At 73.3% G+C, this 44,977-nt stretch carries 35 protein-coding genes and 3 pseudogenes (1 of these 38 only partly in view); 18 read left to right on the top strand and 20 right to left on the bottom strand.

Features of this window, described 5'->3' with window-relative positions; translation table 11 throughout:
- Together AC5WRT_RS11350 and mltG are read left to right on the top strand one after the other, a co-directional pair.
- Positions 1–1,236 carry the 3' portion of an ABC transporter ATP-binding protein gene (locus tag AC5WRT_RS11350; protein WP_496100183.1) on the top strand. 573 nt of this gene lie to the left of the window's left edge, so only the last 1,236 of its 1,809 coding nucleotides appear in the window; the start codon falls outside the window, past its left edge; its stop codon occupies positions 1,234–1,236.
- Positions 1,237–1,299: 63 nt separating this feature from the next.
- Positions 1,300–2,166: an endolytic transglycosylase MltG gene (mltG, locus tag AC5WRT_RS11355; RefSeq protein WP_496100184.1), complete on the top strand. Its 867-nt coding sequence runs from the start codon at positions 1,300–1,302 to the stop codon at positions 2,164–2,166.
- Between the two features lie 12 nt (positions 2,167–2,178).
- Here mltG and AC5WRT_RS11360 read toward each other — a convergent pair whose 3' ends face one another.
- Together AC5WRT_RS11360 and AC5WRT_RS11365 are read right to left on the bottom strand one after the other, a co-directional pair.
- On the bottom strand, positions 2,179–3,258 hold the full coding sequence (locus AC5WRT_RS11360; RefSeq protein WP_496092857.1) for an NAD(P)-binding domain-containing protein: 1,080 nt from the start codon (positions 3,256–3,258) through the stop codon (positions 2,179–2,181).
- A gap of 418 nt (positions 3,259–3,676) precedes the next feature.
- Positions 3,677–3,934, bottom strand: a pseudogene (locus AC5WRT_RS11365) (hypothetical protein); the annotation flags it as partial.
- A 74-nt stretch (positions 3,935–4,008) separates the two neighbouring features.
- Here AC5WRT_RS11365 and AC5WRT_RS11370 point away from each other — a divergent pair.
- From AC5WRT_RS11370 to AC5WRT_RS11380, 3 genes are all read left to right on the top strand, one after another.
- Complete coding sequence (locus tag AC5WRT_RS11370) at positions 4,009–4,431, top strand: secondary thiamine-phosphate synthase enzyme YjbQ (protein ID WP_496092858.1); 423 nt, start codon at positions 4,009–4,011, stop codon at positions 4,429–4,431.
- Between the two features lie 876 nt (positions 4,432–5,307).
- Positions 5,308–5,568 carry a DUF6000 family protein gene (locus tag AC5WRT_RS11375; RefSeq protein ID WP_496092895.1) on the top strand — a complete coding sequence of 87 codons (261 nt, stop codon included), beginning with the start codon at positions 5,308–5,310 and terminating at the stop codon, positions 5,566–5,568.
- Between the two features lie 121 nt (positions 5,569–5,689).
- Positions 5,690–6,316 carry a hypothetical protein gene (locus tag AC5WRT_RS11380; protein ID WP_496092859.1) on the top strand — a complete coding sequence of 209 codons (627 nt, stop codon included), beginning with the start codon at positions 5,690–5,692 and terminating at the stop codon, positions 6,314–6,316.
- A gap of 18 nt (positions 6,317–6,334) precedes the next feature.
- Here the strand turns inward: AC5WRT_RS11380 and AC5WRT_RS11385 are convergent, their stop codons facing one another.
- On the bottom strand, positions 6,335–6,745 hold the full coding sequence (locus tag AC5WRT_RS11385; protein ID WP_496092860.1) for a TetR-type transcription factor C-terminal domain-containing protein: 411 nt from the start codon (positions 6,743–6,745) through the stop codon (positions 6,335–6,337).
- Between AC5WRT_RS11385 and AC5WRT_RS11390 the strand changes: the two are divergent.
- A pseudogene (locus AC5WRT_RS11390) lies at positions 6,695–6,937 on the top strand (long-chain fatty acid--CoA ligase); the annotation flags it as partial. The gene AC5WRT_RS11385 and the pseudogene AC5WRT_RS11390 sit on opposite strands and share 51 nt — an antisense overlap.
- A gap of 632 nt (positions 6,938–7,569) precedes the next feature.
- A complete protein-coding gene (locus tag AC5WRT_RS11395) occupies positions 7,570–9,105 on the top strand; it encodes an MFS transporter (protein ID WP_496092861.1) in 1,536 nt (511 codons plus the stop codon).
- Positions 9,106–9,254: 149 nt separating this feature from the next.
- Here AC5WRT_RS11395 and AC5WRT_RS11400 read toward each other — a convergent pair whose 3' ends face one another.
- The 3 genes from AC5WRT_RS11400 to AC5WRT_RS11410 all read right to left on the bottom strand — a co-directional run bounded on the left by AC5WRT_RS11400 (position 9,255) and on the right by AC5WRT_RS11410 (position 12,674).
- Positions 9,255–10,790, bottom strand: coding sequence for a DUF1254 domain-containing protein (locus tag AC5WRT_RS11400; protein WP_496100185.1), 1,536 nt, complete (start codon positions 10,788–10,790; stop codon positions 9,255–9,257).
- Positions 10,791–11,243: 453 nt separating this feature from the next.
- On the bottom strand, positions 11,244–12,035 hold the full coding sequence (locus tag AC5WRT_RS11405; protein ID WP_496092863.1) for a helix-turn-helix transcriptional regulator: 792 nt from the start codon (positions 12,033–12,035) through the stop codon (positions 11,244–11,246).
- A gap of 246 nt (positions 12,036–12,281) precedes the next feature.
- Positions 12,282–12,674: a DUF5997 family protein gene (locus AC5WRT_RS11410; RefSeq protein WP_496092864.1), complete on the bottom strand. Its 393-nt coding sequence runs from the start codon at positions 12,672–12,674 to the stop codon at positions 12,282–12,284.
- Between the two features lie 129 nt (positions 12,675–12,803).
- Here AC5WRT_RS11410 and AC5WRT_RS11415 point away from each other — a divergent pair, with 129 nt between their 5' ends.
- The gene (locus AC5WRT_RS11415) at positions 12,804–13,586 is read left to right on the top strand and encodes a LysR family transcriptional regulator substrate-binding protein (RefSeq protein WP_496092865.1); all 783 of its coding nucleotides are present in this window, start codon (positions 12,804–12,806) and stop codon (positions 13,584–13,586) included.
- 51 nt (positions 13,587–13,637) lie between these two features.
- On the opposite strand, the gene AC5WRT_RS11420 is transcribed toward AC5WRT_RS11415, so the two are convergent.
- Both AC5WRT_RS11420 and AC5WRT_RS11425 read right to left on the bottom strand, forming a co-directional pair.
- Positions 13,638–15,089, bottom strand: a complete 1,452-nt coding sequence (locus tag AC5WRT_RS11420) for an MFS transporter (RefSeq protein WP_496092866.1) — start codon at positions 15,087–15,089, stop codon at positions 13,638–13,640.
- A gap of 615 nt (positions 15,090–15,704) precedes the next feature.
- Positions 15,705–16,181 (bottom strand): Lrp/AsnC family transcriptional regulator, encoded by a 477-nt coding sequence (locus AC5WRT_RS11425; RefSeq protein ID WP_496100186.1) that lies wholly within the window; start codon positions 16,179–16,181, stop codon positions 15,705–15,707.
- Positions 16,182–16,421: 240 nt separating this feature from the next.
- On the opposite strand from AC5WRT_RS11425, the gene AC5WRT_RS11430 reads away from it, so the two are divergent.
- Entirely contained in the window at positions 16,422–17,912 is a 1,491-nt protein-coding gene (locus AC5WRT_RS11430) for an FUSC family protein (protein WP_496100187.1), read from the top strand.
- 170 nt (positions 17,913–18,082) lie between these two features.
- On the top strand, positions 18,083–19,120 hold the full coding sequence (locus AC5WRT_RS11435; RefSeq protein ID WP_496092869.1) for a lactonase family protein: 1,038 nt from the start codon (positions 18,083–18,085) through the stop codon (positions 19,118–19,120).
- A gap of 122 nt (positions 19,121–19,242) precedes the next feature.
- Here the strand turns inward: AC5WRT_RS11435 and AC5WRT_RS11440 are convergent, their stop codons facing one another.
- The 3 genes from AC5WRT_RS11440 to AC5WRT_RS11450 form a co-directional block, all read right to left on the bottom strand.
- The gene (locus AC5WRT_RS11440; RefSeq protein ID WP_496092870.1) at positions 19,243–20,169 is read right to left on the bottom strand and encodes a sirohydrochlorin chelatase; all 927 of its coding nucleotides are present in this window, start codon (positions 20,167–20,169) and stop codon (positions 19,243–19,245) included.
- A gap of 330 nt (positions 20,170–20,499) precedes the next feature.
- Positions 20,500–21,177 (bottom strand): uracil-DNA glycosylase, encoded by a 678-nt coding sequence (locus AC5WRT_RS11445; RefSeq protein ID WP_496100188.1) that lies wholly within the window; start codon positions 21,175–21,177, stop codon positions 20,500–20,502.
- An 87-nt stretch (positions 21,178–21,264) separates the two neighbouring features.
- Positions 21,265–22,353, bottom strand: a complete 1,089-nt coding sequence (locus AC5WRT_RS11450; protein WP_496092872.1) for a WD40/YVTN/BNR-like repeat-containing protein — start codon at positions 22,351–22,353, stop codon at positions 21,265–21,267.
- 286 nt (positions 22,354–22,639) lie between these two features.
- Between AC5WRT_RS11450 and AC5WRT_RS11455 the strand changes: the two genes are divergently transcribed.
- Complete coding sequence (locus AC5WRT_RS11455; RefSeq protein WP_496092873.1) at positions 22,640–23,230, top strand: Rv1733c family protein; 591 nt, start codon at positions 22,640–22,642, stop codon at positions 23,228–23,230.
- A 75-nt stretch (positions 23,231–23,305) separates the two neighbouring features.
- Here the strand turns inward: AC5WRT_RS11455 and AC5WRT_RS11460 are convergent, their stop codons facing one another.
- Entirely contained in the window at positions 23,306–25,282 is a 1,977-nt protein-coding gene (locus tag AC5WRT_RS11460; protein WP_496092874.1) for a HEAT repeat domain-containing protein, read from the bottom strand.
- Positions 25,283–25,449: 167 nt separating this feature from the next.
- Positions 25,450–27,129, bottom strand: coding sequence for a DNA alkylation response protein (locus AC5WRT_RS11465; protein WP_496100189.1), 1,680 nt, complete (start codon positions 27,127–27,129; stop codon positions 25,450–25,452).
- Between the two features lie 71 nt (positions 27,130–27,200).
- On the opposite strand from AC5WRT_RS11465, the gene AC5WRT_RS11470 reads away from it, so the two are divergent.
- The 3 genes from AC5WRT_RS11470 (at position 27,201) to AC5WRT_RS11480 (ending at position 33,252) form a co-directional block, all read left to right on the top strand.
- A complete protein-coding gene (locus tag AC5WRT_RS11470; protein WP_496092876.1) occupies positions 27,201–27,983 on the top strand; it encodes a PaaX family transcriptional regulator C-terminal domain-containing protein in 783 nt (260 codons plus the stop codon).
- A gap of 413 nt (positions 27,984–28,396) precedes the next feature.
- Positions 28,397–28,903, top strand: coding sequence for a hypothetical protein (locus AC5WRT_RS11475; RefSeq protein WP_496092877.1), 507 nt, complete (start codon positions 28,397–28,399; stop codon positions 28,901–28,903).
- A gap of 8 nt (positions 28,904–28,911) precedes the next feature.
- Positions 28,912–33,252, top strand: a complete 4,341-nt coding sequence (locus AC5WRT_RS11480; RefSeq protein ID WP_496092878.1) for a cation-translocating P-type ATPase — start codon at positions 28,912–28,914, stop codon at positions 33,250–33,252.
- 35 nt (positions 33,253–33,287) lie between these two features.
- On the opposite strand, the gene AC5WRT_RS11485 is transcribed toward AC5WRT_RS11480, so the two are convergent.
- On the bottom strand, positions 33,288–34,367 hold the full coding sequence (locus AC5WRT_RS11485; protein ID WP_496092879.1) for an NADH:flavin oxidoreductase/NADH oxidase: 1,080 nt from the start codon (positions 34,365–34,367) through the stop codon (positions 33,288–33,290).
- A 92-nt stretch (positions 34,368–34,459) separates the two neighbouring features.
- On the opposite strand from AC5WRT_RS11485, the gene AC5WRT_RS11490 reads away from it, so the two are divergent.
- On the top strand, positions 34,460–34,855 hold the full coding sequence (locus tag AC5WRT_RS11490; protein WP_496092896.1) for an ArsR/SmtB family transcription factor: 396 nt from the start codon (positions 34,460–34,462) through the stop codon (positions 34,853–34,855).
- On the opposite strand, the gene AC5WRT_RS11495 is transcribed toward AC5WRT_RS11490, so the two are convergent.
- Both AC5WRT_RS11495 and AC5WRT_RS11500 read right to left on the bottom strand, forming a co-directional pair.
- A complete protein-coding gene (locus tag AC5WRT_RS11495) occupies positions 34,772–36,160 on the bottom strand; it encodes a nucleobase:cation symporter-2 family protein (RefSeq protein ID WP_496092880.1) in 1,389 nt (462 codons plus the stop codon). The two genes, AC5WRT_RS11490 and AC5WRT_RS11495, sit on opposite strands and share 84 nt — an antisense overlap.
- Positions 36,161–36,302: 142 nt before the next feature.
- On the bottom strand, positions 36,303–37,637 hold the full coding sequence (locus AC5WRT_RS11500) for an FAD-dependent oxidoreductase (protein WP_496092881.1): 1,335 nt from the start codon (positions 37,635–37,637) through the stop codon (positions 36,303–36,305).
- 201 nt (positions 37,638–37,838) lie between these two features.
- Between AC5WRT_RS11500 and AC5WRT_RS11505 the strand changes: the two genes are divergently transcribed.
- The gene (locus AC5WRT_RS11505; protein WP_496092897.1) at positions 37,839–38,429 is read left to right on the top strand and encodes a DUF6214 family protein; all 591 of its coding nucleotides are present in this window, start codon (positions 37,839–37,841) and stop codon (positions 38,427–38,429) included.
- A 33-nt stretch (positions 38,430–38,462) separates the two neighbouring features.
- Here AC5WRT_RS11505 and AC5WRT_RS11510 read toward each other — a convergent pair whose 3' ends face one another.
- The 4 genes and pseudogenes from AC5WRT_RS11510 to AC5WRT_RS11525 all read right to left on the bottom strand — a co-directional run bounded on the left by AC5WRT_RS11510 (position 38,463) and on the right by AC5WRT_RS11525 (position 42,043).
- Positions 38,463–39,131 carry a TetR/AcrR family transcriptional regulator gene (locus tag AC5WRT_RS11510; protein WP_496092882.1) on the bottom strand — a complete coding sequence of 223 codons (669 nt, stop codon included), beginning with the start codon at positions 39,129–39,131 and terminating at the stop codon, positions 38,463–38,465.
- 212 nt (positions 39,132–39,343) lie between these two features.
- The gene (locus AC5WRT_RS11515) at positions 39,344–40,033 is read right to left on the bottom strand and encodes an HAD family hydrolase (RefSeq protein ID WP_496092883.1); all 690 of its coding nucleotides are present in this window, start codon (positions 40,031–40,033) and stop codon (positions 39,344–39,346) included.
- Between the two features lie 396 nt (positions 40,034–40,429).
- Positions 40,430–41,370 (bottom strand): annotated as a pseudogene (locus AC5WRT_RS11520) (M56 family metallopeptidase).
- Positions 41,371–41,470: 100 nt separating this feature from the next.
- A complete protein-coding gene (locus tag AC5WRT_RS11525) occupies positions 41,471–42,043 on the bottom strand; it encodes a DUF5134 domain-containing protein (protein WP_496092898.1) in 573 nt (190 codons plus the stop codon).
- A 174-nt stretch (positions 42,044–42,217) separates the two neighbouring features.
- On the opposite strand from AC5WRT_RS11525, the gene AC5WRT_RS11530 reads away from it, so the two are divergent.
- Entirely contained in the window at positions 42,218–43,915 is a 1,698-nt protein-coding gene (locus AC5WRT_RS11530; RefSeq protein ID WP_496092885.1) for an FUSC family protein, read from the top strand.
- Positions 43,912–44,544, top strand: coding sequence for a MarR family winged helix-turn-helix transcriptional regulator (locus AC5WRT_RS11535; RefSeq protein ID WP_496092886.1), 633 nt, complete (start codon positions 43,912–43,914; stop codon positions 44,542–44,544). Before AC5WRT_RS11530 ends, AC5WRT_RS11535 begins: the two co-directional genes overlap by 4 nt.
- Positions 44,545–44,977: the final 433 nt, after the last annotated feature.

Here is a 44,977-nt window from a genome sequence, read left to right on the forward strand (position 1 = left end):
CGCCGCGTCGGCAACGAACGCAAGAAGATCACCACGCAGCGGCAGAAGCAGATGGCCGCGATGGCGGCCACCGTCACCGAGTCGCTCTCGGTCAGCGGCATCCTGCTCGGCCGCACCATGGGCCGCTCCGACTCGCTCACCGCGTCCTTCGCCGAGGAGTCCGAGCGCCTGGTCGACCTGGAAGTGAAGTCGAACATGGCCGGGCGCTGGCGCATGGCCGTGATCACGATCGTCATGGCCGCGATGCCTGCCGTCATCTACTGGACAGCGGGCCTGGCCATCCAGTTCGGCGGCCCCGAGGTTTCACTGGGCACCATCGTCGCCTTCGTCTCGCTTCAGCAGGGACTGTTCCGCCCGGCCGTGAGCCTGCTCGCCACCGGCGTCCAGATCCAGACCTCCCTCGCGCTCTTCCAGCGCATCTTCGAATATCTCGATCTGCCCATCGACATCACCGAGCGTGAGCGGCCGGTCCACCTCGACCAGATCAAGGGCGAAGTCCGCTTCGAAGGCGCCGAGTTCCGCTACGACAACGACGACACGGCGCGCCCCGTCCTCGACGGCATCGACGTCGTCGTTCCCGCGGGCGGCAGCCTCGCCGTCGTCGGCCCGACCGGCGCAGGCAAGTCCACACTCGGCTATCTGGTGCCCCGGCTCTACGACGTCACGGGCGGCCGCGTCACCCTGGACGGCGTCGACGTCCGGGACCTCGACTTCGACACCCTCGCCCGAGCGGTCGGCGTCGTCTCGCAGGAGACGTACCTCTTCCACGCCTCGGTCGCCGACAATCTCCGCTTCGCCAAACCGGACGCCACCGACGAGGAACTGCGGGCCGCGGCCAGAGCGGCGCAGATCCACGACCACATCGCCGCGCTGCCCGACGGTTACGAGACGGTCGTCGGTGAACGCGGTCACCGCTTCTCCGGCGGTGAGAAGCAACGACTCGCGATAGCCCGCACGATCCTGCGCGATCCGCCGGTCCTCCTCCTCGACGAGGCGACGAGCGCGCTCGACACCCGCACGGAGGCCGCCGTCCAGGAGGCCATCGACGCCCTGTCGGCCGACCGGACGACGATCACCATCGCCCACCGCCTGTCCACGATCCGCGGCGCCGACCAGATCGTGGTCCTCGAATCCGGACGGGTGGCCGAACGCGGCAGCCACGAGGAACTGCTGGAACAGGACGGGAAGTATGCCGCGCTGGTGCGCCGGGACGCACAGCTGGAACCGGCGAGTTGACGCTGCGACCAGCGAGCTGAATATATGCCGGGTTTATGCGCTTATACATATTATCGTTCCGGCATGCAGACGAAGATTCCGCCAGGGAGCAGGATTCGACCGACACACCGGGGAAGGCTCGCCCTCGTCGTGGCCGGCGTCGTCGTGACGGGCGCCGCCGTGGCGATGGCGCTGCTGACGCTGAACCGCGGAGCCGGGCAGGAGCGGACCGTCACGCTGGTCGTCCCGGAGGGCCGGCGCGCGAGCCAGGTGTACGACGCGATCGACAAGGCCCTCGGGCTGCCTCCCGGCCGCACGCGCCAGTCCGTCGGAAGAGCCGGCCTGAAGCTGCCGAGTGACGCCGCGGGAAACCCGGAGGGCTATCTCTTCCCGGCGACCTATCGCCTTCGGAGGGGAGCAACGCCCGAGTCCGTGCTGCGTTCCATGGTCGACACGGCCAGGGACAAGTTCGACGCGGCGCCGGTCGCGGCCGGGGCACAGCGCAAAACGATGAAGGTCTACCAGGTCGTCACCATCGCCAGCATCGTCCAGGCCGAAGCCGCGACCACGACGGACATGGGCAAGGTCGCCCGGGTCGTCTACAACCGGCTGGAGCGCGGAATGCCCCTGCAGATGGACTCGACGATCAACTACGCGCTGAGCCGCAGTACCGTCCGTACCAGCCAGGAGGACACCCGCATCGACAACCCGTACAACTCCTACCAGCGCAGGGGCCTTCCGCCCACACCGATCGACAACCCCGGCGAGCAGGCGATGCGCGCAGCGCTCGATCCGACGTCCGGCGACTGGCTCTACTTCGTAACTGTCCGGCCGGGAGACACCCGCTTCACCTCCGACTACGCGACGCACCTGCGCAACGTGGCGGAGTTCAACGCCCTCCAACAGCGCGGGCGGCGGAGTCCGGCCGCGCAGCCGTCCTCGGCTGGCTGAGCCGGCGGCACGTCATGCGGCGACGGGCTGGTCCTGTGCCAGCAGCCGCCTTATGTCCCGGACGGCCGCGCGGCCCGCCCGGTTGGCGCCGATGGTGCTGGCCGATGGCCCGTAGCCGACGAGATGGACGCGCGGGTCGGCCACCGCGCGGGTGCCCTCGACCCTGATGCCGCCGCCCGGTTCCCGCAGCCGCAGCGGACGCAGATGGTCCAGTGCGGCCCGGAACCCGGTTGCCCAGAGGATGACGTCGGCGGTGACGTGCCGGCCGTCGGCCCATGTCACGCCGTCCGGAGTGATCCGGTCGAACATCGGCTGCCGGTTCAGGACACCGTCCGCGAGCCCCTGCCGTACCGCGTCGTTGAGGGGCAGCCCGGTGACCGAGACCACACTGCGCGGCGGCAGCCCCTGGCGCACCCGCTCCTCGACCAACGCGACGGCCGCGCGGCCCGCGTCCTCGTCGAACGGTCCCTCGCGGAACACCGGAGGCCGCCGGGTGACCCAGGTGGTCGCGGCCGCGTACGGGGCCAGCTCCAACAGGTGCTGCGTGCCCGAGGCGCCGCCGCCCACGACGACGACCCGCTTGCCGGCGAACTCCTCCGGCCCGGCGTACTGCGCGGTGTGCAACTGCCGCCCGCGGAAGGTTTCCTGACCTGGATGGCGCGGCCAGAAAGGCCGGTCCCAGGTGCCCGTCGCGTTGATCAGCGCCCGCGTCGACCAGGTGTCGTCCGAGGTCTCCACGAGCAGCCGCCCCTCATCTCCTTCGCGTACCGCCCGCACGTCGACGGGACGGTGTACGCGCAGGTCGAAGGTGCGCTCGTACCGGTCGAAGTACTCACCGATCACCTTCGCCGAGGGCCGCGCGGGATCGGCGTCGGTCAGCTCCATCCCGGGCAGCGCGTGCATACCGTGCACCTTGCCGTACGTCAGCGAGGACCACCGGAACTGCCAGGCGCCGCCCGGCGCGGGGGAGTGGTCGAGGACCACGAAGTCGCGGTCCGGCTCGAATCCGGTGCGCCGCAGATGATAGGCACTGGACAGCCCGGCCTGACCGGCGCCGATGACGACGACCTCGATCTCACGCAATTCGTTCACGCTTCTACTAACTGGGAATCGAGGGTGGATCTTCCCAGGATCCGGTGAGCCGCACAGCCCGGGGGCTCCCGAGCCACAGAGTCGGGGCACCGAGGCGACATCGGAGTCCGGGAGCCTGGGAGCGGGGGGATCGAGGCCGGAGCCAGGGCTCGGGAGATCGGCAGCCCGCAGCCCGACGCCGAAGCCGACAGCAGCCTCAGACCGCAGGTCGCAGCTCGTCGACCGGAGTCCCGAGTGAGGAACCGGCGGCCGGAGCCGCAAACCCGCACGCCGGCAATCCGCAGCCGTGGTCCGGTGGCCAGAGGCCAAAGCCGGAACTACCGGTCCGGAGCCGGAGCCGGAGCCGGAGCCGGAGCCGAAGCCGCGGCGCGGGGTGTGGATCGTCCCGAGGCCCGGCACCCCGCCCCGCCCGCCCGGTTCAGCGTCCGCTGGACACCAGCAGCGGCGCGCCGCTCCCGGCCGCCGCTGCCGTCGTACGAGCCGGCAGACCGCGTGCGGACACTTCCGGGATCACGCCCTCACCGAACCAGTACGCCTGGGCGTCGACCCCGCGGATCCCGGCGTACACGTCGAGATGGAGCGGGAAGGTCACACCGAGCGTGAGGATGGCGATCTTCGGGCCTCACCGATGCCCGAACCAGATGATGAACAGAGGGATGAGAGCGACGGACGGCACGGGTGGACCGTTCGTCTCGCCGGGGCAATCGCGCCGCGGGGTGTGAAACCCCGGGCGTGGGTCAGGATGGGGGCATGCCAGAAGCCTTCACCACCCGAATGCTGAACGTCACCACCGGCTCCCGGGAACGCGTGGTGGACCTCACCGCCGACTGCGAGGAGTTCCTGCGCGAGGCGGCGGCCGGCCGCGACGGCCTGCTCAACATCTTCGTCCCGCACGCCACTGCCGGGATCGCCCTCATCGAGACGGGCGCCGGCAGCGACGACGACCTCCTCGCCGCCCTGCACACCCTGCTCCCCGCCGACGACCGCTGGCAGCACCGCCACGGCAGCCCCGGCCACGGCCGCGACCACGTCCTGCCGGCCATCGTCCCGCCCCACGCGACCCTCCCGGTGATCGGCGGCCGCCTTGAACTGGGCACCTGGCAGTCGGTCTGCCTGGTCGACACGAACAGGGACAATGCCAACCGTCAGGTGCGGCTGAGCTTCCTGGGCTGATCCATGTGCCGGAACCGCGGCGTCGACTTCCGGCCGCACCGAATGCCGCCGGGCCCGTGGTGATCGGCTCAGTGTGTCAGGTTTCCCTGCGTGGCCGGATGACGGGATGTGAACCCACGAACTTCGTTCCGAGCGAGGTTCGTTCGTGCACCACAGCGGTTGCTCGGCGGTATGCCCGGTCAGGTCCTTGGGTGCGGTGACCGGGCGATCTGGGTGGGCTTGGGGAGCGGGTTTCTGGCTCCCCCCGAGACCTCCGTCATCGGCCACGCCCGAGGCCTCCAGTGCCGGGCGGGCTTCCGGAACGGCGGCTCCGCCGTCGAGTCGGGCACCTTCGGCCTGACGGCATCCGCAGATGTGTCCGTGCGTGTCGGCATGCCGGAACGCCCCGGGGACGGGCTGACCCGGCAGCGGGAGGCGGCGCTCGACGTCTGGCTGGCTGTGCGATGCCGCCGGTGCGTGTGCTCAACGATTCGCTGTGCGCACGCGCGGTGGCCACCGCCGGCTCGAAAGTGCCCGGGGGGACGCGCCCGACCACGATCGCGATGGTGTCCCGCCAAGTGGTGTAGGAATCCGGACCAACTCGCTCCGGCGACCGCTTCTTCGGCAAGCACCGTCGAGATTCGGCGACACGGAATCAGTAGGCGTGCCGGTCGGGCTTCGTCTCCCAGACTTCGTATGCGCTCGCGCCCAGCTCCGGGTGGATCTGCTCGATATGGATCCGGCGCTGGTCCAGCGGCTTCTGGAAGTCCTCGTACTGGAAGACGTCATCGAAGCCGATCTTCCGCGTGGCGTCCAGGTCGCAGCTGAAGTAGACGTTGTCGATGCGCGACCAGCGTCGCGCTCGCCACCTTCGGCACCTCTGCCGACGCCGACCTCCTGGTCGCTTACCTCGAGCGCTGCCTGCTCTGCCTCCACCTCGACCACGACCAGGCAGTGGCCCTCGGCACGCTGCTGCTGCTCGACGCCCGGCTCGGCGCCGACCGGGCGGCCAGGTTCCTGACTCCGGACGGCCTCTGGCAGCAGTGGATCGACGGACGGCCCAGCAGGGGCCACGACGCCCCCGAGAGCTACCGGGAGTTCATCGGCCGGCTCTGCGTCTTCGCCGGTGAGAGCGCCCGGAGTTGCGCGGCAGCGTGACGACGACCCCGCCGCACAACCGGGCTGGTCACCGCCGAGTGTCCTGTCCCCGTGGCTCCCGGCACGATCTGGGATGCGTCCGGCAGGTGAGGGCTCCTGTGGGCCACGTTAGTCTCCGGTCATGGCCTTGCGACCTGATGAGTTCTACGACCACGCACGTACGGCTGCGGACGGTGAGCTTCGGCTTCCGCTGGCACGGATGACCAGTTGGGACATAAGCCCGTTCGAGCCCGAGGGACTTCGTGTCGCGCCGCTGCGCCCACCCGTTCTGCCCGAGCCGGAGCGGCACGGTGAGGACCCGGCGAACTGCGACGTGTGCCGCGCCCGGGACGAAGGCATCTGGTTCGACGAACGATGGCGACTGGCCCGGGTCACGGGTGTCGGTGTGCCGTTGGTGCTGATGCTGTACTCCCGGGATCACTTCGACATGGCCGATCTGTCCGACGACATGGCCGCCGAACTCGGGGTGCTCACCACTCACATCGTCCGCCACGTGCAGGCACTGCCGCACATCTCCCGAGCCCATGTCTACCGGATCGGGGACGGGGCTGCACACTTGCACATCTGGTTCTTCGCCCGGCCCGAGGGCCAGTCCCAGCTCTACGGGTCGTGGATGCCCGTCTGGGACGACCTTCTGCCGGAGTACCCGGCGGACGTAGCCGACGCGGATGCGGCGGCCGTCGCTGACGCGTTGGTCACCTCGTACGGAGGCCACCGCACGGCGTCCGACGAACAGATGCACGTCTGAGGCTTCCATGCGATCTCATCAGCCGGCCGGCGGTGTCGTGCACGCGTGGTTCGAACCCTGGCCGGCTCGGCGGGCGCAGGCCAGGCGCAGCGCGAATTCCGCGTAGGCGTCGGCGACCTGCTCGCGGGTGTACGGCTGGTCCGGGCCGAACCAGTAGGCCACCCGCAGGCCCATCGCCCCGATGGCACCGGCGGCCATGAGGATGTCCGGCAGGGCGAAGTGCCCGTCTCTGACTCGGCGTTCCAGTACGTCGAGCAGCATCTGGTGGCACTCCGCCCGCAGTTTCAGTGCCGGAGCCGCGAGCTCGGGGGAGAGTCCCTGCAGTTCGTCGTTGGTCACCGCGGCCAGCAGCGGGTCATGCGCGTGACGGGCCCGGACGGCACTGAACTTCCCGACGGCGAGCCGGAGGAGATCGAGGTCCGCGGCCACAACGTGATGAAGGGCTATTGGCGGCGTCCCGAAGCCACCGCCGAGACGATCGCCGACGGCTGGCTGCGCACCGGCGACATCGGGGTGAAGGACCCCGACGGTCACTTCCGGATCGTGGACCGCATCAAGGACATGATCATACGGGGTGGGTACAACGTCTGTCCCCGAGAGATCGAGGAAGTGCTCCACGAGCGCTCTCTCGGTCGATGTGCCCGCCACCGTCGGCACGTCGGGCCCGGTGCCCGCGGCCTCCTGCTGCCCGTACTCCGGCCAGACCCCGCCCAGCGGACTTCGCGCACCACTGTTCGACCTGGGCACCTACGTCCCTGCGGCGCCGGGTACCGGAAACACCGGCTACACCCCCCAGTTCTGGACCCCCGCGCGCGATGCGATCGCCCTCGTCCGCACGCCACCGCCGGTGTTCTCGTTGAGCTCCGGCCAGACGGCAACCGGAGGGTACGAACCGGGGAAGTCCTCGGCGCAGGCGGCAGAGGACTACCAGTCCTTCGCCTCGGTGAGCGGGCGAGCACGGTTGTCGGCCGGTGCGTCGGCATCTCGCGTGCGGGTGCCTGTCCTGGGCCTCGCTCACCCTGCGATGCAGGGCCGCCACGCATTGGCCTGTGCGAGGCGGACCGGGCGGCCGAGGGCTCGCGGACCGTCGCCGCGCTCGTGATCGGACCGGTGACGAGCCTGCATGGCGCGGCAGGCCTCGACTGACCCGAACGCCGGACGTCCGCGCGTGTCGGTCCGGGGGAGTCTGACGGCATGTGCCGGACGGGTTAGCGTCGACCGGCATGCCAGGCAGGAGTGCGGGAGGTGTTGCGGTGCCGACGGCCGGGCCACGCACCAACGTCAGGACCCTGCCGATCATCCTCGGTCTCGCTCTCGCCTTCACGGTCACGGTCGTCGACCCGCTGGTGCTCAGCCTGAATCTTCCCCAGGTGAGCCGGGCCCTTCATGTACCGCCGCAGGTCCTCGGCCTGCTGAGCGGAGCGGCGACCCTGGTGATGGCCGCCGCCGTCCTCGCCGCGGGCAGCCTCGGGGACATCGTCGGCCTCAAGCGACTGCTGATGCTGGGACTTGTCGTCGTCACCGTCGTCGACCTGCTCTCCATGCTCTCCTCCGGCTATCGCTTCCTGCTGGCCATGCGCCTGTTGGACGGTCTGGGGATGACAGCGCTGCTCGGAGTGCCCTTGGCCCTGCTGAAAGTGGCGGTACCGCCGGAGAAGAGGCCGGTGGGCATCGGCATCCTGATGGCCGTCACGATGACCCTCTGCGGGGTGGTCCCCGCGTTCACGGGCTGGATGGTGGCGGCCGTCGGCTGGCGGTCCCTGTTCCTGATCGCCCCACTGCTGTGCCTGGTCTCGCTCTGGCTGACGGCCCGGTGCGTGCCGGAGTCACCCCTCCAGAAGGGCCGTCACCTGGACGCGGCCGGCGTGACGATGATCGGGACCGCCCTGCTGGCCCTCGTCGTCGGCCTCGCGGCGGCGCAGAACGGCGTCTCCCGGGCCGAGACCTGGGTGCCGCTGGTGATCAGCACGGTCGTCGCTGTGCTTTTCGTGCTCCACGAACGTCGCGCTCCTGAGCCCGCCCTGGACGTGGAGTTGTTCCGGAGCAGACCGTTCGGCGTGGCGCTGGCGGCGACCCTCACGCTGAACTTCCTCGCCGCCGGACTCGGCATCGTCCTGGGACAGTTCGGGAGCATCGTGCTGTCACTGTCCCCCGAGGCCATCGGCCTGCTGTATCTGCCCGGTACACTCCTGATCGCCGGTGCCGTCATCCTGGCCGGGCGCCTGGTGGGGAAGCACACCCCGCGGCCGGTGATGGTCACCGGCCTGCTGGTGATGGCGGCCAGTGGGCTGCTGCTGGCGGGCACCATGGGCCCGGCGATGGCGGTGTGGCTGCTCGTGGTGGCCACGTGGCTGTGCAATCTCGGCTCGTTGGTCACCTCCACCTCGGTGTCCGAGACGGTCCTCTCCCAGGCGCCGCCCGGGCGTTCCGGCACGGTGGCCTCCGTTCAGATGGCCTTCGCGATGACCGGCTCCGCGTTCGGGCCCACCGTCTACCTTCTGCTTTTCAACCTCTTTTTCCAGCGGCAGTGGCTGGCGGACGCGAAGTCACGCGATCTGTCGGCGAGGAAGGCCGAACAGGCCGTGGACGCCGTGCGCAGCGGGATGGCCCAGAGCCCGGGTGGCAGCGCGTACGATCCGAACCTGCTCCGGCAGGCCTCAGGACTGGAGCTGGGGCTGGACTTCGCCGACGGACTTCGGCTCACCATGCTCTCGGTCAGCGTGCTGCCGCTCGTCGTGGCGGCGGTGGCCCTTGTACTGATGCCTCGCCACAAGAGGCCCGGACCCTGAGGCTCGCTCAGGCCAGGGGGAGCGTCGGCCTCGGCACAGAGCCACCCGGTGCCGGAGGCGAGTGCGCAGCAAGCGGCCTCTCTCCCGGACGGCGCGCACCTACGGTGGCGCCGGCAGCACTCAAGGCGGCCCGTCGGCGTGCGATGTCGTCAGGCGACGCGGTTGATCGGCGGGCACTCCCATCGTGTGTCGACGACCTCAGGACGGGGCAGGTACATCCGCAGTGCGGCGAACCAGATGCCCTGTGCGGGTGTGGGCAGCCAGTTGGCCTCTTCGGCAGATCCCGGGGAATCAGGCTGCAGGCGGATGGTCAGGCTTCCCTCCGTGTCCGTGACCAGCCCCGGCGTGCGGTCACCGATGGAGTATCGGCCGATGGGGTTGGGCACCAGGTTCCTGTCCTCGCCGTAGACGGTGAGGGACCAGAACGCGTCGACCGGAGGGAGACTTCCCGGCCCGAAACGCAGTTCGTATCGGCCCGTGGACAACTTGGCGCCGTCAGCGTCGTGGAAGGCGGCCAGATAGACCGCTTCCTCGGGATCGTTGGCAGCGACACCGGCCAGGGACTGCTCCGCGGCTCGCCGAAGGAAGTCGTCCCCGAACCGCCCCATCTGTGGCGGCGGGTAGAGCCAGCCGTTGACGACATGGGCCCATTCACCGCTGAGCAGTTGCTGTTCGAGCATGGGTACACCGGCGGCCGCTGCCCGGATCAAGCTCTGCTTGACGGGCTCGGGCTGCGCCTCGACATCGAGTCCGGGACCGATGCCGATCTGCGCGAACTGCTTGAGCAGGACCTCGTCGTGCGGCGGCGGTGGATTCTCGGCCAGCATCGCGTTCAGGGTCTTCCACGGCCCCAGGGGGTCCCTTGCCGCGTCGATCGGTTCCAGCACGTCGCGCCGGGCCGGCAACTGTGCTCCCTCGGCACCGAACAGGTGGAGCGGGACCAACCGGTACTGGTCCTGAAGGGCATGGACGTCGGGGAGGTCCTGCTCGCCTTCGACGAGGGTCCGGCCGACAATGAGGACCCAGGGGCTGGGTGCGGTCGCCGTGCGACGCACCTCTTCGGGGAGGTCTCCCGTCCACCCCGGCCCCACGAGGGCGAAGTCGCCGGCGTCCGGGCCGGTGGCGCGCCCGCCCACGTAGCCGTAGTTGTCGGAGGTGATGCCGACCAGCTCGAAGGTGAAGTACCGATTCCCCATGTCCGGATGGGAGAGCACGACGGGTTCCTCGCTCAGGTTCACCCATGCGAACGAGTACAGCGTGTCGTTGTTCGGGCACAGGCCCTGCCGGTCGGAGGCGTCGAAGAGCTTCCGGGCGTGCCAGAAGTGGTTCACGGGGGCGTACGGCGTCACCTCGGTGGCGGGCTCCTGGGTCACCCACCGGTGGCGGAGTCCGGCGTTGTAGATGTACGGGAACCCGTAGACGAAGGCCTGTTCGCCGAGCGTGTAGGCGTATTCCCGGCGCCAGTCGGTCACGTGGCCGGTCAGCACGGGCTTGACCGACTGCCACATCAGGGGCAGTGCCTGCGATGTCCGGCGAGCGCGCCCGGCCGTTGCTCCCGGATGGCGCACGGCGTCCGCCGTGGCCCTGCCTGTCGCCACCGCGGCCTTGCCGATCGTCGACGCCACTCCCGTGACCTGATGGCGCAGTCGCTGCCCGGCACGGTTGTTCGTGGCTGCAGAGGCCATTACCGCGTTCCTTTCCGGCACGGAGCCCCGCATCTTCGGCGGTGGCACGGCGGACCACCGCCGACAAACGATCTTGGCTCCTCCTTGGTGGTGCCGACGCGATGCAAGGTTCTTCGTGCCTCGTCGGATGTCCGGCGGGTTGTTCCCTACGGCCGGACCCACTGACTCGAGTAGATCACCGCACCCATGGCTCGGCAACCGCGCTCGGCTCTGCGGTCGAAGGAGCCGGTGCCGTGCGGACATCGCCGTTGAGTGGGGTGGGACTTCGGGACGAGGGGCGGGTCCGAGCATGGGGGCAGTGGTCGGACGCCGATGGGGATCGTTCGTGAGGAAAGCCCTCAGCCGGCCTCCGGTACGGTCGCCGCAGCCCGCCCCGAATCGGCCGGCAACCTTCCGGGAAGGCCCACCGGCCGCGGTCGGCCGGTCCACCGTTACGCAGCGGCGAGCCGGGGTTCAGGGGTGTCCGGAAGACGGCACCAGACCGAGCCGCTGGGCCAGCAGCACGGTGCTCAGGCGGTCACGGGTGCCCAGCTTGCGGTAGATGTTCTCGACGTGCTTGTGCACGGTGCGGACGGAGATGCCGAGGCGGCGGCCGATCGCGTCGGCGGTGAGCGCCTCGCTGAGCAGCAGCAGGACGGTCGTCTCGCGGGGCGTCAGCGCGCTGTCCGCCGCCCGCTCGTCCGGTGCCGTGCCCGGTCCGAGCCCGCGCCGCCACTCCTGAAGCAGTTGCCGCTGCCGCTCGACGGCGGCCAGCAGCGGCTGCGCGCGCTCCGCCATCGCGAGATGGTCGTCGGTGAAGTCCGTGCCGGTGCGATGGACCAGGCAGCCGGTGACCGGTGTGGTGCTCTCGGGGAGCGGCACGCCCAGCACATGGTCGACGCCGAGGACCGCGTCGAGCAGCCGCGCCGTCGCGCTGACCGGCCAACCGCGGCCCGCCGTCCGCCGCGCGGTGACCGGCGACCGGTCGGTCCCGCCCGCGTAGTGCTGGGCCAACGGGTAGCCGGCGCGGAGCAGGGCCAGGTCCGCTTCCCCGAGCCGCTCCAGTTCGGCGGCGACGGCATCGGATGCCGCACCGATCGTGCCCGCGTCCTCGCTCCAGTCATCGAGCTTGTGGAGGACCGCCTCGCCGCCGCACAGGTCCGCCAGAGCACCGGCGAGCATCGGCCACAGACGCGCGGGCTCCCGCTCGTGCAGCGCCGCCACCGCGACCGCGGTCATCCGTTCGTAGGCCCTCTCCAGCGTCACCTGTTCCACTCCGGTCGTCTCGCGGTGGCCCTTCCACGCCGTCCGCGTACGTACCTGTACGCATACCCCCGCGACGCCCGGCCGGTGCACACTGCAACCCGGCGGCACCGGCCTGCGCGGGCGTGTCTCCGGCGGGCCGCCGGCACGGGGGAACGGCGGCCCGTCCGGTGCCGTCTTCTTCGCCCCTCGTCCTGACCGGGCTGCGGCGCCGGTGAGGAGCTGCGCCCGGGCAGGGGAGCAGGAGGGTCAGTCGCCGCGAGCGGCGCGCTCCTGCTTCTGCTGCTTGATACGCGCGCCCTCCCTGCGGACCTCGGCCTGGGTGGCGCGCTCCTTCTCCAGCCACTCGGGCCGCTCCTGCTTGAGCGCCTCGATCTGCTCGGTGGTCAGCGGCTCCGTCACGCCGCCCCGCGCGAGGCCGGCGATCGACACGCCGAGCTTCGCAGCGACCACCGGACGCGGGTGGGGGCCGTTGCGCCGCAGCTCGCTCAGCCACTCCGGCGGGCTCGCCTGCAGCTCGTGCAGCTCGGCGCGCGTGACGACACCCTCCTGGAACGACGCGGGGGTGGCGGGGAGATACACACCCAGCTTCTTCGCCGCGGTCGCGGGCTTCATCGTCTGGGTGCTCTGCTGCGAACTCATGAGGTCAGGGTATCGGCCGTGCGCCGGGCCGCCGACCACGGCCGGTGACGGACGGCAGGTCACGGCCGGTGGGGACAGGACGGGTGACGGCGGTGACGGCGGCCGGGCCGAGGCCGGTAACCTGGCCTGGTGACAGGCTCGGAGGAATCACCGTCGTTCCGGCTCGCGTACGTACCCGGAGTGACGCCCGCCAAATGGGTGAGGACCTGGAACGAGCGCCTGCCGGACATCCCGCTCACTCTCGTCCAGGTCGCCGCGGCCGACGCCCCCGACGTGCTGCGCACGGGCGAGGCCGACGCGGGCTTCGTACGGCTCCCCGTGGACCGAGCGTTCTTCAGCGCGATCCCGCTCTACACCGAGACCACGGTGGTCGTCGTCCCCAAGGACCATCTGATCACGGCCGCGGACGAGGTGACCCTGGCCGACCTCGCCGACGAAGTGCTCTTCCACCCTCTGGACGACGTCTTCGATTGGGCCGGCCCGCCCGGCGAGCCGGCCTTCGAACGCCCCGCCACGACCCCGGACGCGATCGAGCTGGTGGCCGCGGACGTCGGCCTCCTGGTCGTCCCGCAGTCCCTGGCTCGCCTGTACCACCGCAAGGACCTCACCTACCGTCCGGTCACCGACGCCCCCCAGTCGAGCATCGCCCTGTCCTGGCCGCAGGAGACGACCACCGACCTGGTGGAGGACTTCATCGGCATCGTCCGCGGCCGCACCGTCAACAGCACCCGGGGCCGTACCCAGCCGCCGGCCGAGGAGAAGCAGAAGCGTTCCGAGCCGAAGGGCACCCGGCAGAAGGCGGCGCCGAAGAGCTCGGGCCGCTCCCCACGCGCCCGCGTGGTGGGGGGCGGTGCGCGCACGGCCGGGGCCAAGCAGGCCCCCAAGCGGGGCAAGCCGCGCCGGAGGTCGTGAGGGCCCCGGTGGCTCTCCGAGGCACCGCCGGTGCGAGGTGTGCCGCGGCGCCTACGCGTGCTCCCGCGCCGGCTCCAGCTGTGGCCGGGCCCGGCGTTCGCGCAGGTCGGCGTAGGCCAGGGACAGAGCCAGCAGGATGATGGCGACGGAGGTGAGCAGGCCGTACTGGACCGCGCTGGCGGGGTCGCTGTGGTTGGCCAGGTGGGCGAAGTACACCGAGCCCACCACGGCGACACCGGCCGCGGACCCGATGCGCTGCGCGGTCTGGAGCACCCCGCCCGCGGCACCGCCGCGCCGCACCGGGACGAGGGACAGGGTGAGCGTGGTGTTGGGGGAGATGGTCAGCCCGGAGCCGATCCCGGCGACGAGCAGCGGCAGCGCGGCTGCCCAGGCCACACCTCGGCCCGGTACCCAGTGCACGGCCGCGACGGCACCGAGCATTCCCGCCGTCACCGTGCCGAGACCGGCGATGACCAGTTTGCGCCCGAAGCGCACCACGAGCCGGCCGCCGGCCGCGGCACCGAACGCCGAGCCCGCCGCGAACGGCATGGACGACAGGCCGGCCGCGAGCGCGCCGTAGCCCAGACCGTTCTGCAGGAACAGCGTGTAGACGAAGAACAGCGTCGTGAAGCCGCCGAAGTACACGAGGCTCAGCAGCGCGCCCAGCGAGAAGGAGCGCAGCGAAAAGAGCCGCAGGTCGACCAGGGGAGCGCGGTCGTGGCGTCCCTGGAGCCGCTCCCACGCCCAGAACGCGGCCAGCAGCACGGCACCCACCGGGAGCAGGGCCCACTTCAGCCGGCCCTGCCACTGCTGCTCCTGCACCAGCGGCAACATAAGGGCGAGCACGCCCGAGCCGAGGAGCAGGACGCCCGGTACGTCGAAGCACTCGCGCCGGCCCGCCGAGCGGGGGGAGTGGGGCAGCAGCCGCAGTCCCGCGCAGAACACGGCGACCCCGAGGGGCAGGTTGACGTAGAACACCCAGCGCCAGGCGTCGGGGCCGCCCGCCGCCTGGATCAGCAGGCCGCCCACGAGCGGGCCCACCGCGGTCGAGATGCCGATCGTGCTGCCCATCATGCCGAACGCGCGGGCGCGCTCCGCGCCCTGGAACATCTGCTGGATCAGGGCCGAGGTCTGCGGCGCGATCAGCCCCGCCGACGCTCCCTGGACCAGCCGGAACAGCACCAGCCAGCCGGCACCGGTGGACAGCCCGCAGGCCGCCGAGGCGAGCGTGAACAGTGCCAGCCCGGTCAGGAAGGTCCGGCGCCGCCCGCGCATGTCGCCCAGCCGTCCCGCCGGGACCAGGGACAGGCCGAGGGTGAGCGCGTATCCGGACATCACCCACGACAGCTCGGCCGTGCTGGCATCCAGCCCGCGCTCCACCGAGGGCAGTGCCACGTTGACGATCGACGTGTCCAGCAAGGTCATGAAGGCCGCGGTCAGACAGACGGCGAGCGCCTGCCACCGCCGGTCGTGCGGGGCCGGCCCGGCTCGGTCTGTGGTCATGGGATCACGCTAGGCAGTCACCGCGCCGGGCGCACGGCAGGAGCGTTTCTGGCATGAACCGCCCCGTGCAGTGAACGGCCTGTACGTCCGGTCGGTGGGGCCGCGCCGCCGCGCGGAGCCAGGTGTACGCCGACTGGGCCGTGAACCCTCGCCGGGTCGCCGCGCAGCAGCCGGGTCGCCGTGGCGAACCCGGGTGCGTCGGCCTGCGGCCAGGTACGGGATCGCGATGCCGCGCATGCCGGCCGCACGGGCGGCGGCCGCGCCCGGCGCCGCGTCCTCCAGGGCCACGCAGTCGCCTGCCGTGCGCCACCTCCCGGCAGACACCACCGTGAGCCGAGACCCATATCCTCGAGGGGCGCGTCGATCGCCTCCGGCGAGGATCCCGGCGCGACCGCCATGGGCACGCCGTCGGCCGCCAGGAACTCCACGAAACGTGCGCATCTCCGGCTGGAGCGGTGTGGGCGCGGGCAGGCTCCGGACTGCCCGGGGTTCAGCCCGGCGAGAGTCCGCCGGCTCGCCTGCCAGTGGTTCGGCTCGCTGCCACCGGCGTTCCGCCGAGACCGAGGACGACCGAGAGGGGGCCGAGGTCGCCCATCCGCTCCAACATGCCGAGGGTCAGGCGCGGGCCGCCCGGCCGATGGACTCCACCAGGGGCAGCAGCCGGTGCGGGACGCGCTCGCGCAGCGCCACCTCGGTGCGGGTGCGTACCACGCCGGGCAGGCTGATCAGCTTCTGGATGACGTCCTCCAAATGGGCGTTGTCCCGGCCCACCACCCGGGCGAGCAGGTCCCCGCCGCCCGTGATCGAGAACGCCTCCACGATCTCCGGTACGGCGGCCAGCGCGTCCCCGACGTCGTCGAGGTGGCCCTGGGTGACCTCGATGTGCACGAATGCCAGCACCGGATGGCCGAGCGCGGCGGGGGAGAGGGAGGGACCGGTGACGGTGATGACGCCGTCCCGTTCCAAGCGGTCCAGCCGGGCCTGGAGCGTGCCGCGGGCGACGCCCAGGAGACGGGCGTACTCACGCACGCTGGTGCGCGGCTGTTCCAGGAGCAGGCGCAGGATGCGGGTGTCGAGCTCGTCCACGGTCATGATGGACGACTGTACCAATGGCTCAGCGCCCCTACCGGCCCGTGTGCCGTCCGACCTGGGCCGTTGGCCCTGCGGTGGGCCTGGCCATGCGTGCGACGGTGGACCAATGGTCCAGTGATTCGCTTCTCGCTTGAGCCAGTGACCCGGTTGATGCTCTCATGGGGACGTCGATGGCGCTGCGGAACCCCGCGGCGCCTTTTGCGTGCAGGCGTTCCAGGTTGTTCCAAGGGGAGGGCACCCGTGCTGAAGAGGTTGTTCGTGGCTCCGGACCCGGGGCGGGCGCGACTGCGCTTCGCCGCGCGGGCCGTCCTCGGCATCGGCCTCGCGGTCGTCGTCTGCCACTTCGCCGGGCATTCTCTCGTCGGCGCGGTGACCGGTGGCCTCGCCGCGCTGCTCGCCCTGTTCACCGTCACCGACACGACCGTGCGCGGGCAGGCCGTCAGCACGGCGCTTCTCCCCGTCGTGGGCATGCCCGTGCTCGCCTGCGCGGCCGAACTGCACGGCGTGCCCGTCGCGCGTGACCTCGTCTTCCTGGCTGTCGTCGGCGCCGGGGTGTACGCGCGCCGCTGGGGTCCGCGCGGGCACAGCCTCGGCGTGTTCGCCTTCATGACCTTCTTCGTGGCCCACTTCGTGCACGCCACGCCGGCGCAGCTGCCCGAGCTGTCCGCCGCCGTCGTGCTGTCCGTGCTCTGCGCCGCCGTCGTGCGCTTCGGCGTGTGGTGCTACGAGCGCCGGCTGCCACCGGCCGTCGTACCGGCCCCGACCGCCGGGCGCCGACTCGCCCGGGTGACGACCCGGCAGGCCGTCCAGGCGACCGCCGGGGCGGGTTTCGCGCTGGTCGTGGGCCAGCTGGTGTCCGGACAGCGCTGGTACTGGGCCGTCGGCGCCACCTGGTGGATCTTCGTCAACACCGCCTCGCGCGGTGAAACCCTGGTGCGCGGCTTCCGCCGGGTCCTCGGCACGGTGATCGGCATCGGGCTGGGCTTCCTCGTCGCCGTCCCCGTGGGCGGCGCGCCGGCCCCGACGGCCGTCCTGGTCGCCGTCGCCGTCTTCGGCATCTTCTACACGGCCGCCGTCTCCTACACCTGGATGATGCTCTGGGTGACGCTGCTCGCCGAACTGCTCTACGGCCTGTTCGGCGTCCTGAGCCCCGGTCTGCTCGGGCTGCGGCTCGCCGAGACCGGCGTGGGGGCGCTCGGCGCCGCGCTCGCGGTGCTGTTCGTGCTGCCGGTCACCACGCATGCCGTCACGGACGCCTGGATCGGGCGTGCCCTGCGCTGCGTCCACGCCTGCACGGCCGAGGCCGCGGCCCGGCTCGCGGGCTCCGCCACGGCCGACCCGGCGCCGCGCGTCGCCGAACTGGAGCAGCTGCTCGGCCGGGTCCGGCTCGCCGTGGCCCCGCTGGTGCACCCGCTGAACCCGATGCCGGCCCGCAAGCGGCGCGCCCGCCGGGTCCTCGCCCTCCTCGACGACTGCGCCCGTGAGGTCCGCGGCCTGGTGGCGGTCGCCGCCGACCCCGAGGCCTCCCACGACGCCCGTCTGGCCGCGGCCTGCTGGCGCGTCGAGGCCGCAGTCGAGGCGCTGACCGGGGGCCGCCTGGACGTCCTCCGTAGCCCCGCCGAACCGCCGGCCGAGCCCGCCCTTGCCCACCTGCACGGACTCGAGCGCGCCCTCGCCGATCTGGCCGAGCCCCTGCGGGAGCCTGCGGGCTCGCCCCTGGTGAGGGCCTGAGCCGGCCGCTTCGCGGCTGTGAGCCGGCACGCATCCCCGCGGTCCCTGCCGGGAAGCCACGAGGAGCTCGCGGAGGAAAGCACCCCGCCCACGCCCTGCCTCTTGGTCTAGACCGGCCGTATCGGCTGCTACCGTCGGCCCCGGACGGGCTCGACAGAGAGGGGACAGCGGTGGCACGGCACGGCAGGCCCGGCGGACGCCGGGCGTTCATCGGCTCGTTCACGGCGGCAGGCGGCCCCGGCCTGGTCACCGCCGAGGTCGCGACGGAGGGCGGTGCACTGGTCCTCGGCACCGCGGTGAACGACCTGCCCGACCCGTCCTATCTGGTCCTGTCGCCGGACGCACGGACCCTCTACGCGGTCAGCGAGACGGCCGACGGCGCCGTCGCCGCCTACCGCGTCGACGGCGACCGGCCGGAACTCGCCGGGCCGCCCGTGCCGGTCGACGGCAGCGGACCCACCCACCTCGGCCTGTACGACGGCCATGTGCTGACCGCCAACTACGGCTGCGGCAGCGTGACCGCCGTACCCGTGCGCCCGGACGGCTCGCTCGCCGCCAAGCCCTCCGGGCGGCTCCAGCACACCGGGTCCGGACCGCACGACCGGCGCCAGCGCGGCCCGCACGCCCACCAGGTGCAATCCGATCCGAGCGGCCGATGGGCGGTCAGCGTCGACCTCGGGACGGACTCGGTGCGGGTGTGCACCCTCGCGGACGGCGCTCCCGCCGTGCACCGCGAGGTCGCCGTGCGCCCCGGCTCCGGTCCCCGCCATCTGGCCTTCCATCCGGGCGGCACGCTGGCCTACGTCGTCAACGAACTCACCCCCACGGTGACCGTGTGCCGCTGGGACGCCGAGGACGGTACCCTGCGGCCGCTGGCCGAGGTTCCCGTGCTGTCCGCGGCACCCGTCGGCGACGCGTATCCGTCCGGGATCGTGGTCTCGCCCGACGGACGCTTCGTGTGGACCGCGACCCGCGGCGAGGACGTCCTGTCGGTCCTGGCCGTCGAGGGCGAGACTCTCCGGCTGATCGGCACGGTGACCTGTGGCGGGCACTGGCCGCGCGCGCTCGTTGAGCACGGCGGCTTCCTCTACGCGGCCAACGAGCGCTCCGGGGACGTGACGTGGTTCGCCGTGGACCCGGCGACGGGGCTGCCCCGCTACGAAGGCTCGGTGCCCGTCCCCGCGGCCTCCTGCGTCGTCTTCGGCTGAGCGCCAAGCGGCCCGTGGCCTTTCCCCCGCGACGGCGGACCGGATGGCCCGTGTCGTCAGGGCAAGCCGAAGGGCCCGCTCCGTGGAGCGGGCCCTGGGGGTGCAGGTGATACCGGCGCGGCTCAGCGGACCGGTGTGCCCTGCGCCTGCTGCGGGGCGATGCCCAGCGTCGTCGTGTACTTGGCGAGAGCGAGCTTGCCGATCGCCGGGTACGCGCCGAGCGGCTCGGCGGTGGAGCAGCCCGCCTCCTCGGCGGCCGCGGACAGCAGCGCCGGGTCGATCTCCGGGCCGATCAGGTACGGCGCCAGCGCCAGTTGCTGCGAGCCCGAGGAACGCAGCTGCTCGGCCACGGAGGAGATCGAGCCCTCCTGGTCCAGGGCCGCCGCCATCACCGGCACGGCCAGGCGCGCGGCGAGGAGCATGCCGGTGATCCCGGCCGCCTGCACGGCCTCCTCGCCGCCCACGGACGCCAGGATGATGCCGTCCGCTGCCGTGGCCACGGTGAACAGGCGCGCGCGGTCGGCACGGGCCAGGCCCGCCTCGGACAGCCGTACGTGCAGCGCCTCGGCGAGCAGCGGGTGCGGGCCGAGCACGTCGGTCAGATCGGCGGCGACCCGGCTGTCCATCACGGACTGGCGGATCTGCCGCAGCAGGGCGTTGTCCGGACCGGCCAGCAGCGGGACCACGACGGCGACCGGGCCGTCGGGCTCCTTGACCCCTTCGACCCCGGCGGCGACGGCCTGCTCGTAACGGGCCGTGCGCTCCTCGGCCGCGCGCACGAGCACGGACCGCAGCGTGGGGTACTCGGCGTCGTCCCCGTCCAGGTAGCCGATCCGGGCGTCCAGACCGGGCAGCTCGGAGCGGGCGATGCTCACGACCTCCTCGGCAAGGGCGCGCGTGGCGTCGCTGGGTGCACCGGGCACCGCGAGGGCGAGTGCGGGCGCACCCTCGGGAGCCACCAGCGGTTCCGGTCGGCGGTGCCGTCCGGGCTGGCGGGGTCGCGGCATTCGTACGGGCAGGCCGGACGCGGGCCCAGTGGGGGTGCTCATGGCGCCGCATGTTACTGGCTTCGCGGGTTACTCCGTTCGGGGAGGGTGCAGGTGAGCGGTATTCGTCCGGTTTTGTCTGTTGGGTTTCTCAGGCACGGACACGTGTTGCCGGCATGTGCCGAGACATGCACCGACAAAGCGGTGACTAGGCAGAGCAATCCGCGTATACAGGGACCTCGCATGGCCGGTGCGAAGACCATGGAGCACGCGGGACGGGTTCACCGGGCACGGTGAGCCGCCCGGCCGCCCGGCCGTCCGCGATCCGTGACCGAGCCGAGCGGGGCCCCTTCGGCTCGACACGCCCCCGGCGCACGCCACTTGAGCGGACGGTCACGGCAGTTGCCAGTCCACCGGCTGCCCGCCCTGCTGGATCAGCAGGTCGTTGGCGCGGCTGAACGGGCGCGAGCCGAAGAAGCCGCGGTCGGCCGACATCGGCGAGGGGTGCGCGGACTCCACCGCCGGCAGCCTGCCCAGCAGCGGACGCAGATTCCGGGCGTCCCGGCCCCACAGGATGGACACCAGCGGCTTGCCGCGCGCCGCCAGGGCCCGGATCGCCTGCTCGGTGACCTCTTCCCAGCCCTTGCCGCGGTGGGCGCCAGGGCTGCGCGGAGCCGTGGTCAGCGCCCTGTTGAGCAGCAGCACCCCCTGCTCGGTCCAGGGGGTGAGGTCGCCGTTGGACGGCTGGGGCAGGCCCAGGTCGGTGGTCAGCTCCCGGTAGATGTTGATCAGGCTGGGCGGCAGCGGGCGTACGTCCGGTGCGACCGAGAACGACAGACCCACCGCGTGCCCCGGCGTCGGATAAGGGTCCTGACCGACGATCAGGACCCTTACCTCGTCGAAGGGTTGCTGGAAGGCCCGCAGGACGTTCGGTCCGGCCGGGAGGTAGGTGCGTCCCGCGGCGATCTCCGCGCGCAGGAAGTCACCCATCCCCGCGATCCGCTCCGATACGGGTTCGAGGGCCTTCGCCCAGCCCGGTTCGACGATTTCATGCAAGGGTCGTGGTGCCACGGGCGTCACCCTACTGCCGTACCCGGCCCGGTGATCAACCAATGGCCGAAGCCCGCCCCGGACGCGCCCCGTGGGCCCACGCGTGCCTCAGCCGATCACTGCCGCCCGCACGCAGAGCACGTCTGGCAGATGCGCGGCCAGCTGCTGCCAGCTGTCACCGTCGTCGGCGGAGGCGAACACCTCTCCGTTGCGGTTGCCGAAGTAGACGCCCGCCGGGTCGGCGTCGTCGGTGCACAGGGCGTCCCGCAGCACCGTGCCGTAGTGATCCTCCTCCGGCAGGCCCTTGGACAGCGGCTCCCAGGTGCGGCCGGCGTCCGCGGTGCGAAAGACCCGGCAGCGGTGGCCGGCGGGCACCCGGTCCGCGTCGGCGTTGATCGGGAAGACGTACGCGGTGCCGCCCCGGCGCGGATGGGCGGCCACCGCGAAGCCGAACGTGGACGGCAGATCCGTGCCGATGTCGGTCCAGTGCCCGCCCGCGTCGTCACTGCGGTACACCCCCCAGTGGTTCTGCAGATAGAGCCGGTCCGGGTCGGCCGCGTCCTTGGCGATCTTGTGGACGCACTGGCCGAACTCCGGATCCGGATCCGGCAGGAACACCGCGGACACACCGGAGTTGGACGGGGCCCAACTCGCGCCGCCGTCGGTGGAGCGGAACACCCCGGCGGTGGAGACCGCCACCGTCACCGCTCTCGGGTCGCGTGCGTCGGTGAGCACCGTGTGCAGTCCCTCACCGCCGCCGCCCGGCACCCACTGGGAGCGCGTCGGATGCTCCCACAGCGACCGGACCAACTGGAAGCTCTCGCCGCGGTCCTCCGAGCGGTACAGCGCCGCCGGTTCCGTGCCCGCGTACACCACGCCGGGCTCGGCGGCGGCCGGGTGCAGCTGCCAGACGCGCTCCAGGGAGGCGCCGGTGTCCTTGGGGAACTTGACGGCCGGCTGCGACGGCTCGGTCCAGGTGCGGCCGAGGTCGTCGGAGTGGAAGACGGACGGGCCCCAGTGCGCGCTGTCACCGCCCGCCAGCAGCCGCGGCCGGTTCTCCCGGGTGTCGATCGCGACCGAGTAGACCGCCTGCGCGTTGAAATACGGGCTGTCGTCGAACTCCCAGGCCGCGCCGCCCCTGCGCCGCCCGATGAACAGGCCCTTGCGGGTGCCCACTGCCAGCAGTACCTCGGTCATGCCGATCACCTCCGGGACGCCTTCGTCCAGGTAGTCGTGAGACAGATGGTCGTCGCTTGTCGGCCAGTGTGCACCCCACCACTGACAGTCCCCCAGGATCGTGTGTCGTCGCAGGTCGCAGCGGTGTCGCCGGTGATCGGCACGGATTGCCGCGGTCCGTTGCGGCATGCGCCTGCGCAAGAGGGGCCTCTCGTGCGACCGTCGGGGAGACGGCTCGTCGTGAGCAACGGAGCGGTCTCCCACGTATGGGAGGGCGGTCCGGCCGGTCGGTGCGCTCGTGAGGAGGATGCCTTTGAAGGCGTTCCGTGGTCCGAAGATGTGGCTGTGGCGCTGGCGGCGCAACCCGCTCAAACGCCGGGCCGACGTGGTGGAGGCCTGGGTGGTGCTCGGCGCCTGGCTGCTGACCGTTCTGACCGGGGTCGCGGCCGGTCTCGCGGCGGACGAGTCGGTGGAGGACGGACTCGCGCGGGAGCGGACGGACTGGCGCCCCGTGGTGGCGCACGTGGTGGAGCGGGCCCCCGGAAACACCCGCGTGCACAGCCACGCCTCCGCCGGTGAACGGGTCTGGGCCAGGGTGCGCTGGACCGTGGCCGGCGGCTCCGCCCACACCGGTCAGGTCCGGGTGGATCCCGGCAGCACGCCCGGCACGCCGGTCACCGTCTGGACCGACGCGCACGGCCGCCTGGCCGGCCGTCCCACCTCCGCCTCCGAGGCCACCTTCCGGGGCGTCCTGATCGGCTGCCTGGTGGGTGTGAGCGCGGCGGCCGTCCCCTTCGCCGGCGGCCTCGCCCTGCGCGGCCGTCTGGAGCGCCGTCGCATGCGCGCCTGGGACACCGAGTGGGCGCGCCTCGGACCGCAGTGGGGGCGGATGGTCTGACCACGGCCGGCGTGCGGGCGCCGGGGAGCGCGCTTCCCGCGCCGCGGCCCGGGCATGTGACCGACCGTGGCACTCCTACACTGCCGCCAGCACCTCCCGGCACGCCCTCAGCAGATCCTCGTCCTCCGGTATGCCCCGCGCGCCCACGCCCGCCCGCGCCGAATGGCGGCGTGGGGCGGCCAGTTCGCCTTCCACCAGGTGCCGTAACGGCGTGCCGGCCGGCCCCATTTCGGTGAGGCAGCGGGCGATGCCGCAGCGGGTTCCGGGCTCCTCCGCCCAGGCGTCGCGGAAGACGGGCAGCACCGGCTCCGGATCGGCGTCGACGTGCCAGAGCGCGCACGCGGCCGCCACCCGCTCCCGTGCGGGCCGTGACCCGGCTGCCGTGCGGCGCAACACGGGCAGGGCGGTGCGCGCCGCGGGACCCAGGCGGGCCAGCCGCGCGGCGGCCAGCTGACGGCTGTCCGGGCCGCCCTCGGTCAACTCCCGCAGCAGCACGGGGAGTACGGCGGTGGCGTCCCGCTGAGCCGACCAGAGAGCACCGGCCGCCGCGGCGGCGTGCCGGGTGTGCAGGAGAGCACGCAGCAGCGGTACCGCCTGCGCGGTGGCGCCCAGAGCCTCCAGCGCCGCGATGCCCTGGCCCGCTATCGCGTCCCGTGGCCCCGGCCCGGCGGCGTCCGACAGCAGCCGCAGCACTTCCGGAACGGCGTCCCGGTCCCCGACGGCGGCGACCGCCGTGAGCAGGGGGCCGGCGAGCCGGGCGGCGGACGCGGAGGCCGGCGGGATCCGGGCGAGCCGCTGCCGCACCGCCGGGGCGAGCGGGGCCGCGGCGGCGCCCAGGTGGGCCAGCTCGCCCCCGAGGTCCACCGGTGCGGCCGGGCCTGCCAGCAGGTGGGCCAGGGCCGGGACCGCGCGTGGATCGCCGGTTCTGGCCAGCGCCTTGAGCGGACCGCCCAGGGTGGGGGAGCCGGGCTCGAAACGGTGCGTCCACAGGTCGGGCCGGGCTCGCACCAGGGCGTGCAGGGCGTCGGCGGCGGGCGCAGCCAGGGCGAACAGCGCCGACAGGACGGTGACCGCCGCGTCCCGCAACCAGTCCTCCTCCGCCTCCAGTTGGGCGCCGAGCAGCCCGACCGTGTCGCTGTGGTCGCCGCGCCAGCCGCGCAGCAGTGCCGCCGCCAGCCACACGCCCTGGCACCGGTCCATCGGGTCCGGGCTGGTCAACTGGCCGCCGAGGAGCGCGGCGCGGTCGGCCACGCGGTCGCCCAGCGCGGTGTGCAGGGTGCGCAGCAGCCGGGAGCCCTCCTCGTCGGACGGGCGCAACCGCCGTATTCGCCCGACCAGGGAGTCGGTGGCCGGCTCGCAGGTGCGGGCGCGGCGCGCGGAGCGCTCCCGCAGCAGCCGGACCGCCGTCGGCACCGGATCGGCGGGCAGCCGGTCGGGCGCCACGAGGGCGAGCTGGCCGAGTGCCGCGAGCCGCAGCCCCGGCGCGTACGGCGGCGCGCTCTGCTCGGCCAGCAGGTCCACCGCGGCGTCGGCGTGCGCGGGGTACCGGCGGACGAACAGCGCGAGCGCCTCGGTGAGGGCGAGCAGGACCCGGTCGTCCCGCTCGGCTCGCAGCCACTGCCGTAACAGGCCCAGGACCCGCGCCGGCCCGGTGGCGAAGTGCACGAGGGCCCCGGCGGTCGCCCGGCGCACCGCCGGGTCCGGGTCCCCGGTGAGCCGGACGAAGACCTCGCCGCCCGAGCACACCGCCTCCCGCGCCCGCGGGTCCCCGTCCGCGCCCTGCGCGCCGATACCCATGAGCAGTTCCACGATGCCGCCCCGGTCCGGCACCTCCTCGCGGGCCACGAGCGAGAGCAGGAACGGGACGCAGGCCAGCGCCGAGTCGTACACACGCCCCTGGTGGTGCAGCGCGCCGTGCATCCCGTCGAGCGCGGTCGCCCGCTCGACGGTGTCCGCGGAGGCCAGTGCCCGTAACCATCCGGGCACGTCCTCCGCGCTGCCGTACGCGTGCCGCAGCGAGGCCCAGTCGACCTCGTCGATCCCCGTGAACACGTTGTCCTCCCCAGACGAGTGCCACCTGGTCGCGAGTGTGCACCACGGCACCGACAACGTTCCGGAGCCGCACACTGACTGTGTGCGATCCGTCGGCTGTCACCGGCCAGGGCGGCAGCGGCCCGCACGCGCCCGCCGGGACGGGCGCGCCCGCCCGGGGAGAGGGGTCAGTTCAGGCCGGGCAGGGCACGCTCCAGGATCGTGCCGAGGTCCGTTGCGGCGGGCAGCGTGCCGAAGGCGTGCCCCCAGTCGCCGCCCAGCCGGCTCGCGCAGAAGGCGTCCGCCACCGGGTGCGGAGCGTGCCGGACCAGCAGGGAGGCCTGGAGGGCGAGCGCCATTCGCTCCACCAGCCGCCGGGCACCCACCTGGTCCGTTTCGGCCAACTCGTCCTGGAGCGCGGCCACCGTCGCGTCCAGGCGGGCATCCGCGCCGCGTGCGAGAGCGAGCTCGCTGAACAGGGCCTCGGCGGTGTCCGGTTCGCGACCGAGGGCGCGCAGTACGTCGAGCGCGTTGACGTTGCCCGAGCCCTCCCAGATCGACAGCAACGGAGCCTCCCGGTAGTGCCGCGGCATACCGGAATCCTCGACGTAGCCGTTGCCGCCCAGGCATTCCAGCGCCTCCGCGGTGAACGCCGGACCCCGCTTGGTGACCCAGTACTTGCCGATGGCGGTGGCGATCCGCCGGAACGCCCGCTCTCCGGCGTCCCCGCGCACCGCGCGATCGGCTGCGCCGGCCAGCCGCAGCGTGAGCGTCGTCGCCGCTTCCGACTCCAGCGCCAGGTCAGCCAGGACGTTGCGCATCAGCGGCTGCTCGACCAGCCGGGCGCCGAACGCGCTGCGGTGCCGGGCATGATGTCCCGCCTCGACCAGCGTCTTGCGCATCAGGGCGGCCGAGGACATCACACAGTCCAGCCGGGTGCAGTTGACCATCTCGATGATGGTCTTCACGCCCCGGCCCTCGGGTCCCACCAGCCAGGCCACCGTCCGGTCGAACTCAGGCTCCGAGGAGGCGTTGGACCGGTTGCCGAGCTTGTCCTTCAGTCGCTGGATGCGGAAGGTGTTGCGGCTGCCGTCGGGCAGGACACGCGGCACCAGGAAGCAGGACAACCCGCCCGGCGCCTGCGCCAGCACCAGGAAGACGTCGCACATCGGCGCCGACGTGAACCACTTGTGCCCGCGCAGCGTGTACACGCCGGGTTCGCCGGTGGGCGTGGCCACCGTGGTGTTCGTCCGGACGTCCGAACCGCCCTGCTTCTCCGTCATGCCCATCCCCGCGAGCAGCCCCGGCTTCTCGGCCGGCACCCGCAGTTCGGGGTCGTACTCCCGGCTGGTCAGCAGCGGTTCGTAGACCTTGGCCAGATCCGGCTGGGCGCGCAGCGCGGGTACGGCGGCGTACGTCATCGACGTCGGGCAGCCGTGCCCGGCCTCCGTGTGCCCCCACACCAGTCCGCCCGCCGTGCGGGCCACATGGGCGCCGGGCCGCGCCTCGGCCCAGGGCGCGCCCGCCAGGCCCTCGGCGACCGCCGTGCGCATCAGGTGGTGCCAGCTGGGATGGAACTCCACCTCGTCCACGCGGTGGCCGTAGCGGTCGTGGGTGCGCAGGACCGGCTCGTGGCGGTTCGCCAGCTCGCCCCACTCCTGCGCCTCGACGCTGCCGGCGCGCGCCCCCAGGCGCCGGATGTCCTCCTCGGCCCATGCGGCGCCCTCCCGGCGCAGTCCCGCCAGCAGCGCAGGGTCGTCGGAGGCGTCGTACGGGGCCAGGGGCGGGGCCTGGTTGGTGACGTCGTGCGTGGCGTACTGCGGCTGAGGCTGCGCGTGCGACGGCGACTGCGCGGGAATCGGGACCATGGAAGAATGTTGCACTCTCGCTGCGGCTGTAGCAATAGTGCAACACGGTGGTGCACGTACAGTACGTGCCCATGCGCATGAACGTCTCTCCCGAGCCGGCGCAGGCACCCCGGCAGGCACCGCAGCACGCGGGCCTGCGGCCGCTGTCCGCGCGGTCGGTCGTGCTGAGCCTGCTTCTCGGCGCGCACCCTGCCGAGATGCCGGTGAAGGACCTCGTCCGGCTGGTGGAGCCCTTCGGCGTCGGCGGTTCCACGTTGCGGGCCGCGCTGAGCCGGATGGTGACCGCCGGCGACCTGCGCCGCAGCGACGCCGTCTACCGGCTCAGCGACCGGCTGCTCGCCCGCCAGCGGCGCCAGGACGAGGCACTGCGCCCCGGCACGCGCGCATGGGACGGCGACTGGGAGATGGTGGTGATCACCGCGACCGGGCGCGGCCCCGCCGAACGCGCCGAACTGCGCGCCCGGCTGACCGCGCTCCGGCTGGCCGAACTCCGCGAGGGAGTGTGGCTGCGCCCGGCCAACCTCGACCGCGCCCTGCCGGAAACCCTGGCCCCGGTCGCCCGGACGTACACCGCGCGCCCCGACGATGCCCCGCAGGACCTGGCCGCCCGGCTCTGGCCACTGGACTCCTGGGCGGCCACCGCACGCGCACTCCTCGCCCGCACGCAGGCCGCCCGCACCCCCGCGGACCGCCTCACCGCGTACGCCGCCGCCGTACGCCACCTGCTCACCGACCCCGTCCTGCCGCCCGGGCTCCTGCCCGCCGACTGGCCCGGAGAGGCCCTGCGCACCGCCTACGCCGGCTACCAGCGGGAACTGGCCGCGTCCGGGGGGCGCGGGGAACGCGCCGCATGACCGCCTCGGCCCTCGCCCGGAGACCGGGGCGCAGGCAAGCCGCTCGTCCACGTGGTGCCACACGGTGCGGTCCGCCACGCACGTGAAACTCGGGCCGACACAGGCGATGTCGGCGCTACGGCAGCGGCCGTCGAAATCGGACACGGCCGGTTTCGTCCACGAGCCGCCCCCGCCGTACCCGTCGCACGAGGTGGACCCGGGCCGCGCCCGCGCGGCCAGTCGGGCGTCGGGTGCATCCGGCTCGGGCGGACGCCGGGGTCGCCGGGCCGGGGCGCCCGTCCGGCGCGGGTGGCGCGGGCGCGGTGCGAGGGGTTCCCTGGGAAGAGGAAGTCCCCGGGGGCTGAAAGCGGGGATGACCAGCGCGGTGGCGGGCACTCGCGGGGCACGCGAGGAGAACTCACCCGAGGAGAGTCATGGCTGAGCAGAAGTCGTCGTCGGCCCTCACGGCGCCCCTGCGCGACGCGGCCTCGGCCCTGCGCAGGGCGCCCGGCGCCGGGGCGGTGGGCAGGGTCGCTGAGCAAACCCTGGACAAGATCGGGGCGGTGTCGCCGCGCGGCCGGCGCCTGGCGGTGTACGCGGGCGCCGGAGTGCTCGGAGCGGCGGGCGTGGTGGAGTGGCCCGTGGCCCTCACCGGCGCGGCCGTGGCCTGGCTCACCCAGCCCCGGCCCGCGCATCCGCCGACCGGCGGGGGCGGCCGGCACCCGGAGCCCGCCCCTGGCGTCGGCACCGCGGCGGCCGGCGGTTCCGAAGTGAGTCGTACGTCCGGCACCGGGACACGCGGAGGCGGTCGGACATCCGGGAGCAGCAGGGCCGCGAGCACCGCCGAGGCGTCCGGGACCGGCCGGACCGCCCACCGGGCCGAGGGCTCGGCGGGCAGGCCGCTCGGTCCCACCGCGCGCCCCGACCGCACCACGCTCTGAGGAGGGCCATGGGGTTCGGACTGCTGACGGTGCCCTCGGTGGCCGCACGGCTGCTGCCCGGCGCGCCGCGCCTGCTGGCACCGGCGGTCGGGCTGGCCGCCGGCGCCGCCGCGGGAACGGCACGTGCCGGAGTGCGCGGCGCGGACGCCGCCGTACGGGTGGCACGGGTCGCGCGCAACGCGCTGCCCGGCGCCGGTGACCACTGGCGGGCCGGCCCGCGTGCCCATCTGGCCCTGCGACCGGTGGAGCGGGAACAGGTGCGGCGCGCGGGCGGCACGGCGCACCTCGCACGCCGGATGGCCGAGACGCTCGCGGAGCGGCCCGACGTCCTCGTCGCGTACTGGGACCAGGGGCTCGCGCGCCTGGTCGTGACCGCGACCGGGGAGGAGGCCGCCGACGAGGTCATGAGCCACGCCGCGGACCTGGCCGAGCGGCACGGGCTCGTGCTGTCCGGCGGCGACGTGGAGGAGACCACGCACCCCGCCGACCCGGCCGGGGTGCGCGCGGCCGTGGCCGCACTCGCCGCCGACACCGTGGGCATCGGCGTCGCGGCCACCGCGTACGCGCTGCGGCTGCCGCCCACGCCCCGCCTGGCGACCGCGGTGGTGACGCTGCTGCGGGAGAACCCGCGCTTTCGCGCCTGGCTGCGCGGCGTGCTGGGGGACACCGGCATGGATCTCACGCTGGCCTGCGCCAACGCCGCCGTCCACGGTGCCGGGCAGACTCCCGCCTCCCTTGTTCTCGACGGCGCCCTGCGGGCCTGCCAGGTGGCCGAGACGGTGGCCCGCGCCGCCGCCTTCGACACGGTGCACGACGAACTGTGCGCGCCCGGCCGCGTCAGCCTCCCGGCGGGCGGCGCCCCCCGTCCCCCGTTGCGGGAATCGCCGGCCCAGGAGTACGCCGAGCACGCCTCGGCGGGCAGTGTGCTGGGCGCGGCGGCCACCCTCCTGGTCAAGCACAACGGCGCGGAGGCGGCGGAAGCGGTTCTCGCCGGCTCGCCGAAGGCCGCCCGCTACGGTCCCGCGGCCTTCCACGCGCTGCTGAGCGCCGCGCTCGCCCGCACCGGCGTCCTGGTCCGTGACCCGGACCGGCTGCGCCGACTGGAGATGGTCGGCACGATCGTCCTGGACGCCGATGTGCTGCGTACCGACGAGGGCGAACCGGACCCGTGGGCCGAACCGGTGCTGGACGCGGCACGCAGGGCCCGTCTGCGGGTGGTGCTCGTGGACGACCCCGCCCTGGAGGACTTCGTCGGTCTCGCCGACCAGGTGGTGGACGCGCGCCGTCCGCTGGACGACGTGGTCTACCAGGCGCGCGGTGACGGGGGCGGGGTGCTCACCGTCGCCCGGGTGCGCTCGGCCGACGACCACGACGTCCTGGCCGGGCTGCGCGCCGCCGACATCGCCGTGGCTCTCACCGACCAGGCGGGCGCCGTGGTCTGGGGCGCGGATCTCCTCGCCCTGCACGGACTGCCCGACGTATGGCGGGTGCTGACCGCCGTCCCGGCCGCCCGTACCGTCAGCGGGCACGCGCAGATCCTGGCCCGCTCCGGCGCCGCCCTGTCCGGACTGCTCGTGGCCGTGGGCGAGTCCGGCGGCGGCCACGGTCGGTTCGCCGCCCTGCCGGGACTGCGCCACGCCCCGGTCGACGCCGCCGCCGTGTCGGCCCTGGTGTCCGGGGCGCGCGCGGCCTTCGCCGTGGCGACGGCCCGGCACCCGCATCCGCGGCCGCGCGTGCACTGGCACGAACTGGCACCGGAGCAGGCCCGGAAGCGACTGGAGCAGGAACCCGCCGAGGAACACGGCGGGTTCGAGGAACTGACCTCCCGCGCGCGCAAGGCCGCCGCCGGTGTCGCCCGGTATCCGGCCGCCACGCCCGTGCGCTGGACCTACCGGCTCGGCCGGGCCGTGCGCGGCGAACTCCACGACCCCCTCACACCGGTCCTCGCGGTCGGCTCGGCGGCGTCGGCGATCCTCGGCTCGGTCGTGGACGCCCTGCTCGTCATCGGTGCCCTGGATCTGAACGCCCTGGTCGGCGGCATCCAGCGGCTGCGTGCCGAGCGGGCGCTGTCCGGGCTGCTCGCCGACCAGCAGCAGAAGGCACGGCTGGTTCCGCCGCAGGGCGAGGCACCGGCCGGCGGCACCCGCACCGTGGAGGCGGGCAGGCTGCGTCCGGGCGATGTGATCCAGCTGAAGGCGGACGACGTGGTGCCCGCCGATGCCCGGCTGCTGTGGCAGGAGGGCCTGGAGGTCGACGAGTCCGCCCTGACCGGCGAGTCGCTGCCGGTGGAGAAGCAGACGGACCCGACCCCGCACGCCACGGTCGCCGACCGGCGCTGCATGGTCTTCGAGGGGACGACCGTCGTGGCGGGCCAGGCCCGCGCCGTGGTCGTCGAGACCGGTGAGCACACGGAGGCCGCCCGCGCCGTCCACCTCGCCGCCCGCACCCCCCCGGCCGGCGGCGTCCAGGCCCGGCTGCAGGAACTCACCCGCAAGGCGATGCCGTTGACCTTGGCGGGCGGCGCCGCGGTGACGAGCCTGGCGCTGCTGCGCGGCACTCCCATCCGGGAGGCGGTCAGCGGTGGCGTGGCGGTGGCCGTCGCCGCCGTACCGGAGGGTTTGCCGCTGGTGGCCACGGTCGCGCAGTTGGCGGCCGCCAGGCGGCTGAGCCACGACGGTGTGCTCGTGCGCACCCCGCGCACCCTGGAGGCGCTGGGCCGCATGGACACCTTCTGCTTCGACAAGACCGGCACGCTCACCGAGAACCGGTTGCGCCTGGTGCGCACCTCCGACGCCGACGGCACGGTTCGCGCGGTGGACGACCCCGGCTCCGCCGGCGCCGTCCGGGCCGCCGCCCGCGCCTGCCCGCGCATCGACGGCGGGGCCGAGCAGCCCGTGCACGCCACCGACGAGGCCGTGCTGGACGCGGCGGGCCCCGACCCGGACTGGACCCAGCTCGCGGACCAGCCGTTCGAGGCGGCACGCGGATACGCCGCCGCCGTCGGCCGCAGCGGCGCCGGCCCGGTCGTGCTGGTGGTCAAGGGCGCCCCGGAGACCGTGCTGCCCGCCTGCTCCGGTCTGCCCGAGCACTCCTTCGAGGCGGCCCGGGCGCTGGCGGGCGAGGGTCTGCGGGTGCTCGCGGTGGCCGAACGGCGGCTCGGCCCCGGCGAGGAGCCGGCCGACGTCCTCGAACAGCCGCTGCGGAAGCTGGACTTCACCGGACTGCTCGCCCTGTCCGACGTGCCGCGCGAGACCTCCACGGCGCTGGTGGAGGGCCTGTTCGACGAAGGGGTACGACCGGTCATGCTCACCGGCGACCATCCGCAGACCGCGCGGGCCATCGCCGCCGAGCTGGGCTGGCCCGCGGACACCGTGGTGGTCACGGGGGACGAACTGGCCGCGGCGGACCGGGGGGCCAGGGCCCGGATGCTGCGGGACGCGAGCGTGGTGGCGCGCGTGGCACCCGAGCAGAAGCTCCAGGTCGTGGAGGCGCTGCGGGACGCCGGACGGGTGGTCGGCATGGTCGGCGACGGCGCCAACGACGCCGCGGCGATCCGCGCCGCCGACATCGGCGTCGGGATCAGCGCGCGCGGTTCGGCCGCCGCGCGCAACGCCGCCGACATCGTCCTCACCGACGACGATCTGACGGTCCTGATCGCCGCGATCGACGAGGGCCGGGCGCTGTGGCACAGCGTGGCCGACGCCATCGCCATCCTCATCGGCGGCAATGCGGGCGAGGTCGGGTTCGGCATCATCGGCACCCTGCTGTCCGGCCGGGCACCGCTGTCCACCCGGCAGATGCTCATGGTGAACCTCTTCACCGACCTGTTCCCCTCGATGGCGGTCGCGGTCACCGAGCGGGAGGACGAGCGAGCAACGCCACGCGCCCGCGGCGGCCCGGCCCGGGACGCACAGCCCGGCACGGCGGGCGCCCACGGCGGAGCCCCGGAGGACGCCTCCGCCGTGCTCGGTGCGCCCCTTCTGCGGCAGATCCGGCACCGGGCGCTCACCACCTGCCTGGGCGCGGTGACGGCCTGGCTGTTCGGCCGCTTCACCCCGGGCACCGCACGCCGCTCCAGCACGATGGCGCTGTGCGGGGTCGTCGGCACCCAGCTCGCGCAGACCTGGCTGGACCGGCGCGACAGCCACCTGGTGCAGATCACCTGCCTGGGTTCCGCGGCAGCGCTGGTCGCGGCGGTGCAGATCCCCGTCGTCAGCCAGGCCGTCGGCTGCACCCCGCTCGGCCCGGTCGCCTGGGCCGGGGTCCTCGCGGCGATCGTCCTGGCCCTGGCGGGACAGCGGGTGTTGCCCCGCCTGGAGGAAACGGTCACCCGGCTGCTGCCGAGCTGAGCCGGCCGGCGGGTGCTCGGTCCGTCCGGCCGGGCTCAGACCGAGCGGTGGTACTGCTCCGGCACCCGGACCTCGCCGCCCAGCTCGCGAGCGGCGTGCCGGGCCCAGGACGGGTTGCGCAGCAGCTCACGGCCCAGCAGGACGGCGTCGGCCTCGCCGTTCGCCACGATCTTCTCCGCCTGCCCGGCCTCGGTGATCAGGCCCACGGCGGCGACGTGCAGCGGGGTCTCGGCCTTCACCCGGGCGGCGAACGGCACCTGGTAGCCGGGCCCGGTCGGGATGGTCACGCCGGAGGCGTTGCCGCCGGTGGACACGTCGAGCAAATCGACGCCGTGCGTGTGCAGGTCATGGGCGAAGCGGACCGTGTCCTGCGGGGTCCAGCCGCCGCCCTGGAGCCAGTCGGTGGCCGAGATGCGGAAGAACAGCGGCTTGTCCTCGGGCCACACCCGCCGTACGGCATCGACGACCTCCAGGGCGAACCGGGTGCGGTTCTCGTACGAGCCGCCGTAGGCGTCGGTGCGGTGATTGGAGTGTGGTGAGAGGAACTCGTTGATCAGGTAGCCGTGGGCACCGTGGATCTCGGCGACCTCGAACCCGGCGGCGAGCGCCCGGCGTGCCGCGGCCGCGAACTGGCCGACGATCTCCCGGATCCCGTCCACCGTCAGCTCGGTGGGCACGGGGTGGCGCTCGTCGAAGGGCACCGCGCTCGGGGCGACCGGCTGCCAGCCGCGCGCCTGCAGTCCGAGCGGCGCGCCGCCCTTCCACGGCCGGTCGGTGGACGCCTTGCGGCCGGCGTGAGCGAGCTGGACGCCCGGCACCGTGCCCCGGGCGCTGAGGAAGCCGGTGATCCGGCGGAAGGCCTCCACCTGCGTGTCGTTCCACATGCCGAGGTCGTACGGGGAGATCCGGCCCTCCGGCGCGACCGCGGTGGCCTCCACGACGATCAGGCCGGTGCCGCCCGAGGCACGCGCCCCGTAGTGCGCGAAGTGCCAGTCGCCGGGGGCGCCCGTAAGCGGGCCCTCCGGTACGGCCGAGTACTGGCACATCGGGGGCATCCACACCCGGTTCGGAATGGTCACTTCGCGCAGGGTGATGCTCTCGAAGAGGGCGCTCACGTCAGACTCCGTTCGTCACGGGACCGTGGTCGCCTCGTACGATAAACCTCGTACTACGAGGGATGTCAAACTACGATGACCCTCGTACAATGATGGCGACCGAGGGAGCTCCGCGACGAAGGGCAGCCGCCGTGACCGAGACCGCCACCGCCGGCCGCGCGCTGCCGCACCCGGAGCGCGCGGAGATCCGCCTGGAGGGCGTGCTGCACGCGCTCTCCGACCCGATGCGCCTGCTGATCGTGCGCGAACTCGCCGCGCGCGAGGCGGAGCTGATCTGCTCGCAGTTCGACCTGCCGGTGACCAAGTCCACCTCCACACACCACTTCCGCGTGCTGCGCGAGAACGGGGTCATCCGGCAGGTCTACCGGGGCACGGCCAAGATGAACGTGCTGCGCAGGGACGACCTAGACGGTCTCTTCCCGGGACTGCTCGACAGCCTCCTCGCCGCCGCGGACCGGCAGTCCGTCCGCCTCGGCGACGGCCGCTGAACCGGCCTTCCCCGGAAGGTGGTTGAAGAGCAGGTTCAGTGCGATCGCGGACATGCAGCCCGCGCTGATCCCGCTGTTCATCACCGTCTGGAACCAGTCCGGGAACCTCTCGTAGACCGTCGGCACCCCCACCGGCAGCATGCCGATCGCCACCGACACGGCCACCACCGTCAGATTCTGGGTGCCCGTGAAGTCGACCCGGGCCAGCGTCCGCAGCCCGCTCGCCGCAACCGTCCCGAACATCACCAGTCCGGCCCCGCCCAGCACCGGCGCCGGGATCGCCGCGACCACCGCACCCAGCTTGGGCAGCAGACCGAGCAGCACCAGGATCCCACCCGCCGCCGCGACCACCCAGCGGCTGCGCACCCGGGTCAGCCCGACCAGGCCCACGTTCTGCGCGTACGCCGTGTACGGGAAGGTGTTGAACACTCCGCCCAGCACCGTCGACAGACCGTCCGCACGCAGCCCGTCGGCGAGCGGGCGCGGCTCGACCCTCCGCCCGGCCAGCTCGCCCACCGCGACGAGGTCACCGGTCGTCTCGGTCATGGTCACCAGAGCGACCACCAGCATCGACACGATGGCGGAGACCCTGAAGGTCGGCGCCCCGAAGTGGAACGGCGTACTGATGCCCAGCCAGCCGGCCTCGGAGACCCCGCCGAAGTCGGTGAACCCGAACGGCACCGCCACGGCCAGACCCACCGCGATCCCGATCAGGACGGCGATCCGGCCGAGCGCGGGCGGCGCGAACCGCTGCACGGCCAGCACCACCGCCAGCACGAACGCCGCCAGTGCCAGGTTCCTCGGCTCCCCGAAGTCCTTCGAGCCGGCACCGCCCGCCGCCCAGTCGCCCGCAACCGGCAGCAGCGAGACCCCGATGATCAGGATGACCGTGCCGGTCACCAATGGCGGGAAGAACCGCAACAGCCTGCCGAAGACCGGTGCGAGCAGCATGATCGCCAGACCCGCGACGATCACCGAGCCGTAGACCGCGGGCAATCCGCCGCCCGTCGTCCCGATGAGCACCATCGGCGAAACGGCCGCGAACGTACAGCCCTGCATGATCGGCAACCGGACGCCGAACCGCCAGAAGCCGACGCACTGGATCAGCGTGGCGATCCCGCACACCAGCAGATCAGCGGTGATGAGATACGCCAGATCGGCCGGTGAGAGCTTCATCGCGCCGCCCACGATCAGCGGGACGGCGACAGCGCCCGCGTACATCGCCAGCACATGCTGCAGCCCGAAGGCCGCCAACTGCCGTACCGGTGGTATCTCGTCGACGGGATGGACGTCTGTGGTGGCCATGGGCACTCCAACGGTGCTCGGGCGGGGGGTGGCATCCGAACAGGACGAGACGGTAAGCGTCTTGCACAGTTTGTTGATTTCCGGACTGTTGCCGGTGTGTGTCATGCTCGCCCGGCGGCCCACGCATCCCCGGCCACCAGGCCTATGCCGACCGGGCCGCCGTGAGCAGCGAGTCCCAGTCGGACAGCTTCACCACGCTCCGCCCCAGCCGTGCGCCCAGCTCGGCCTCGGCCTGCTCGATCGCCAGCCACCCCGCCCACGGCACCGGCTCGATCCCGGCCGCCCGCAGCGCCGGCACGGGGTCCCGGGGCACCCGCCGGTGCATCAGGGCGGGAACGTCCGCGAGCAGGGAGGCCGCCGTCTCCTTGGCGCAGGGCCGGTTGCTGCCGATGACACCGGTCGGACCGCGCTTGATCCATCCAGCGACGTACTCCCCGGGACACGGCACACCGTCGCGTACGACACGACCGGCCGTGTGGGGCACCGTGCCGCTCGCCGCGTCGAACGGCAGCCCGTCCAGCGGCACTCCGTGATAGCCCACCGAACGCAGCACCAACTGGGCCGGCACCTCCTCGAACCGGCCGGTGCCCGTCACCCCGCCCCGACCGTCCGGCGCCGTCCGCTCGAAGCGCACGGCGCCCACCCGGCCCCCGTCGGCGAGCAGTTCCACCGGGCGCAGGAAGAACCGCAGCCGGACACGCCGGACGGCATCGGCCGAGGACCGGTCGGACCAGCCGCGCAGCACCTCCAGATTGCGCCGCTGCACGGTGGGAAGCGCGCCGGGATCGGCCGGATCCAGCGCCAGATCGCCCGGGTCGACGGTGACCTCGGTACCGGGCAGCCCGCCCAGCTCGCGCAGCTCCTTGGTGGTGAAGCGGGCCTGGGCCGGGCCACGCCGGCCCACCATGTGCACCTCGCCGACCCCGCTCGCCGTCAGCGCGTCCAGCGCGGCCTGCGGAATGTCCGTCGGCCGCAGCTCCTCCCCGCCCCGCACCAGCATCCGCGTGACGTCCACCGCCACATTGCCCACGCCGATGACCACGGCCGACCGCACCCCGCGCAGAAAGTCGGCGTCGGCCGCGTCCGGATGCGCGCTGTACCAGGCCACGAAGTCGGTCGCCGACCAACTGCCCGGCAGCTCCTCGCCCGGAATCCCGAGCCGGCGGTCGGTGGCGGCACCCACGCAGTACACCACCGCTTGGTACAGCTCCCGCAGCCGCTCGACCGGCAGCCCGCCGGGGCCACCCACCCGGACCCCGCCGAGGAACCGCACCCGCTCGTGCTCCAGCACCGACCTCAGGCTGCCCTGCAGAGACTTGATCTTCTCGTGGTCCGGGGCGACGCCGTACCGGACCAGGCCGTACGGGCACGGCAGCCGGTCCAGGACGTCCACGCACACCTCGGGGTCCAGCTGGACCAGGGTCTGGGCGGTGTAGCACCCGCTCGGTCCCGAACCGACGACGGCGATACGCAGCACAGCGGGACTCCTCGGCCGAAGGGGAAGGAGGTGGCGTGCGAACGGCTCCAGCATGGCATCCCCCGGCCCGTCCGGGCAGGGTCCGGCGGGGTGACGCCGACGCGTGTCCCACCGTATGGAGGGTGATGACGCGATTACGTTGCGTGTGTGCCAGAAGCGTCCTTTCTTCATCTTTCCGGCCGGAACACGGCGGACGGCGCGGTGTCCGTGTGGCCCGCGTGGAAGGTGCGGCAGCACGGCGACGAGCAGGAGCACGGCGACGTCACGTCCTGGTTCCAGGTACGGCTGGCCTTCCCGGACGGCGCGCGCGTCGACGCCCTGGCCGTCCTGCACGAGGGACGTGTGTCCATCGAGGACGTACGGGCCGAGCCGGCCCTGTCCCTCGCCGATCTCACGGTGCTCGCGGACTGGATCGAGGGCCCGCTGTTCCAGTCCTGCGGGGTGGAGCGGCTCGAGCCCCGCGTGGTGGAGCGGCCGTACGACGAGAACGGTGCGAGCGGCGAGGACGACGAGGAGCGGCCGGAGCACGGGGGCGAACCGGAAGCGGGCGACGAGGCGGAGGACGAGGACGTGCACTGCGCGGGACCGCAGCGCGCCCGGCCGGTCCGGGCACGTGGCGTGGAGGGCAGCCGACTGGTCGCGCGGGAGTACCGCGCCGCGCAGGAGGCGGGCGTCGACCCGGTGCTCGCCGTCATGAACGCGACCGGCCGCAGCCGCCGACGCTCCCTCAGGCTGATCGCCCAGGCACGGGACGCCGGATTCCTGACGCCCCGCCACGCACGCCGGGAGTGAGGCGGATTCGGTCCCCGACGGCTGACGCGGCCCTCAGGAACCGCCCGGACGCTCCTCCGTGGCGAAGAACCGGGACAGATCCCGCTCCCTCGCCCCCTCGCCCCTCTCCTTCTCCGGCGGCTGCCCCGACTCCCAGTCGAGCCCGTACCGCTGGAACAGCTCGGCCCGCAGCGCCGGAACCGGCATCGGCACCCCCGGCACCAGCGCGGCGTACACGGCGCCCATCAACAGGGCCCGCAGCATCGGATAGTCGGCGGCGACGTCCTGTGAACCGCACCGGGCGACCGTGTCGCCGAGCAGCTCCGACAGCCGGCGCTGCTCCGGACACTGCACGAAGCCCTCCGCCTGCAGCAGCCCCGCCATGTGCTGGCGCATCAGCACCGGCCGGTCGCGGGCCAGACCCAGGATCGAGTCGATCGCCCGCGCCAGGCGCTCCCGGCCGTCGTCGGTGTGCGGCTCCCGCTCCAGCGCCTCCTCCAGCGTGCGGTGCATCAGCCGGTGCACGGCGGACTGCACCAACTGGCGCTTGCCGGGGAAGTAGTACGACACCAGTCCCCGCGCCGAACCGGCACGGTCCGCGATGTCGCCCAGGGTGGTGGCCTCGAAGCCGTGCTCGTCGACCAGCTCCACGGCGGCCTGCAACAGCCGCTCCCGGGAACGTCGCCGCAACTCTTCGTTGACCGAGGCGCTGCGCGGGGACATCCTGTAACTCCTGCGTTGACTGGCTGCCAGCCAACTATACTCAACGCGAGGGGCACCGCCATGTGCGGGCCCCGTCCAGGGCTGCCGTCCGTCTGGGGCGACGCGGGGGATCGTCTCAGGCGGACGGCGCAAGGACGGGGCTGACGCCAGGTGCGTGTGGTGCCGTGAGCGGGGTGGACGGTGGAGTCTGCGGCGGACGGCGCCCAGGGGTCTCAGCCCACCAGGTCCAGCACCGGCAGCAGCGCGTCCGGGCGGTCCGACACCGGCAGGTGATCGACGAAGTGCACCCGGCAGCCGAGCGCGGCCGCCCCACCGTCGGCCACCTTGCTGTCGCCCACCATCACCGTGTCCCGCGGATCGGCACCGAGCGCCGTGCAGGCGACCGAGAACAGCCGCGGGTCGGGCTTCTGCACGCCGTGCTCGTACGACAGCACGTACGCGTCCACGTACCCGTCGAGCCCGTGCTCGCGGAACACCGGGCGCAGATCCCAGCCGATGTTGCTGACCACGCCCACGCCGATCCCGCGCTCGCGGAGGGTGCGCAGCACCTCGGCGGCGTCCGGATAGGGGGACCAGGCGGCCGGGGTCTTGTGCCGTTCGTACAGCGCGTCGTGCAGCCCGGGATCGGGCAGCGGCACCCGCCGGGACAGTCCCGTGTACGCGGCCCGGTGCAGCTCCGCGCTCTCGTCCCGCACCGCCCAGAGCCCGGCCAGGCCGGCCGGCAGCTCCGCCGGCGCCGCACCGCCCGGCAGCGCACCGGCCGTCTCCAAGTCCCGTGCCCTCGCCTTCAGTTCTGGCTCGGACAGGACGTGCCCCGTCTCGTCCAGTACCGCCCGCAGCCAGGACTCGGCGGACTCGATGCGGAACAGCGTCCCGGAGAAGTCGAACAACACGGCAGTCATGCGGCGACCTTATCGGGGCCGGACGGCAGGGGCCGTCGGCCTGACCGCGCCCGTCCGGTCACGGCACGCGCGGCGGACCACTGCCGACAGCCGACAGCCGACCGGCGACCTGCGCAGCCGACAGCCGACCGGCGACCGCCGGAAGGAGATCGGGGACCGCCTGCCGGAGGCCGTCGATGGTGGTCGACCGGCAGTCGAATGTCCGCAGGAGACCGGCGACGTCGACGAGAGACCGCCGACCGGGGCAGGAGATCGTCGACCGTCGGCAGAAGATCGCCGACCGGCGACATGCACATGGGCAACAGCCGGCAGGACGCAGCCGGCAGGGGACGGGCGACAGGGGGCGGCCGACAGAGGACCGGTGACCGGCGACTGTCGGCCGTCGCCGCCCGGGTGTCAGCCGAGGGCGTGCAGGCCCGGCGTCAGGGCCACCAGGATGGGAAGCGCGGGCACCAGCGTCGCCACCGCCGTCAGACGCAGCCGGTGCCGTGCGGGTAGCCGGTCCGGGGGAGCCAGCAGTCGGTGCACCCGCTGCGGCACATGGGCCTGCGGAGTGGGGCAGGGACCGAACACGCCTCGCTCCTCGTTGAGCCCGACCAGGGCGAGCGCGGTCGTCAGCCGGCCGAAGCGCCGGGAGGCCATGTCGTCGGCGGCCAGTTCGACCAGCCGGTGCATCTCGTCACGGAACGCGGCGAACACCGGCACCTGCGGGAATCCGCCCGCCAACGCCGCCGAGCAGTGCAGCAGCCAGTCGTGCCGGGCCTGTGCGTGGCCCTGCTCATGGGCGATCAGGGCATCCAGCTGACGCCCTTTCAGTCGACGCAGGGCGGCCGTCGTGATGATCAGACGGGGTGCCGTACCGGGCAGCCACCAGGCGTCGGGGCGCTCGCCCTCCAGCACCACCAGCCTGCCGCCCGCCGGTTCCTCGCCCGGCAACAGCGGGGCAGGGCACGCACGAGGAGTTCGGCCCGCCTGACACGCCGCCGGGCGCGGGCCCGTACGACCTCGCGCACCAGCATCGCGAGGCTCCACAGGCCGCCCGAGGCGAGCAGTACGGCGGTGGGCGCCGCCCAGGGACCGGCCGTGCCGAGCGCGTAGGCGTCCACGACCGTGCGCGGAGCCCGTGCGAACACCTGCCCCCGCACCTCCTGCCAGGCCGCCGACGCGCTGAGCGTCATCGACAGGACACAGCACAGCAGGACGCCCGCCACCACGCACTGCCACACCCAGAGGGCCACGACCGGTTCGCGGTCCGGCCAGTCGGCCCGGGCGAGCAGCCGCGGGGCGGCGACGGCCGTCAGGGCGCCGAGCAACAGCAGGGCCACGGGGACCATCATGGTCGACACCCTATGAGCGCGAGGCCGCTCGCGGGTACGGTCCGTGCCGGCGAAGTGACGCAGACAACGCCTTTGCCCAGGGATGGCTCACATCGTGCGCTCACATGCCGAGCAGCATCGCCACCAGGCCGATCCCCATCGACAGCCGGCAGGCCCGCGCCAGCTCCGGCCGGTCGCCCCAGCCGAGCGGCCGTCCGCCGTCCCCGGTCCCCGGCCCCCGACCAAAGGTCATGACGGCGGCCGGGACCAGACGGGCGCCGGCGAGCAGGACGTAACCGGCGAAGTACAGCAGCAGCGCGCCGGTCAGCAACGGCACCCCGAAGCGGCCGTGCGCGTGATGCGCGCCGGGCGGGGCCGCCGCCGTCGCCGCCATGTAGACCATGGCGGTCGTGCCCACCAGGTGGTGCAGATGATGCGGGGCGGCGCGTGCGGCCCACAGCGCGCGCAGCGCCGCCGCGCCGAACGCGGCCGCGTACACCGGCCACGCCCATTTCGGCGGCGTGGACACTGCCGCCGGTACGGCCATGACGGCCATGCCGAAGCCCATCAGCGCCTCACCGCCCGCGGCCCGGCGCTGCTCCTCGACACCGCTGCGCATGCGCAGCAGGCAGTACGCCCCCGTCGCGGCGCACAGGGCGACCAGCAGCCGCGCTGCCGACACCGGTCCGGGCACGCGCACCTCCCCGTTCGACGGTCGGTCGAGGGATGCGATGCCCACGACGTACGGAGCGCACGCGAGCGCAAGGGTGTAGACGGGGAGCATTCGCCGGAGCACACGACGTGAGCACACCTGAGGGCTGAAGTGCGCCGGAATTTTACAAGTAAAACACCTGCTAAATTGATGGGTATGAGCAGTGCGACCCGCCACCTACTTCCCCTTGCCGGAGTCCTCCGCCTCGGGCGGCCCTCCGACATCTGGTTCAAGCCCGCGCTGAGCGTGGTCGCCGCGGTCGCCCCGCCCAACCTGGCCCTGCTGGCGCTCGGCCGCCTCGACCTCGCGATGTACACGATGGCCGGGTCGCTGTGCGCGCTCTACGGCCACAGCCGGCCCTACGCCGCCCGTGCCCGCGTACTCGCCCGGGTGGTGCTCGGCATGGTCGGCGGCCTCGCCGTCTCCCTGCTCGCCGCGTCCCTGACGCACAGCGCGGTGGTCCTCGTCACCGTGGGGGCCGTGCTGGCGGCCGTCCAGAAGGCGGTGAGCGACGCCACCCGGCTCGGACCGCCCGGGAACGTGGTCCTGACCTTCATCAGCTCCGCCTCGCTGTTCGCGCCGCAGACCCTCGGCCAGGTGCCCGGCCACCTCGGGCTGGCCCTGGTGGCCGGCGGCTGGTCCTGGCTGGTCGGCATGGCGCCGGGGCTGCTCCGCCCGCACGGCCCGGAGCGCCGCGCGACCGCCCGGGCCCTGAACGCCGCCGCCGCGTACGCCGACACGTGCGGCACCGCCGACGGCCACGGCCGGGCCCGTGCCGCGAGCGCAGCCGCGATCCACGCGGCCTGGCAGTCGCTGCCGGCCGCCGGCGCTCGCCCGGACCGCACCCGGCGCGCCCTCGAACGCCTCCTCGTCCGCGCCGAGGTGGCCCTCGCCGCCCCCTCCGACGCCGATCCCGCGCGGCTGCGTGCCTGGGCCCGCGAGCTGCGCGGCACCGGCCGGATCCCGCGCGTCGAGTCCCCGCGCGAGTCCGCGGACGAACTCCTCGGCGTGGACACCGAACTCGCCCTTCCCCGGCGGTCGTTGCGCCACCTGCTCACCCCGCTCGCCCCGATCGCCGCGCGCACCGCGGTCGGCTGTGCGCTCGCCGGTTACGCCTCGCTCGCCCTCGGGGTCGGCCGGCCGTACTGGGCACTGGTCACCGCGGCCTCCCTCTACCAGGCCAACGTCACGCTCACCTGGAGCCGCGGCATCCAGCGGGTGGTCGGCAACGTGGTCGGCGTCCTGTGCTTCGCCGCCCTCGCCCCCCTCGCCCATCTCCACCCGGTCGCACTGGTGCTGTGCACCGTCGCCCTCAACTTCGGCGCGGAGGCGCTGATAGGCCGCAACTACTGGCTCGGCAGCGTCTGTGTGACCCCGATGGCCCTGCTCATCACCGAGTTCGCCCGCGCTCAGAACCCGGCCGAGCTGATCACCGAGCGGGTCGTGGACACCCTCGTCGGCGCGCTGGTCGGCTTCGTCGCCGCCGTCGCCGTCACCAACCGGCGCGTCGGCGACCGCCTCGAACACGCGCTGGCCGCGGCGGAAGGCGCCCGCGAGAACGCCGCCCGGCTGCTGGCCGAGCCGCACCCGGCCCCGCAGGCCCTGGAAGCCGCCCGCCGCACCCTCGCCGCCGCCCTCGCCGACCTGCGCGCCACGGCCGACGCCGCCTCCGGCGAGTGGTGGCAGCGCGTCCTGCCCGAGGAGCGGGTCGTCCGCGCCGAGCGGTCCGGACACCGTACGCTCGCGACGACGGTACGACGCCAGGGGTTCCTACCGCAGGGCCGGGGCCAGGGCGGGTGTCCGGGCGGCCACCGGGGTCAGGACGGCAGAACGACGGAGGACGTACGGCCATGACGGGGACGACCGGCAGACACGCGCCGGCGCACGACACGCCCGGCGCGGACCGGGTGCGCGACCAGGCACGGCCCTCCGGCGCGGAACCGGAGAGCGACGCCACGGCCGGCCCCGGGACGCGGCGCGACGGCGACACCGTGGCCGCCGTCGTCCGGCAGTGGCGGGCCGTGCACCCCGCGCTGGACACCGGGCCCATGGAGGTCATCGGACGGATCAACCGGTGCGCCGCGCTGCTCCAGCAGGCCGAGGACGCGCCGTTGCGCCGCGCCGGGCTCAGCCGCCCCGAGTTCGACCTGCTGGGCGCGCTGCGCCGTACCGGGCACGAACTGACCCCCGGTGAACTGGCCCGGGAGACCTTCTCCTCCGGAGCCGCCGTCACCAAGCGACTCAAGCAGCTGACCGAGCGGGGACTCGTCGAGCGGCGCGGCGATACGCGGGACCGCCGTGTCGCCCACGTCCGCCTCACCGACGCCGGCCGTGACCTGGTCGACGGCATCCTCCCGGAGCAACTCGGCCACGAGACGGCGGTGCTGTCCGTCCTGGCCCCGCAGGGGCAGAGCGAACTCGCCGGTCTGCTCGCCGAGTTGCTGAGCCGTCTGGAGGGCCGCACGGGGGCCCTGCGCGCCTGAACGCCGGCCGGAGCCGTCGTCGCCCGTCGTCAGGGCCGCGACAGCGTCCTGCACCGCACGGACAAGTCGCCGCCGGGCCGTAGGGGGGTTTCGTCCGGGTCGGCCCGGGTCCGCAGCGCCCGGCACGGCACCTCGCCGCGTCGTCGGACCACCCGAGTAGGCCCACCGGGACGCGGGTGGTCCTCCGCCTTGCGACGCACCGCACCGGACGCCGCGGCCCGTCCGACCTGATCCGAACGAAACCCCTGGTGCGCCGAGTCGGAGATGTTTCGTCAGATCGCAAGCCTGCGTCGGGCCTTCGGTTCTCCGACGGCCCGGCGCCACCTGGGACAGGTCGGCCTCGTTGAAGTCGGCGCCCCGGAAGAACCACCGAAATCTCCGACCCGCGTCACTAGGTGTTCTGTCTCGGGAGGTTGTGGACGGGTGAGCCAGG

The organism is Streptomyces sp. NTD91, assembly GCF_059510455.1.

Excerpts from the sequence above, each read along its gene's own strand:
- AC5WRT_RS11470 (WP_496092876.1), top strand. The coding sequence starts at position 27,201 with ATGCGCATGAACGTCTCTCCCGAGCCGGCGCAGGCACCCCGGCAGGCA.
- AC5WRT_RS11410 (WP_496092864.1), bottom strand. The coding sequence starts at position 12,674 with ATGAGTTCGCAGCAGAGCACCCAGACGATGAAGCCCGCGACCGCGGCG.
- AC5WRT_RS11400 (WP_496100185.1), bottom strand. The coding sequence starts at position 10,790 with ATGGCCTCTGCAGCCACGAACAACCGTGCCGGGCAGCGACTGCGCCAT.
- AC5WRT_RS11440 (WP_496092870.1), bottom strand. The coding sequence starts at position 20,169 with ATGAGCACCCCCACTGGGCCCGCGTCCGGCCTGCCCGTACGAATGCCG.
- AC5WRT_RS11420 (WP_496092866.1), bottom strand. The coding sequence starts at position 15,089 with ATGACCACAGACCGAGCCGGGCCGGCCCCGCACGACCGGCGGTGGCAG.
- AC5WRT_RS11490 (WP_496092896.1), top strand. The coding sequence starts at position 34,460 with ATGGCGACCGAGGGAGCTCCGCGACGAAGGGCAGCCGCCGTGACCGAG.
- AC5WRT_RS11515 (WP_496092883.1), bottom strand. The coding sequence starts at position 40,033 with ATGACTGCCGTGTTGTTCGACTTCTCCGGGACGCTGTTCCGCATCGAG.
- AC5WRT_RS11455 (WP_496092873.1), top strand. The coding sequence starts at position 22,640 with ATGCCTTTGAAGGCGTTCCGTGGTCCGAAGATGTGGCTGTGGCGCTGG.
- AC5WRT_RS11480 (WP_496092878.1), top strand. The coding sequence starts at position 28,912 with ATGGGGTTCGGACTGCTGACGGTGCCCTCGGTGGCCGCACGGCTGCTG.
- AC5WRT_RS11530 (WP_496092885.1), top strand. The coding sequence starts at position 42,218 with ATGAGCAGTGCGACCCGCCACCTACTTCCCCTTGCCGGAGTCCTCCGC.
- AC5WRT_RS11370 (WP_496092858.1), top strand. The coding sequence starts at position 4,009 with ATGCCAGAAGCCTTCACCACCCGAATGCTGAACGTCACCACCGGCTCC.
- AC5WRT_RS11450 (WP_496092872.1), bottom strand. The coding sequence starts at position 22,353 with ATGACCGAGGTACTGCTGGCAGTGGGCACCCGCAAGGGCCTGTTCATC.
- AC5WRT_RS11510 (WP_496092882.1), bottom strand. The coding sequence starts at position 39,131 with ATGTCCCCGCGCAGCGCCTCGGTCAACGAAGAGTTGCGGCGACGTTCC.
- AC5WRT_RS11535 (WP_496092886.1), top strand. The coding sequence starts at position 43,912 with ATGACGGGGACGACCGGCAGACACGCGCCGGCGCACGACACGCCCGGC.
- AC5WRT_RS11495 (WP_496092880.1), bottom strand. The coding sequence starts at position 36,160 with ATGGCCACCACAGACGTCCATCCCGTCGACGAGATACCACCGGTACGG.
- AC5WRT_RS11475 (WP_496092877.1), top strand. The coding sequence starts at position 28,397 with ATGGCTGAGCAGAAGTCGTCGTCGGCCCTCACGGCGCCCCTGCGCGAC.
- AC5WRT_RS11380 (WP_496092859.1), top strand. The coding sequence starts at position 5,690 with ATGGCCTTGCGACCTGATGAGTTCTACGACCACGCACGTACGGCTGCG.
- mltG (WP_496100184.1), top strand. The coding sequence starts at position 1,300 with ATGCAGACGAAGATTCCGCCAGGGAGCAGGATTCGACCGACACACCGG.
- AC5WRT_RS11425 (WP_496100186.1), bottom strand. The coding sequence starts at position 16,181 with ATGACCGTGGACGAGCTCGACACCCGCATCCTGCGCCTGCTCCTGGAA.
- AC5WRT_RS11465 (WP_496100189.1), bottom strand. The coding sequence starts at position 27,129 with ATGGTCCCGATTCCCGCGCAGTCGCCGTCGCACGCGCAGCCTCAGCCG.